The organism is Psychrobacter sp. UBA3480 (genome assembly GCF_002377945.1).
In the GTDB taxonomy this organism is placed as follows: domain Bacteria; phylum Pseudomonadota; class Gammaproteobacteria; order Pseudomonadales; family Moraxellaceae; genus Psychrobacter.
The window spans coordinates 77735-135405 of record NZ_DFQV01000011.1 but is presented as its reverse complement, the minus strand read 5'-3'; the positions used below and the strand labels follow the sequence as shown (position 1 = coordinate 135405).

General features: G+C 41.8%; 48 protein-coding genes (1 of these 48 cut by a window edge). 28 read left to right on the top strand and 20 right to left on the bottom strand.

Features of this window, described 5'->3' with window-relative positions; all coding sequences use genetic code 11:
- Window positions 1–709, top strand: partial view of a gamma-glutamyltransferase gene (ggt, locus tag B2863_RS04435; protein ID WP_296207802.1) — the final stretch only. It extends 1250 nt beyond the left edge of the window; the window shows 709 of its 1959 coding nt (coding positions 1251–1959); the start codon falls outside the window, past its left edge; its stop codon occupies window positions 707–709.
- A 96-nt stretch (window positions 710–805) separates the two neighbouring features.
- Here ggt and B2863_RS04430 read toward each other — a convergent pair whose 3' ends face one another.
- On the bottom strand, window positions 806–1936 hold the full coding sequence (locus B2863_RS04430) for a restriction endonuclease (RefSeq protein WP_201579632.1): 1131 nt from the start codon (window positions 1934–1936) through the stop codon (window positions 806–808).
- Between the two features lie 337 nt (window positions 1937–2273).
- Between B2863_RS04430 and dnaE the strand changes: the two genes are divergently transcribed.
- The 4 genes from dnaE to cysE all read left to right on the top strand — a co-directional run bounded on the left by dnaE (window position 2274) and on the right by cysE (window position 8428).
- Entirely contained in the window at window positions 2274–5993 is a 3720-nt protein-coding gene (dnaE, locus tag B2863_RS04425; protein WP_296207799.1) for a DNA polymerase III subunit alpha, read from the top strand.
- Window positions 5994–6065: 72 nt separating this feature from the next.
- On the top strand, window positions 6066–6446 hold the full coding sequence (locus tag B2863_RS04420; protein ID WP_296207797.1) for an Hpt domain-containing protein: 381 nt from the start codon (window positions 6066–6068) through the stop codon (window positions 6444–6446).
- Complete coding sequence (locus B2863_RS04415) at window positions 6446–7327, top strand: RNA methyltransferase (RefSeq protein WP_296207795.1); 882 nt, start codon at window positions 6446–6448, stop codon at window positions 7325–7327. Before B2863_RS04420 ends, B2863_RS04415 begins: the two co-directional genes overlap by 1 nt.
- A gap of 189 nt (window positions 7328–7516) precedes the next feature.
- Window positions 7517–8428, top strand: coding sequence for a serine O-acetyltransferase (cysE, locus tag B2863_RS04410; protein WP_296207793.1), 912 nt, complete (start codon window positions 7517–7519; stop codon window positions 8426–8428).
- A 506-nt stretch (window positions 8429–8934) separates the two neighbouring features.
- Here cysE and B2863_RS04405 read toward each other — a convergent pair.
- From B2863_RS04405 to pheA, 7 genes are all read right to left on the bottom strand, one after another.
- The gene (locus B2863_RS04405) at window positions 8935–9378 is read right to left on the bottom strand and encodes a hypothetical protein (protein WP_296207792.1); all 444 of its coding nucleotides are present in this window, start codon (window positions 9376–9378) and stop codon (window positions 8935–8937) included.
- A 408-nt stretch (window positions 9379–9786) separates the two neighbouring features.
- Window positions 9787–10290 (bottom strand): 2-amino-4-hydroxy-6-hydroxymethyldihydropteridine diphosphokinase, encoded by a 504-nt coding sequence (locus tag B2863_RS04400; protein ID WP_296207791.1) that lies wholly within the window; start codon window positions 10288–10290, stop codon window positions 9787–9789.
- Between the two features lie 19 nt (window positions 10291–10309).
- Window positions 10310–10735, bottom strand: a complete 426-nt coding sequence (gene folB, locus B2863_RS04395) for a dihydroneopterin aldolase (RefSeq protein ID WP_296207789.1) — start codon at window positions 10733–10735, stop codon at window positions 10310–10312.
- A gap of 42 nt (window positions 10736–10777) precedes the next feature.
- Complete coding sequence (gene rarD, locus B2863_RS04390; RefSeq protein ID WP_296207787.1) at window positions 10778–11740, bottom strand: EamA family transporter RarD; 963 nt, start codon at window positions 11738–11740, stop codon at window positions 10778–10780.
- A 195-nt stretch (window positions 11741–11935) separates the two neighbouring features.
- Entirely contained in the window at window positions 11936–14269 is a 2334-nt protein-coding gene (locus B2863_RS04385) for a bifunctional prephenate dehydrogenase/3-phosphoshikimate 1-carboxyvinyltransferase (RefSeq protein WP_296207786.1), read from the bottom strand.
- A gap of 110 nt (window positions 14270–14379) precedes the next feature.
- The gene (hisC, locus tag B2863_RS04380; RefSeq protein ID WP_114701083.1) at window positions 14380–15522 is read right to left on the bottom strand and encodes a histidinol-phosphate transaminase; all 1143 of its coding nucleotides are present in this window, start codon (window positions 15520–15522) and stop codon (window positions 14380–14382) included.
- Window positions 15523–15655: 133 nt separating this feature from the next.
- Window positions 15656–16828 carry a prephenate dehydratase gene (pheA, locus tag B2863_RS04375; protein ID WP_102092477.1) on the bottom strand — a complete coding sequence of 391 codons (1173 nt, stop codon included), beginning with the start codon at window positions 16826–16828 and terminating at the stop codon, window positions 15656–15658.
- Between the two features lie 475 nt (window positions 16829–17303).
- On the opposite strand from pheA, the gene B2863_RS04370 reads away from it, so the two are divergent.
- Entirely contained in the window at window positions 17304–18248 is a 945-nt protein-coding gene (locus B2863_RS04370) for a transaldolase (protein WP_296207783.1), read from the top strand.
- A 110-nt stretch (window positions 18249–18358) separates the two neighbouring features.
- Complete coding sequence (locus B2863_RS04365) at window positions 18359–18826, top strand: hypothetical protein (protein ID WP_296207782.1); 468 nt, start codon at window positions 18359–18361, stop codon at window positions 18824–18826.
- A 151-nt stretch (window positions 18827–18977) separates the two neighbouring features.
- Here B2863_RS04365 and B2863_RS04360 read toward each other — a convergent pair whose 3' ends face one another.
- Window positions 18978–19544 (bottom strand): adenine phosphoribosyltransferase, encoded by a 567-nt coding sequence (locus B2863_RS04360; RefSeq protein ID WP_290177888.1) that lies wholly within the window; start codon window positions 19542–19544, stop codon window positions 18978–18980.
- Window positions 19545–19909: 365 nt separating this feature from the next.
- On the opposite strand from B2863_RS04360, the gene B2863_RS04355 reads away from it, so the two are divergent.
- Both B2863_RS04355 and B2863_RS04350 read left to right on the top strand, forming a co-directional pair.
- Entirely contained in the window at window positions 19910–20074 is a 165-nt protein-coding gene (locus B2863_RS04355; protein WP_057759803.1) for a rubredoxin, read from the top strand.
- Window positions 20075–20101: 27 nt separating this feature from the next.
- A complete protein-coding gene (locus tag B2863_RS04350) occupies window positions 20102–21151 on the top strand; it encodes an alpha/beta fold hydrolase (protein WP_296207781.1) in 1050 nt (349 codons plus the stop codon).
- Between the two features lie 160 nt (window positions 21152–21311).
- Here B2863_RS04350 and B2863_RS04345 read toward each other — a convergent pair whose 3' ends face one another.
- The gene (locus tag B2863_RS04345) at window positions 21312–22334 is read right to left on the bottom strand and encodes a WG repeat-containing protein (RefSeq protein ID WP_296207779.1); all 1023 of its coding nucleotides are present in this window, start codon (window positions 22332–22334) and stop codon (window positions 21312–21314) included.
- A 481-nt stretch (window positions 22335–22815) separates the two neighbouring features.
- On the opposite strand from B2863_RS04345, the gene B2863_RS04340 reads away from it, so the two are divergent.
- A complete protein-coding gene (locus tag B2863_RS04340; protein WP_057759795.1) occupies window positions 22816–23748 on the top strand; it encodes a DMT family transporter in 933 nt (310 codons plus the stop codon).
- A gap of 151 nt (window positions 23749–23899) precedes the next feature.
- Here the strand turns inward: B2863_RS04340 and B2863_RS04335 are convergent, their stop codons facing one another.
- Window positions 23900–25324: a solute carrier family 23 protein gene (locus B2863_RS04335; RefSeq protein ID WP_102092484.1), complete on the bottom strand. Its 1425-nt coding sequence runs from the start codon at window positions 25322–25324 to the stop codon at window positions 23900–23902.
- A gap of 522 nt (window positions 25325–25846) precedes the next feature.
- Between B2863_RS04335 and B2863_RS04330 the strand changes: the two genes are divergently transcribed.
- Window positions 25847–27280, top strand: a complete 1434-nt coding sequence (locus B2863_RS04330) for an L-serine ammonia-lyase (RefSeq protein ID WP_296207776.1) — start codon at window positions 25847–25849, stop codon at window positions 27278–27280.
- Window positions 27281–27406: 126 nt separating this feature from the next.
- Here the strand turns inward: B2863_RS04330 and B2863_RS04325 are convergent, their stop codons facing one another.
- From B2863_RS04325 to xthA, 3 genes are all read right to left on the bottom strand, one after another.
- Window positions 27407–27808 (bottom strand): DUF4377 domain-containing protein, encoded by a 402-nt coding sequence (locus B2863_RS04325; RefSeq protein ID WP_296207775.1) that lies wholly within the window; start codon window positions 27806–27808, stop codon window positions 27407–27409.
- 356 nt (window positions 27809–28164) lie between these two features.
- Window positions 28165–29388 carry a bifunctional glutamate N-acetyltransferase/amino-acid acetyltransferase ArgJ gene (gene argJ, locus B2863_RS04320; RefSeq protein WP_296207772.1) on the bottom strand — a complete coding sequence of 408 codons (1224 nt, stop codon included), beginning with the start codon at window positions 29386–29388 and terminating at the stop codon, window positions 28165–28167.
- A 190-nt stretch (window positions 29389–29578) separates the two neighbouring features.
- On the bottom strand, window positions 29579–30403 hold the full coding sequence (xthA, locus tag B2863_RS04315) for an exodeoxyribonuclease III (RefSeq protein ID WP_057759777.1): 825 nt from the start codon (window positions 30401–30403) through the stop codon (window positions 29579–29581).
- A 205-nt stretch (window positions 30404–30608) separates the two neighbouring features.
- On the opposite strand from xthA, the gene B2863_RS04310 reads away from it, so the two are divergent.
- The 5 genes from B2863_RS04310 (at window position 30609) to B2863_RS04290 (ending at window position 37466) form a co-directional block, all read left to right on the top strand.
- On the top strand, window positions 30609–31193 hold the full coding sequence (locus tag B2863_RS04310; protein WP_296207770.1) for a hotdog domain-containing protein: 585 nt from the start codon (window positions 30609–30611) through the stop codon (window positions 31191–31193).
- Between the two features lie 9 nt (window positions 31194–31202).
- The gene (locus B2863_RS04305; RefSeq protein WP_296207768.1) at window positions 31203–32039 is read left to right on the top strand and encodes an ABC transporter ATP-binding protein; all 837 of its coding nucleotides are present in this window, start codon (window positions 31203–31205) and stop codon (window positions 32037–32039) included.
- Window positions 32040–32177: 138 nt separating this feature from the next.
- The gene (locus B2863_RS04300; protein ID WP_296207767.1) at window positions 32178–32954 is read left to right on the top strand and encodes an ABC transporter permease; all 777 of its coding nucleotides are present in this window, start codon (window positions 32178–32180) and stop codon (window positions 32952–32954) included.
- A 460-nt stretch (window positions 32955–33414) separates the two neighbouring features.
- On the top strand, window positions 33415–35112 hold the full coding sequence (locus tag B2863_RS04295; protein ID WP_296207766.1) for an AMP-binding protein: 1698 nt from the start codon (window positions 33415–33417) through the stop codon (window positions 35110–35112).
- 653 nt (window positions 35113–35765) lie between these two features.
- Window positions 35766–37466: an AMP-binding protein gene (locus B2863_RS04290; RefSeq protein WP_296207764.1), complete on the top strand. Its 1701-nt coding sequence runs from the start codon at window positions 35766–35768 to the stop codon at window positions 37464–37466.
- Window positions 37467–37546: 80 nt separating this feature from the next.
- On the opposite strand, the gene B2863_RS04285 is transcribed toward B2863_RS04290, so the two are convergent.
- From B2863_RS04285 to sohB, 5 genes are all read right to left on the bottom strand, one after another.
- Window positions 37547–38416: an SDR family oxidoreductase gene (locus B2863_RS04285; protein WP_296207763.1), complete on the bottom strand. Its 870-nt coding sequence runs from the start codon at window positions 38414–38416 to the stop codon at window positions 37547–37549.
- A 118-nt stretch (window positions 38417–38534) separates the two neighbouring features.
- The gene (locus B2863_RS04280; protein ID WP_296207762.1) at window positions 38535–39299 is read right to left on the bottom strand and encodes a histidine phosphatase family protein; all 765 of its coding nucleotides are present in this window, start codon (window positions 39297–39299) and stop codon (window positions 38535–38537) included.
- 48 nt (window positions 39300–39347) lie between these two features.
- A complete protein-coding gene (locus B2863_RS04275; protein WP_296207760.1) occupies window positions 39348–40592 on the bottom strand; it encodes a phosphotransferase family protein in 1245 nt (414 codons plus the stop codon).
- Between the two features lie 240 nt (window positions 40593–40832).
- Window positions 40833–42083 (bottom strand): acyl-CoA dehydrogenase family protein, encoded by a 1251-nt coding sequence (locus tag B2863_RS04270; RefSeq protein WP_296207817.1) that lies wholly within the window; start codon window positions 42081–42083, stop codon window positions 40833–40835.
- A 258-nt stretch (window positions 42084–42341) separates the two neighbouring features.
- Window positions 42342–43322 (bottom strand): protease SohB, encoded by a 981-nt coding sequence (gene sohB, locus B2863_RS04265; RefSeq protein WP_296207758.1) that lies wholly within the window; start codon window positions 43320–43322, stop codon window positions 42342–42344.
- A 374-nt stretch (window positions 43323–43696) separates the two neighbouring features.
- On the opposite strand from sohB, the gene aspS reads away from it, so the two are divergent.
- From aspS to B2863_RS04245, 4 genes are all read left to right on the top strand, one after another.
- A complete protein-coding gene (aspS, locus tag B2863_RS04260) occupies window positions 43697–45523 on the top strand; it encodes an aspartate--tRNA ligase (RefSeq protein WP_191115386.1) in 1827 nt (608 codons plus the stop codon).
- 67 nt (window positions 45524–45590) lie between these two features.
- Window positions 45591–46604 carry a lysophospholipid acyltransferase family protein gene (locus B2863_RS04255; protein ID WP_296207755.1) on the top strand — a complete coding sequence of 338 codons (1014 nt, stop codon included), beginning with the start codon at window positions 45591–45593 and terminating at the stop codon, window positions 46602–46604.
- A 150-nt stretch (window positions 46605–46754) separates the two neighbouring features.
- A complete protein-coding gene (locus B2863_RS04250) occupies window positions 46755–47555 on the top strand; it encodes a glycosyltransferase (protein ID WP_296207753.1) in 801 nt (266 codons plus the stop codon).
- Between the two features lie 96 nt (window positions 47556–47651).
- On the top strand, window positions 47652–48509 hold the full coding sequence (locus tag B2863_RS04245; protein ID WP_296207751.1) for a hypothetical protein: 858 nt from the start codon (window positions 47652–47654) through the stop codon (window positions 48507–48509).
- Between the two features lie 73 nt (window positions 48510–48582).
- Here the strand turns inward: B2863_RS04245 and B2863_RS04240 are convergent, their stop codons facing one another.
- Window positions 48583–49749 (bottom strand): glycosyltransferase, encoded by a 1167-nt coding sequence (locus tag B2863_RS04240; RefSeq protein WP_296207750.1) that lies wholly within the window; start codon window positions 49747–49749, stop codon window positions 48583–48585.
- A gap of 260 nt (window positions 49750–50009) precedes the next feature.
- Between B2863_RS04240 and B2863_RS04235 the strand changes: the two genes are divergently transcribed.
- The 8 genes from B2863_RS04235 to B2863_RS04200 all read left to right on the top strand — a co-directional run bounded on the left by B2863_RS04235 (window position 50010) and on the right by B2863_RS04200 (window position 57609).
- Window positions 50010–51011: a Stealth CR1 domain-containing protein gene (locus B2863_RS04235; protein ID WP_296207748.1), complete on the top strand. Its 1002-nt coding sequence runs from the start codon at window positions 50010–50012 to the stop codon at window positions 51009–51011.
- 90 nt (window positions 51012–51101) lie between these two features.
- A complete protein-coding gene (locus B2863_RS04230; protein ID WP_296207746.1) occupies window positions 51102–52268 on the top strand; it encodes a nucleotide sugar dehydrogenase in 1167 nt (388 codons plus the stop codon).
- Entirely contained in the window at window positions 52268–53272 is a 1005-nt protein-coding gene (locus B2863_RS04225; RefSeq protein WP_296207744.1) for an NAD-dependent epimerase, read from the top strand. Before B2863_RS04230 ends, B2863_RS04225 begins: the two co-directional genes overlap by 1 nt.
- A gap of 62 nt (window positions 53273–53334) precedes the next feature.
- Complete coding sequence (locus B2863_RS04220) at window positions 53335–54099, top strand: glycosyltransferase family 25 protein (RefSeq protein ID WP_296207743.1); 765 nt, start codon at window positions 53335–53337, stop codon at window positions 54097–54099.
- A gap of 17 nt (window positions 54100–54116) precedes the next feature.
- The gene (locus B2863_RS04215) at window positions 54117–54884 is read left to right on the top strand and encodes a glycosyltransferase family 25 protein (protein WP_296207740.1); all 768 of its coding nucleotides are present in this window, start codon (window positions 54117–54119) and stop codon (window positions 54882–54884) included.
- Window positions 54885–54944: 60 nt separating this feature from the next.
- The gene (locus B2863_RS04210; RefSeq protein ID WP_296207739.1) at window positions 54945–55829 is read left to right on the top strand and encodes a glycosyltransferase; all 885 of its coding nucleotides are present in this window, start codon (window positions 54945–54947) and stop codon (window positions 55827–55829) included.
- Window positions 55759–56784 (top strand): capsular polysaccharide synthesis protein, encoded by a 1026-nt coding sequence (locus B2863_RS04205; RefSeq protein ID WP_296207737.1) that lies wholly within the window; start codon window positions 55759–55761, stop codon window positions 56782–56784. The genes B2863_RS04210 and B2863_RS04205 overlap by 71 nt, the downstream gene beginning before the upstream one ends.
- A 192-nt stretch (window positions 56785–56976) precedes the next feature.
- The gene (locus B2863_RS04200) at window positions 56977–57609 is read left to right on the top strand and encodes a YrbL family protein (RefSeq protein ID WP_296207735.1); all 633 of its coding nucleotides are present in this window, start codon (window positions 56977–56979) and stop codon (window positions 57607–57609) included.
- The last annotated feature ends 62 nt before the right edge of the window (window positions 57610–57671 follow it).

Below are 57671 nucleotides of genomic sequence, written 5' to 3'. Positions count from 1 at the left end.
TGACTTTATCGATGTGCCTGCCAGCGGCTTAACCTCACAAGCCTATGCAGATAAACTGCGTACGTTGATTGATCCCAATAAAGCCACGCCAGCAGCTACTATCAAAGCAAACAATCCTCTGCCGTACGAGAGTGATCAGACCACGCATTTCTCTATCGTTGATCAAGATGGCAATGCGATAGCCAATACTTATACATTAAACTTCTCTTATGGTACTGGTCTCGTTGCGGATGGTACAGGCATTTTGCTCAACAATGAAATGGATGATTTCTCTGCCAAACCGGGCGTACCAAATGGCTACGGTCTACTTGGTGGTGACGCTAATGCTGTGGAAGCCAATAAGCGTCCACTGTCTTCTATGAGTCCGACACTCGTATTCAAAGACAGCAAACCTTATATCGTTACTGGTAGCCCAGGTGGTAGCCGTATCATCACGACTGTCACTCAGATTATCTCCAACGTCATCGATCATGATATGAATATCGCTGAGGCAACACATGCGCCGCGTATCCATGATCAATGGCTACCTGATGAGATTCGAGTGGAAAAAGCACTGAATATAGATACCGTGAAAAAGCTCGAATCAATGGGTCATACGGTCAGTCCAAAATCCGCGATGGGATCTACACAATCGATCATGCTCACACCAAACGGTGTTTATGGATCGTCTGATCCACGTATTGTCGATGCAGCGGTGGTTGGTTACTAAGTTATGAATATATGTCTCTAGTCATTATAAAAAGCTCTATGTGTTGCTATAACTCATAGAGCTTTTCTTGTATAAATAAGTAAATACTGACCTGCTTTAATATAGCTTAATTCTTTCAAAAAAGTCATTGTCCAATAATAATTTTGGTCTGGCATTCACCTCTTTTAAACCGACTTTATGTTGCATCATTAACTCGATCAAGTTCATCTGATCAATGAGAATAAGACTGTGCGAATCAGTCGAATTAGCATAGTCTTGAGCAGGCTTAGTAAAGCTAGTGGTAGTAATAAAGATGCCATGATGATTGGTTTTTTGTGGAGGATATGCACCTATGAAATTTCTCAAGTCGCCATTAGATATATTATTGCCATTACTATATAGCTTGGCCTGTATATAATAATTGTGCACCTCACCATCTGGAAAGTCCTGAATAATTAGTCCATCAATACCATTATCGTTAGACCGCCCTGTATGACGAGATGTTAGATTACTTTCAGGACTTTCTATCTCTAAGGATCTCTCAATTAATTTCAAACAAAACCACTCAAACTGCAAAGGTGATAAGCTTTCAAGCTGAGCCATGATCATATCAGGCGTCACTTTGACAAAATCATTACCAACAGCAGCATCTGCATAATTATTCATAAATATAGAGGTTCGACGTTTAGTTTCGTCAATCAAATGACTAATAAGTGCGTCACCATTTTTGCCATAAGCAGCAATATTAACTTTTTGCAAATCAGCAAAAGATTTGCTATCGAAGCGTTTAAAGTTAGCAATATAATCACCATTTGGTATTCCTTCACCAATATATTGATTAAAATTATTACCCGCCAGCCAAAAATAAACTTTACCGAAAGGGTCTAAACGTATGATATTTTTAGGCGTTACTTTCTCATCGAAAGTAATAAAATTGGCAAAGTTCTGATTTAGATTAGGAATCAAACTAAATTTATCTTCCTTAACCAAGCCCATTGCAGATAAGCATACTAAGATCAAATCAATAATTTCGTCGTAGCAAGGCGAACCATCATGACATTCATGGCGTATATCGTAGTTACTCATATAGTTGATGTCTTTATGATCATTTACGATTTGCGCTAATTTCTCAAACTCTCTGTAAAATACAGTGCGCCCAATAGTATTTCGCGTACTTAAATTTTTTATAGTTTGTATTCCAGCATTTAACATGTCGCCAAATGCAGGCAGCTTAGTAATATTACTCATAGTATTATCGTCTTTTTTGATTGCGTGAATAATATAGTGAAATCGGCATAGTATTACAATTATTTAAAAACAAATGTTTATGCTAACAACTATTGAGAGAAAACGCAGCAAAATTTCATGTTAATAAATAAGAAAAACAAATCCTCTCACGCAGATTAAACCCTTTGAACCTGTGGCTGTCTGCGGCAAATAATGCTATTATTGACGACCCCATTTAAAACGTATCAATATGGCTATCGAGGTCTTATCGAAACCTAGATATCAGTATAATTGATTGATAATAATCAATTATTTTATCGGCAGCTTATTTCTTTGATCGTACCAGTAAGAGTCTTCTATGGCATTTGTACACCTTGGCATTCACAGCGAATATTCCATCACCGATTCTATCGTGCGTATCAAACCGCTGGTAAAAGCTGCTGCGGCTGACAATCAGCGTGCGTTGGCATTGACCGATTTATCCAATTTATATGCCACGGTGAAGTTTTATCGTGCCTGCTTAGGTGCGGGTATCAAGCCTATCATTGGCAGTGAAGTCATCATGGATAATGAAGACACACGCCTTACCTTGCTCGCGATGAATAACGAAGGGTATCAAAACATTACCCGTATCGTATCGCTTGGGTTTACCGAAGGTCGTGCTGATCCTATCAATCATGGCACGCCAGTTATTAAGCGCAGTCATATATTAGAACATGCAGCAGGTGTGATTGTACTGCTCACCGAAAAGTCAGACGTGGGTCAAGCATTGGTCGGCTCGATGCCAGAAAAGGCCGATGAACTACTTACTGAATGGCAGTCAAAATTTGATGATCGTTTATACTTTGCGATCAAGCGTACCAATCGTTCAGGCGAAGATGCTTTTATTAAAGCAGCCATCCATTCAGGTGCCAAACACAGCATTCCTATCATTGCGCATAATGACGTGCGTTTCTTAGAGCAAGATGATTTTGATGCTCATGAAGCCCGCGTCTGTATTGCAGGCTCTTATGTCCTTGCTGATCCAAACCGTCCGCAGACTTACTCGGATGAGCAGTATCTAAAAACACAAGCTCAGATGGAGCAATTATTCGCTGATATTCCGCAGGTCATTGATAATACCTTGCGTCTCGCTACACGCTGCAATGTCACCTTGACACTTGGGATTAACGTCCTACCTGATTTTCCTGTTCCTGAAGGCGAGACGATTGAATCGTTTTTCCGTGCCGAGTCACAACGCGGTCTTGAGCAGCGCTTAGACAAGCTGTTTCCTGTCGAGGCACGTACGGACAATTGGAACGATTTCCGTCAGAGATATGATGAACGCCTAGCATATGAGTTAGATATTATTCTATCCATGGGCTTCCCTGGTTACTTCCTAATCGTCATGGACTTTATCCGCTGGGCAAAAGCCAATGGCGTGCCAGTAGGCCCTGGACGTGGTTCTGGTGCAGGTTCATTGGTCGCATACGCATTAAACATTACCGACCTTGACCCGATTCATTACGATTTACTGTTCGAGCGCTTCTTGAACCCTGAGCGGGTATCGATGCCCGATTTCGATATCGACTTTTGTATCGAAGGTCGTGACCGCGTCATTGATTATGTCGCGCAAACCTATGGTCGTGATGCCGTATCGCAGATTATTACCTTTGGTACTATGGCCGCAAAAGCGGTTGTGCGAGATGTGGCTCGTGTGCAAAGCAAATCGTACTTCTTGGCCAATAAAATATCCAAGCTGATTCCAAAAACGCCTGGCATCACACTGAGCCAAGCGCTTGAGCAAGAGCCACAGCTCAAAGACTTGATCTCTAATCCTGATAATATGGATTATGAAGATGCCATTGAGATTTGGGAGATGGCGATTAAGCTTGAAGGTGTATGCCGAAACGTCGGTAAACATGCCGGTGGTGTATTGATTGCTCCGCACAAGATCACTGACTTTAGTGCCATTTACTGTGATGATGAAGGTCACCGTGTCAGCCAGTTTGATAAAGACGATGTAGAAGCTGTCGGTTTGGTGAAGTTTGACTTTTTGGGTCTACGCAACTTAACCGTCATCAACGCTGCGGTTGAGAATATTAATTTACGCCGTGCAAAAGAAAACGTACCTGCCTTAGTTTTAGAAGATTTGCCGCTAGATGACAGCAAAGCCTATAAGCTGCTGCAAGATGCCAAAACCACGGCGGTCTTTCAGCTAGAAAGTATGGGCATGAAAAAGTATCTGGCCAAACTACAACCGACCAATATCGAGGATGTCATCGCCATGTGTGCGCTGTATCGTCCCGGCCCACTCGATGCAGGCATGGTAGAGATGTATATCGACCGTAAGCATGGTCGCGAGGAAGTCATTTATGACCATCCCAATCTTGAGCCGATTTTAGAAAACACCAATGGCGTTATTGTCTATCAAGAACAGGTGATGCAAATCTCGCAGGTGATGGCAGGCTATAGTTTGGGCGGTGCTGATATGCTACGCCGTGCGATGGGTAAAAAGAAACCTGAAGAGATGGCCAAGCAGCGCGATATTTTTGTCACTGGTGCAACCTCACAAGGCATTGATGAAGTCACGTCAGGCGGTGTGTTTGACTTGATGGAAAAGTTCGCAGGCTATGGTTTTAACCGCTCGCATTCTGCGGCTTACGGCGTATTGGCTTATCAAACGGCCTATCTAAAACAATACTACCCTGCCGAATTTATGGCAGCGGTCTTAACTTCAGATATGAACAACACCGACAATGTCGTGTTCTTTATCAATGACTGCCGTGAAAACTTTGGGTTAACCGTAGTCAATCCTTCGGTCAATCGTAGTGAATGGCACTTCGTTGCCGATACTCCGACCAATATCATCTATGGTCTTGGCGCAATCAAAGGCGTGGGTGAAGGCGCGGTAGAGTCTATCGTAGATGCACGCCGCCGCGAAGGTCCTTTTAAAGACTTATATGACTTCTGTCGCCGTGTCGATATCAAAAAAGTCAATAAGCGCACACTTGAAGCGTTGGTCAGTGCTGGCTGTTTTGATGACTTTGCCGCCACGCTACGACCTGACTTGCCAGCCGACGAAGCTTACGAGATTCGCGGTGCCTTGATGAGTCAATTGCCAAGCGCGGTACAAGCCGCTGAGCAAGACCGTCAAAACCGCGAAATCGGTATGATGGATTTGTTTGGTGAAATGGACGGTGTGGTCGCAGCGCCGCCGTTAGTGATGACGCCAGAACTCATCTGGGGTGACAAACACCGTCTAAAAGCGGAAAAAAACACCTTGGGACTGTACTTAACGGGACATCCAATCAATGAGTATTTGGATGAGTTAAAACGCTATACCTCTGGTGCGCGTCTCGATAAGTTAACCGATACAGGCTATAACGGCAGCTGCTATTTCTCGGGGCTTATTATAGATATTGCCAACTTTGGTAATCGTAACGTGATTACTTTAGATGATGGTACATCGAGACTCGAGGTCAGCTGCTACGCTGAGCGTTTTAATCGTGTCAAAGAGCAGTTGAAAATCGATGAAGTCGTCATCATCAAAGGCAGCATCCGTGAGCGTGATGGACGTTTGTTTGCACGTCTTGATAGTGCCATGAGTATGGTAGATGCCCGACTACGTTGGCTCAAAAAAATCAGTATCAAAGTTCACGGTAGTGATATTAATTTGCTCACACGTCTACAGCCACTACTTAAATCAGCCCAAGCTGACATTATTCCCGAGCCGCGTCTGGCTTATAACCAAGAGCAAGACGAGCTAGGTAGTAGCAGTAATAGTACCTACGACCCTGCAATGGGTGGCAGTTTGTATGATGAAAACGGTAATGATTTATTGGCATTAGAGAGCGACATGAACCATGATGCGGCCAATCAAAACGGTATGTCAGCCAGTTATGCCAATAATGCGCTAAGTAATACTGACGCTTCTATCAATGATAATTGTCTACCACTTGGACTAAGCATTTATGAGGTCTATGGCATCGCAAATGTTGGACTGTCTGAGCACTGGCGCGTTTACCCAAATGACGACAACCTGCAGACATTGAAGACTTTGGTCAGTGAAGAGAACTTACATTTCCATTACAGCTAAGACGTACATTACGTTTTAAAAATTCATTATAGTAATCTTATTGCTTTAACTTTTATAAATTGGACAACCACCATGGATGACACTACAAATAATAATATGCTCGGACAAACTGATGAAGAAATTATCAATCATGAACAGTTCGAGGACATGCGTGACCTGCTCGAAGAAGACTTTGTTGATTTGATACAAGTATATTTTGCTGATAGTAAGCAAAGAGTTGCAGCGCTGCGAATTGCTCATCAAAAAGACGATAATGCCAATGGTTTTGAAACTGCTCATGCTTTAAAAGGTGCCAGCGCCAACTTAGGTACGACTCAATTAGTCCGTCTGAGCAGCCAGCTACAAGAATACTGCCGCGAGCGCCGGATTAATGAGCAAGCCGTCCTTATTGAAGAGATTGCCATGGCATTACACCGTGCTGAACAAGAAATCAATCAGAGACTGGGACAATAATGAGTAACGACGCTTCATTAGCCGTATCATCACGCACAGTGAACGACTACCTTGATTGCCTACAAGTGGTCATGGTTAATACAACTTTACCTGCCAATATTGGTTCGGCTGCCCGCGCGATGCATACCATGGGCTTGTCTCGCTTAACGGTGGTCGATCCCAAATTACCGATTGACGAAACCAGTGTGTCTCATGCAGCGGGTGGCAATGAACTATTATCGTCAGCTTTGATTGCACCCACTTTAGAATCTGCTATCTCAGACTGTCAGTTGGTGTTTGCCGCCAGCAGTCGTAGCCGTCATATGCCGCGCCCTGTCGTGACACCTACGCAAGCCGCTAAGATTATGTTTGACTTTATCGATGCACAGGCAGCTTTAAGTGCAGATGATAGTAATGTTGATACCTCATCTGCTGCTACGTCTAACAAACCAAATATCGCTATTCTATTTGGACGTGAAGACCGTGGATTGACCAATGAAGAATTGGCTTATGCTGATTATCATATTCAAATCGACGCCAATCCTGCTTACCCTGTGCTAAATGTCGCATCAGCGGTGCAGGTCATCGCCAGCTTTATTTTTGCTTATGCTCAAACGCACACTCAGACAGCTGATAGTTTAGATTCGGATACGAGCACAGGCGTTCAGTCGACAATTAACGTAAGTTTGCGTCAGCAATGGGATGAGCCTGCTATTAATCAGCAGCAGCTGCAACAGCTCACTCAGCGTACCACTGACCTTATGGTGCAGCGTGGATTAGCAAATAGCGAACATCTGAAGTCATTGCCATCACGCTTGTCTAGACTTGGGTCACGCCTACAGCTTGATCAAAAAGAGTATCAGCTATTAAGCGCTTTGATTGCCAAGCTATCGAAAGACTAAAACAAGCCATAGTTTATGAGCTTGCTTTTATTTGACAGCTTTTTACTATATTTTGCGGTATAAAGCTGTTATAACTTGCAGAAGCTTAGCGAAAATATATATTCCTGATTATCCGAACTTTATGACCATAGATTAGAGACATCGCTGTTTTCGCAACGACACTCTACCGACGAATAGATAGGACGCTTTATGTCATTGCCATCCAAATTATTCAAATCGCTTATTACTATCAAAAACGATTTGAAAGAAGATATTGATGCAGTATTCACCCGAGATCCTGCGGCGCGTAATAGTCTGGAAGTGATCCTAACTTATCCGGGCATACATGCGCTTGTTTTGCATCGCGGTGCACACTGTCTTTGGAACAATGAACAGAAACTAGCCGCTCGCGTGATCTCTTACGGCTCGCGCATCATGACAGGTATCGAGATTCACCCTGCTGCTAAGATTGGTAGACGGTTTTTTATCGATCATGGTGTCGGCGTCGTCATTGGTGAGACGGCTGAGATTGGTAACGATGTGACGCTATACCATGGTGTTACTTTGGGCGGTGTGTCTTGGAATAATGGCAAGCGTCACCCAACGTTAGAAGACGGTGTAACCGTTGGTGCTGGTGCAAAAGTTTTGGGGCCATTTACGGTCGGTAAAAATGCTAAAATCGGCTCGAACGCAGTGGTAGTCAAGCCAGTACCAGCAGGTGCTACGATGGTCGGCAGTGCCGCGCGTATGATCTCAGATCATCACGATGAAAAAGGTAATCCAATCGCGACACAAGTACAAGATGCCAAGCAACAAGAAAAAGTTGCGCATGCTGGTGAGAGCAACGATCAAACTAAAGATACTACCCCTACTGCCAAACGCACCAATACCTTCCGTGCTTATGGTATCGATCCTTATTCACAAGACCCTGTCGCAGAAGCATTTGCCAAAATGCTTGAACACATCCAACAGTCAGAGAATCGCCTCGATCAACTACAGTCAGCGATGTGCGATATTGATCCCAATTTTTGCAAAAAAGAATATGACAAGCTTTGTCTAGAAGATTTAGATGTGATTGGTCGTGCTGATATCAATGACGTAGATAATGAGAAAAATCGCTAAGACAGTCGTTAAATGTAGGCAGTACTATTGCCGTATAGACTGATAACAAATGCTTATATAGGTTTTAGTGAAGAACCAATGAAATCAAAGCGGGATTGGATAAAATCTACCATGTCCGCATACATGGTAGGTTAACCTTCTTGATTTTCTAGCAAATTCTGACTTAGCAAATCGTTGCTTTTCATCTCAGAGTAAGATGCACGAGCTAAGAATTTCTCTGATGAATTGATAACTTAGAAGACCTTTGTCCGTCCTGTATATCCAATATTACTCAATGTATACAACAACGATATAATCAAAATTAGATTGTACTATATCTCTGTGCCTGCGCTATACCAGATATTTAACAATTTTTACTAAATAAATATACCCTGACCTCACCGCTTCTTATAAGCTTTAATTTGTCATATTGTTAAAATTAGAACAAATTATTTAGCAACCTTTCCGCACTGCCTACTTTACTAAAGCTATCAATTATTTCATTTTTAACCGTCTACGACATGTATTTAGTCCTTTTTAGTATTAGTAGTAGGCTTAAAATCGCCCAAATAATCGTAAATAAAAATCTTTCTAGTAATTAATAAATTTATATCGACATACTGAATGGGGTGGCACTTCTCTTTATTGTATTCAAGATATTGATAAAACTCGTCCCTCTGTTGACCATTCCACTTATATCCATAAGGCATATTTCCTGAAAACGTTCTATGACTCTCAACTTTATGACCATCTATGGTCAATCTTAATATCTTCATTTTACTTGTGTCGGTATAACTACTTCGTAGATACAAACACCCTTCCTTTATATTATTTGGTTTTTCTGCTTTTCTTTCAGCGATATAGCGCACACCCCAGACCTCAAAAATAAAGTATCCGAATAATAAAGTTATGATGATAAGTTTTTGATGTCCGAGATAGATGCCGCGGATTTTTTTGCTATAACTTTTCATCCTTCTCTTCTTATAATTTTTAGGTTTCATCAATAACTGGGGTTAGTTTAAAACTAGCTATATTTAAATGTAATAGACCAACGTTCTTTACCACAGGGTATTTATCTTCGGTAAGAGTTTTAAGGTGCTCGGAAGGCGTGTTATCGCAGGCAGATAAAGTAGAGATTATTATTACTAATAAACTCGTGACTATCTTTTTCTTCGAAAAGTTCATTGGTTTTTGCATAGGTAGTAGTGTCTTGAAGATTACATCGTCACTTATACTAACAATTGCCTATATAATCGCATAGTTTTTATTAGATTTTTATCTAGGAAACTGATGCGCTGAGGCAGAGTGAATGCTGAATAGCGATAGTTTTAGGTGAAAAGATATAATAGCAGTTAAGATATGGCTACTCATTAGAAAAATTAGAGCTTGGTTAAAATTAATTCTTCAACCCCTGCTTCCTCATGCGCTTTAAATGGATAACGATCTGCCATTATTATCCAATCAGACATTGGTTTAGATACTAATTTCTTGCTTAGGCTATTATTTTCTTTTGATAATTTGATGAGCAAGATATCAATGTCTATCGTCACACGCCTTATTTGGTTAGGCTCAGTCTGTCGGCATCTATTACAATCGCCTTCAAGCGTTTTAAAAGTTTGCTGTAGTTGTTGCAGACTCATCGGTGTGGTCAATGTTAGATGGACACACTGATTGGTATAATCAGGTTTTGGTAATTGGGTAGTCGCAGTAAAATCAGGATTTTGAAAAGCCGTAGACAATCGCACCTCACCTAGCGCTACCAAGCGCTGCCGAGCAAGCGGGAGATACTTGTCGGCTTGATAGTTACTACCTAGCGCTAACACTAGCTCTACCACAGGCTGTGCTTGCACACTCTCAGGTGCGCATTGTGTGAACGTTGCCAAATTCAAATCCACTGACGCTTTATGCATCATCAGAGGGGCTGTTATTGGGTTCTGCGGCTTGGGTGGCTGACGTATCTACTGACGCATAGCGCGTTATTTGCACCCCTACCGCATCCGCTTGAGCAATAGCAGTAGGCTTAGCAATGCTCAACGTTATTTTTTGACAGTCATATTTTGCAAATATCTTATCAGAGATCTGACCAGCCAAATGCTCAAGCAGCTTTGCTTGAATCTCTTTACACCACTCGCTCACATCATCGCAGACTTCTTTATAGCTCAGGGCATCGCTGACATCATCTGACACAGCAGCACGGCTAATGTCCGTCTCAAGCGCAATATCAATGAGTAATGGCTGAGTGATAGCACGCTCCCAGTCATAAACACCGATGACCGCCTCAACTTTTAGACCTTTTATAAATACAACATCAGACTGAGTATGAAACATCCTTTCATCCTTGTTTGCTAATTTTTTTCATGTTTTTAATATTTACTTAACCGATTGTAGCGCTTCTTCACGTAGGCGCGCCGCTTTTAACACTTTACTTGGACGATGGCGCCACAGGTCGATGCTGAATAATAGCAGACCTAACCAAATCAGACCAAATACCGCTAAACGATGCAAGTCGAATGGCTCTTTATAATAGAACACCGCTAAAAAGAAAATAAAGGTCGGCGTCAGATAGTTCATAAAGCTCAGAATACTGTATGCAACGAGCTTGGTAGATTTATTGAATAATAAAAGCGGTATTAGCGTAATCGGACCTGCGATCATAAGCAGCCAAATGTTTGAGCTAAACCAAAAGCTCAGTTGATGGCTTGCCACATCAGACTGCCAAAACCACCAAAGACATAAAGGTACTAGCATTGCAGTCTCGACAAACATGGCATCGACAGCAGTCAATGGCGTTTGTCGTTGAATCGTCCCGTAAGTACTGAAACTAAATGCCAAAATCAACGATATCCACGGCAGACTGCCAAGCATCACCACTTGAATGACCACAGATAATAATGCAAAGCCAATGGCTACCCATTGTAGCGTGCGCAGGCGCTCTTTGAATAAAATCATGGATAGCGCAACGCCGACCAATGGCCCGATAAAGTAACCCAAACTGGCCTCAAGAATACGGTCTTGATTGACCGCCCATACATAGGTCAGCCAGTTGGTCGCAATAATTAAACCAGACAAAAAGGTGAATACAATCCATCTTGGATTTTGCTTTAAGGTGTCAATCCACTGCCAGCGCTTGGTCACTACCAGCAGCACCAGCAGACATAAAAATGTCCAAATAATGCGATGGCCAATGATCTCCGTCGCATCATAATCAGATAGCTGCTTGAAGTATAACGGAAATCCGCCCCAAATAAAGAACGCGATAAGCGCAGTAATAATGCCGCGTCTGGTTGTGGTGATTGGGGCAACGGGTTTTTTGATGACATTTTGGGTAGTCATAATATAGGACAACTTTTTAGAGCAAAGCGCACTTTCACCTAATTCTAATTATTATTGTCAATTGAATCGTGAAAGCGCAGGGTTACTACAGTGAGATTATAAGGTAAAAAGCAATGTACTCATGCCAATAGTGACATGAGTACATTGCTAACGATGTTAGATTAAATCTTTAAGAGTTAACGGTAGCTTAGCGACTTATTCAGCACCAGTATCCACTTGGATAGACATACCAGTTTGGTTGGCAAGTTCAGCGAATCCTGGGAAACTGGTATTAACCGTTTCAACCCCTTCAATGGTAATTTGCTGGGATGCACGCAGACTGGCTACAGAGAAGCTCATCGCAATACGGTGATCATGATGCGAGACAATATGACTGCCACCAAAGACAGGTTGGCTATTGTTTACTTCACCGTTTTCAGTAGCAGCGCCTTTACCTTCGATAATCAGACCATCATCAGTTACAGTACAATCAATACCAAGTGTATGTAACCCTTCTGCCATCACAGCAATACGGTCTGATTCTTTGACACGCAGCTCTTTAGCACCAGTCAATACCGTACGACCTTGTGCACAGCTAGCCGCGATAAATAGCACAGGGAACTCATCAATGGCCAGTGGTACAAGATGCTCTGGTATCTCAATACCGACCAAATTTGAGCTGCGAATCGTAATATCAGCAACTGGCTCGCCGCCCACATGCGTCTCATGACTTAAGCTAATATCTGCATTCATTAATTTAAGAATATCAATGATGCCAGTACGTGTAGGGTTGATACCTACTTGGGTCAAGGTCAACTCGCTATTTTGACTGATGGCTGCTGCCACCATAAAAAACGCTGCAGATGAGATATCGGCAGGAACCGCGATATCGCCGCCTGTTAGTGTGCCGCCGCCAGTGACACTAATGCGATTGCCTTCTACGGTCACCGGATAACCAAAGGCCGATAGCATACGCTCCGTATGGTCACGGCTGATCTCAGGCTGTGTGACCGTTGTCGTACCCTCTGCCCATAGACCTGCTAGTAGCAAGCAAGATTTTACCTGAGCTGAAGCAACTGGCATATCATACTCAGTGCCTTGTAATGGCTTGCCAACTGTATCACGACCAGTGATACTCAGCGGCGCAGTACCACTATGACCAGTACTCTGAATCACAGCTCCCATAGACCGTAGCGGTGCCGCCACGCGCTCCATTGGGCGTTTATTCAAGCTAGTATCACCTGTCAACACGCTATCAAATGATTGCGCTGCCAAGATACCAGATAGCAGACGCATACTGGTGCCAGAGTTACCCATGTAAAGTGGGGTTTTGCTAGGTTTCAAACCTTTCATACCGACGCCATGAATGGTCAAATTGCCATTGTCAGGGCCTTCGATAGTCACACCCATATCACGGAATGCTTGCAGCGTTGCTAGCGCATCTTCCCCTTCCAAAAACCCAGTCACATTTGTCACGCCTGTGGCAAGACTGCCGAGCATAATGCTGCGATGCGAGATAGATTTGTCACCAGGAATGGCGATGGTGCCAGAAACAGTATTGCTAGGGGTAATATTATAAGAAGCTGACATAGCAGAAGTATCCGTATAAGGGGTGCTGGCTAACATATGGCCGAAATGTCGCCGTGCGGCTTGCGCGCGGCCCAAAAGTCCCATCAGGGCGGTTGAATCTTGATCAATAATAAGCTGGCGCATTGTCTGTAAATAAACACCATACTCATCAAGGGCGCTGACAATCGCGCTTTGGTTGGCAAAAAATATATCATGCCACATTTTAGGGTCACTGGCAGCGATACGCGTAAAATCGCGGAACCCACCAGCAGCATAACGAAACATATCTAAATTATCATCATGGCTTGCCAATTGCTCAACCAAATTAAAGGCAAGTAAATGTGGCAAATGGCTGGTGTGCGCTAATATGCGGTCATGATGCTCAGCATCCATTGACATAACATTTGCGCCCACTGATTCCCATAATAGTCGCAACTTTGCAATAGCAGTTGCACTGGTTGTCGGTAGCTCGCAAATAATAACGCTATGATTAACAAATAAACTGGCGCGGCGCGCATGATACCCTGAATTTTCAGCCCCAGCAATTGGATGCGCTGGCACCAATCCTATCGGCAGCGAGCCGAACACTGCTTTAGCGGCATCAATGATATTGACCTTAGTACTACAGACATCTGTCATGATGCAATCATTGGCAAGCTGTCCGTTATCCATCGCTTGTTTGATATCAATGAACACTGCTTGAACTGCCTGTACTGGCACTGCAATAATGATTAAATCACTGTCAGCGATAACGTCTTGTAAGTTTGCACTACCTGCATCTAGCAGACCATGCTCAATAGCTTCTGTAATACTTGGCGCATGTCTATCGACTGCTACCAGACGCGCGCTTAAGCCATTATCTTTAATAGCTTGCGCAAAACTGGCACCAATCAGCCCAAGTCCAATCACACAAACTTGTTTAAATATAGGTAGCGTAGTATTTAGAGACGATTGAAGTTTATTATTTTTCTGACTACTCACGGCTTTTCTCGTTGGACACACTAAGACATAGATAGGGCCAGTCTTAGTGTTATAAATTTTAATGGCTAACAAAGAACAACTTTTTAATGAAAAAACATTAATAGATGCGCTTAGTCTTCAGTCAAAATAGAACGCAAAGTATCAATCAAACGTAGGTTGTCTTCAGCCACACCTACTGTGATACGTAGCCAGTTAGGTAGTCCATAAGCATCCAACGGACGGACAATAACGCCTTGTTCAAGTAGTGCCTGATGGATAGAAGCAGCGGTTATATCTTCCATCTCAACCTGCACTTCGACCATAATAAAATTGGCATGCGACTTCACAAAACCCAATCCTAGCGCGTCAAACTGCTTTTCTAACCAGCGCATTTGCTCATCGTTTATCAGACGAGTTTTTTCGATAAAGTCTTGATCAGCAAGTGCAGCAGCAGCAGCAGCTAAACCGACACGGCTGACGTTAAATGGCTGACGAATACGGTTTAGTAAATCCGCCACTGCCACCGAGCTTAGAGCATAACCGACGCGTAAACCTGCCAGCCCATAAGCTTTAGAAAAAGTACGCACGATAATGACATTATCGAACTCATCTAATAGTGCGCGGTTGTTACTCTCAGGACTATACTCGATATAAGCTTCATCTAGTACCACCAAGACTGAGCTTGGCACACTGGTAACGAACTGATACAGCTCTTTTTGCTCTAGCTGCGTACCCGTTGGATTGTTCGGATTGGCAATAAAGACGATTTTGGTATTCGGATTGTCTTGAACCGCTTGGCTCATGGCTTTTAGATTATGGCCGAAGCGTTGAGCAGGCACTTCAATGCCCGTGGCACCTTGCATCTTCGCTAGCATAGGATATACCACAAAAGCATACTGACTATAGACGATGGCATCATCAGCACCCACAAAGCTGCGTGCTAAAATATCGAGCAAATCATCAGAGCCATTACCTAAGGTAATTTGATTGGCATTGACATCGTTAAAATCAGCCAGCGCTTGCTTTAGATAGTAACCATTGCCATCAGGATAGCGCGACAACTGCCCTAGCTGCTCAGTCACTGCTAGCGTCACTCGTGGGGAGCATCCCATTGGATTCTCATTGCTAGCCAGCTTGACCACATCTGAGACACCATACTCACGTGTCAGCTCCTCAATTGGCTTACCGGTTTGATAAGGTGCCAATGCCAAAATACTGTCGTAAGCTGGCGTTAACGGCGATAGATCTGACGCGGTCAATTGAGTAGTCTGCATGGTTTATCCTTAGATGGTATCTGTAAATGCTTTTTTTGAATACTATCTGCAAAAGCTAAGACCCATCTATTATGTATGAATACCAGTGAGTAAGCCTGTAATTATCTATAAGTAGTTGTCTATAGGTAGTCGTCTATAAGACAGCTTTTGGATATGAGCCCAATATGCGCAAATCCTTGACCAATGGACGAATATCATTGATGGCAGCGCTAACGTTTGGATCATTAACATGACCATTCATATCGATAAAGAATACGTATGCCCACTTGTTAGGACGCTCAGGACGCGTCTCAATACTGGTCATCGATACGCCATGATATGACAAAGGTTTCAAGATTTCGATCAGTGCGCCTGCTTTGTCGTGAGCGGAGACGACGATAGAGGTTTTGTCTTGACCAGATGGCGCAATTGCTTCATGACCGATAATAAGGAAGCGTGTGGTGTTACTTGGATTGTCTTCGATATTTGAGTAGAGCTTATGCAAGCCATACTCTGCAACAGCGACATCACCTGCAATCGCAGCTGAATGCCATTCATTTTTAAGGCGGCGAGCAGCTTCACCGTTGCTTGATACTGCAACGCGCTCAACATTAGGGAAGTTTACATCTAGCCAATGACGGCACTGAGCAAGCGACTGCTGGTGCGAATAAATACGGCTCAAACCATCAATCTTAGTATGCTCAGCAACCAAGAAGTTTTGATGAATTGGCAATTCAACTTCGCCAATGATCTTCAAGGTAGAAGACAAGAAACCATCTAGAGTATGGTTGACCACGCCTTCTGAAGAGTTTTCGACAGGGACCACGCCATACATCGCTGTACCTGCTTCGACTTCGCGGAACACATCAGTAATGGTCGTCATCGGTACGGTATCAGCGGCTTTACCAAAGTGCTTGAGCGCAGCGGCATGCGTAAAGGTACCGACAGGGCCCAAGAAGGCAATACGCTGCGGCGCTTCTAAATCCAAGCATACTGACATGATTTCACGGAACAAACGCGCCATTTTCTCATCAGCGATTGGACCTGCATTACGCTCCATGACAGCTTTTAGTACCTGTGCTTCACGCTCAGGGCGGTAAAAGATAGGATTGCTATTGTCATCAGCAGCGGTATGATTTTTCTTTACCATGGCTACTTGCTGAGCCAACTTTGCACGGTTATTGATTAACGTTTGGATCTCACAGTCTACTGCGTCAATATTTTGGCGAATATTGTCTAAAAACTCTTTTTCAGTTGCGGTATCGCTAGCGCCTGTAGTGGTTTGATTTAGATTATCCATTGTTTGCTCTGGTGACTGCTCGCTCATTACCGCCCATCCTTTTTAGATTTTATCGCTGTTAGATATTACTATTATTTAAATATTGCTATTACATTTTATTACGTAGGGTAGCTCTATTGCCAAATCTGAATGTTTTCTGTTTTTAGTTAAAGACTAAGACTGATGATAGAAACTATATTCAAAATCAACCTCAAAACAGTCTATCAAAAACACCTTATATTGCTAGTGCCATTTGGCGTTAATACTATATTTACTGCCAAATACAGCAGCTTGATACATAGCCGGCTCTACTATAGCAAAAACTAAGGTCAGTGCCCATGCGTAAATGCGTATAAATATACCAACTGTTATTAATATTAGCACAGCTGAGCCAGATAACAGCGATGCATAGCATAACTATGAAGCAACACCTGCCCAAAACTGTGTTACAGTTCCAGTTCAGCTCCCTACCCCGCTATATATAAGAGGAGCATCATGTGATTAATAAGAAAAAGGATACCTGATGAGCGCATTACAACAGCTACGCACTATGACCACAATTGTTGCTGATACTGGTGACCTTGCCGCTATTGCCCGTTTAAAACCTATCGATGCAACCACCAACCCAAGCCTTATTACCAAGGCTCTGATTCATCCTGACAACCAAGGTATGTTGTCAGAGACCATGAGTCGTCACAATGGTGACGTGGATGCCGTGATCGATGCGCTGACCATTCAGGTTGGCTGCGATATTTTAGAGCTGATCGAAGGCCGAGTCTCTACCGAAGTTGACGCTCGCTTATCTTACGATACTCAAGCGACGATAGATAAGGCACTGGCCTTTATGGATGCTTACCAAAAAGCGGGCGTCGATTCAGAGCGTGTATTGATCAAAATGGCAGCAACTTGGCAAGGTATTGAGGCGGCGCGCTATCTTGAGACTCAAAATATTCACTGCAACCTGACCTTACTATTTGGACAACACCAAGCGATTGCCTGTGCAGATGCTGGCGTGACCCTGATATCACCTTTCGTTGGCCGTATTTTAGATTGGCAAAAACGCCAACAAAGCCGTCAAAACGTACCGGCTTCTGACGACATGGGCGTACAGTCAGTCAAGCTCATTTACCAGTATTACAAACAGCACGGTTACGAGACGCAAGTAATGGGCGCCAGTTTCCGCTCTACCGAGCAAATTTTGGCATTGGCAGGTTGTGACTTGTTGACTATAGCTCCCAATCTCATTGATGAATTGGCAGCCATGGATACCGAGGTAACTCGCCAACTGTCTCCGAGTATGTCGATGGATATGAAGGCGATGATTCAAGTAAGCTTAACGCATGAAGAGTTTAGTGCTGCGTATCAGCAAGACAAGGTTACACAGGACTTGTTGCCTAAGGGTATTGACGGTTTTATCGGCGCGCGTGACGAGCTGGCTAAGACATTAGCAGCCATTCGCGGACAATAATAGTCACACAACAGAGCACGACGGATACTGGGCTGGCACAAAAGATATTTGCCTACTAATAGTAAGTTGGCTATCATTACCTACTTCAAATGACAAGAAGCAAGGCTTATATGAAACGGCTATCAATATTATTGGCAGGCAGTGCTTTAGCGATCAGCGCCCAGGCAGTTAACTGGGTAGAGGTGTCCGAGAGCAGCTCTGGATCAATTTTTAGTATAGATTTGGATTCTATTGAAAGCTCTGACATCAGTATCATAGATGAAAAAGACGTCGAAAATATCACGGTATCTATCCTTAGAACTTATCCTAAAGACAAAGATGCCGATAAAGATGACCAGAAGGAAGAAAAAAACAGTATTGACCATAGTGAGCAACAACTACTTATTTCATGCAAAGATGCCAGTTACTATAGACGAGCCTTTGTTAACTACGATGCTGAAGGCAAAGTAACCAAGTCATGGCAGTCAGAAAAACCAATATTGACTACAAAAGACTTTAAAGTCACTACCCCAAAGACAGTCGGTCGTACGGTGATAGAGCAGTCTTGTAAGGACTACGAACAAGACGAAGAGCAATAAACACAGCCTACTTAACACAATACTAAAAAACATCAGTACAGTATCAAAAAAAGCGCCCTGACATAGTATCAGGGCGCTTTTTTATTTGGAGAATCGTTTAACTATATCGACAATACGAAGTGTCTAGTAGTCAAAAATATAGCAATTTGCTTTAGGCTTTTAGTACCGTATAAACAGGTACTGGGAACTCGCCATGCAAGTCGACCAAGTCCAATAACACTAACGCACCGACCACAGTATGGTCAGCCGATTGACACAGCTCGTAAGCGGTAGTCAACGTACCACCAGTCGCCAAGATATCATCGACCAATAGTACGCGCTCAGGCGGTAGATTGTTTTGCATCTCAAGCGTGTCTTTACCATACTCAAGTGCATAGGCTTTATTGGCTACAGGGGGTGGCAGCTTACCTGGTTTACGTAGCAAGATCATGCCTTTGCCCAGACGGCCTGCTAGCATACTGGCAAATACAAAGCCGCGCGCTTCTACTGCACCCAGACAATCTACCTCGTCCATAAGCCCTTCTGGCAAAGCGGCAAGTAGCGCATCGATAACAGCGTCAATATGACTGCGCAGTAACGGGGTAATGTCATAAAAATCAATGCCAGCTTTTGGAAAGTCTGGTACTGTGCGAATAATCTGCCAAAACGGATGGTCAGTATTGAGCACATGAGACGTCTCATTGTTGGTGGTGGATGTGGCGGCGGCATTGGTACTCATGATGACCCTTAGCTTATGTATTTAGATGGTTTAGTTAGTTTAGATAAGACAACAACTGGATGATATATCAGCGATAAATGCTAAGCATTACTGTGAATTTAGCGGCGATTATTATAGCATAATTGGTTTTCGTATGGCGGGCTGGCGTCCAGTCTTGTTATCAAGCGCTAATAAGGTAACGTATGTGATTGACTTGATAAAAGAAAAGTCATCTCAATATACAAGTGTAAACTTAACTATGAAAATTGCGGTTATATGCTAAACTACGTGCGTTTTTGCAGTCTAATATAATAGCTGTAATATTAAAAATGAGCGTTTATAGCACGCTGTAACTGTAATACTGGTAATGATCGATAGGACTATTTATGAAACGTTATGAATGTATTGTCTGCGGCTGGATATATGATGAGGCGCTTGGCTGCCCAGAAGAAGGTATCGCACCTGGTACTAAGTGGGAAGACATCCCTGATGACTGGACTTGCCCTGAGTGCGGTGTCGGCAAGCTTGATTTTGAGATGCTTGAGCTGTAGTAGATGACCCTCTAATTAGGACACTTCATGACAAAATCAAATGACATCAATAGTGCCAAATTGCCTGAAACGCTGGATAATAATCTAGAAGATCATCTGAATAACTACCCTACTCCTGAGTGGCGCAAATTTGGGGAGCATCAATGGCGCGACTCTGACTTGAGTAAGCACCTTCGTCAAGCAATGATTGACATCGGTGATGGTATTGAGTTGTGTGTCGAAGCTGGCGGTAATCCCAATAATCCGCCGCTGCTGATGATCATGGGGCTAGGCTCACAAATGATATTTTGGCCAGACAATTTTGTGAAGCGCTTTATCGATGCTGGTTTTTTTGTGATTCGTTTTGATAATCGTGATATTGGTTTGTCCTCTAAAGTACAGATAGAGGGCTTACCGCGTATCAGCCAGCTCAAGATGATGGTACGTCTACAGACTGGTCTGTCTAATAAGAGCACGCAGGTTGCTTATAACTTGACGGACATGGCCGAAGACACCGTACGCTTGATTAAGGCACTCAAACTGGGTAAAACCCATCTGCTTGGGGCATCAATGGGCGGTATGATTGCACAAATCGTGGCCGCACGTTATCCAAGTTTGGTGCAGCGAATGGCGCTTATGTTTACCACGACCAATCGTGCGTTTTTGAAGCCACCCAAGCCCAAACAGCTATATACCCTTATCAATCGACCAGAAAGTCATTCTGAGCGTGATATCGTGCGTCACAGCGTGTGGTTTATGAAGACCGTTGGTACACCAGGTCATGTGAATGTGCGTATGGTCCGTGAAATCGCTAAGATTCGCTATCAGCGCAATTTTCACCCGCTTGGTACAGTACAGCAGCTCAATGCTATCTTAGCATCAGGCTCTATCAGCCGGTTTAGTAAGCAAGTCAAAGCACCAACGATTGTATTACATGGTAGCGCTGATGGACTCCTACCTGCTTCACAGGGCCGAGTCGTTGCCAAGACCATTCCTAATGCTACGTTCCATCTCATTGAAGGCATGGCACATGATATTCCAGAGTATTATCAGCCTTATATGGTTGACTTAATCAGTAATCATTTATCGAGCAACTAGCTTTAAACACATCAATGTCAAAAAAAAGAGTGTAAAACCTAGCGAAAAATCACGGATTTTACACTCTTTTTTATTGCCTATTTAATCCTAGGGCGTGTCCTCAATTCAATCGATAGTTATCTAAATGGGTTAAAAATGAGGACACGCCCTAGTAATTGCATCAATCACAAGCAACAGCAGTGCCTGTTTTATCAATACACATTTTATTTCCGTTCTTTAGGTTACCAATCCACGCCTTACCACCTATAAATACGAAGGATGGTTTACCCTGATAGCTATCGTTAGCGTTCACACCACTTTTAGCAAAGCGAAAAGGAATCACCAGCTCACCGCCTAAATTGACAAAGCCCCACTCTTCACCGATACGCACGCCAGCATATTCCTCAGAGAACGGACGCACTTCATCAAATGAGTACGTAATCATCGTGACATTATTGTCATCTACGAAACCCCATTTGCCATCTTGCTGACGTGATTGAAGCGTCGTAAAACGCGCTGGTACAGACTGTGATGCTTTACTAGATTTTTCGTTAGAAGAAGTAGGTTTGTTCACTGCCTGAGTGTCATTCTGAGCATTTGGATCATTCGCTGCATTACCGTTTTTATCAACCCAACTGGTTGCACGGCCTTTGCGTACACGCGCCACCCCATTACGATAATTATCGATATCATCAATCGCTGCAGAAAACGAGACAACGGTACTATTAGCTGTATTAATCACACCATAGTTACCCTCTTTTTTTACCACGATACGCCCATCCGATACAGGCCGCGCCCATCCTTGACTCTCTGTCAATATATCGTACATGGCAGGCACGACTTCGCGGCCCTGCATATTTAGATAACCGACGCGACTATTGCGCAGTACAGGTAACAGACCGCCTGATAGTTTATCGGCATCGACTTTTTGATAACGTGACAAATCAACGACTCGTTTGCCTTTTCTATCGATTAACGCCACTGGCGCACCAAAGTCTTTTATCGCCAAAAAGTAATTACTACTGGCCGTGCAGGAGACGTTTTTGTAATAACTTTTTGGGATTTTACAACTGGCGGCGTGTGCGCTAGGCATCAAAAACAATGCGCTAGATAGCATCGTCACGACGACACTGTATTGCGATATTTTTGGTAGTAAGCCAGACAATGTATGTGGCTGTTTTTTTGATAGCAATCGTTGAAGCATAAATAAACCTAGACAAATAATATAGATTGTTTGGTATAACAAATCAGACGTTAAGTACATTATATCGTCAATCTACTATACATGTGTTGCAGCAATAATGTCGCTTAAAGTGCTACACACATATCCTCCGTGCAGAAATATCACTTGTATACATTATGCTTTTTCATACTCCTACGAATCGTCGCCCTGATACAAATATTTTGATACAAGTACCATTACCCAACTGTCATAAGCCTCTTGTGAAAAACGCAGCTATATCAAACACTTTGATTATTTATTTGCGTCCAACATGCTCAATAATTTTCCGCATAGCGATAGTACCTGTATTCACCGTAATAAATTATGGTTTTGCCATTTCATTTTGCACTGAAAACCACGACAATATGGCTCTATGTCAACATAAGTTCTGACATGATGCAATGATAATAAGAGTGCTGTTATTCACAATGCTGTTATTCAAATACTGTTATAAGGACAAATTATGGCTATTGCTTCAACGCGATCTGCACCTATTGGCTTAGTCATTGGTTGTATCATTTTTGGATTGGGCAGCTTAATTGTCGCTCACGTCGATATTGGTGGTTGGGCCATGTCGTTTTGGCGATTGGCTGTTTCGGGTATTGTATTTGCGGTATTGGCTAAGATAATGGGCCAACGTATGCCCAAATCAAGAAGGGCCATTTTTTATGCGCTACTATCAGGAGCGTTTTTAGGATTAGATTTGGCGCTGTGGCATGAGAGTATTTATGCGGTTGGGCCTGGTATTTCGACGCTGCTTAATAGTCTGCAAATATTTTTCTTGGCCGCGATTGGGTTTTTGTATTTCAATGAGCGTCAGTCTATCGTACAACTCATTAGTTTATTCTTAGCCATGATAGGCGTGGCAATGATAGGTAGCCCTGAATTCGCACACAACACTGCTGCGACTTGGGGCTTTGTCACTGGTATTGTATCGGGTGCCATGCTGGCGGCTTCGATGACATTTATCCGAAAAACGCATGACACTGAACCGACACCTATATTTATGCTAATGCAGCTAATCAGTATTGGCGGCGTCTTAGCCATGATTATACCGATGTTTGTATTTGACACAGGTAATATCCTGCCCAATACATGGTCTGAGATTGGCTGGGTGCTTATCTATGGTACGGTGATGCAGTGCTTGGCATGGGGATTGATTGCCTACTCTATTCCTAAGCTGTCTCTGGCACTGACTGGACTGCTATTATTGACTGAACCTATTGCTGCCCTTGTCATTGACTATAGCTGGCTGGACAAACCGATTAACACTTTGCAGTGGAGTGGCGCACTATTAACGATGTTTGCTATTTACCTAGGCTCATTGAAGCCAAAGCCACGCGCCCTTCGCCGCTATCGGTTTTTTTCAAGATTTTATAAGCGAGATTATAAATAGTTCCGACACCGTTGTTCGCTACTACTATTGCTCAATATTGCCATACAAAAAATCGCCCATGCTATCGATAGCATGGGCGCTTTTTATTACAGGAGATATGCTTTGACCATCTTTATTTGATAAGCTCAAACTTCAATCTCATCAGTATTACTTATTTCGCTTCAGAGCTTTGATTAAACAAAGCATTTAACACGATAGCAGCTAAAGTAGCAGTACCGATACCGCCTAAATCAAAGCCGCCTAAGTGCAAGCTAAAATTACCAGTACCCATAATGACCGTCACTGCCGCGATGATTAGGTTGCTGTTTTTACTAAAATCAATATGGCTATCGATCCAGATTTTTATCCCAGCAACCGTGATAAGACCGAAAACAACAATAGAAGCACCGCCCAATAAAGCCGCTGGGATGGTCTGAATGATCGCACCAAACTTTGGTGACAGTCCCAATATGATAGCAACCAATCCTGCTACGACAAATATCGTCGTGCTATACACTTTGGTAACCGCCATGACACCGATATTTTCAGCATAAGTAGTAACACCTGTACCACCAAATCCTGCCGAAAAAGTCGTGGCTAAACCGTCTGCCAAAAATGCTCGACCCATATAAGGAGTCACACGAGCCTTGGTCATGCCCTCTACCGCCTTAAAATGCCCTAGGTTTTCAGCCACCAAAATAAAAGCCACAGGTGCAATTAGAATAATAGCGCTCATCTCAAAGCGCGGCGTATGAATGCTTGGTAATCCAAACCATGAAGCGGCAGCTACTGTACTAAAATCAATCGCAGTACCAAAGCCTAGAATATTGGTCATGACAAAATAAGCAACGTACGACAGTACCAGACCGACGAGTAGCAATAGACGACGCAACATACCGCGAGTAAATACTGCAACACCACTAATGAGCAGTACGGTCAAGGTGGCCATCCAAGCATCAAACTGATTGGCAGACACGCCTTGAATGGTCACTGGCGCCAAGTTAAGACCGATAATCATGACAATCGCACCCGTCACGATAGGCGGCATCAAACGCTCAATCCAACCTGTACCTGTCTTCATCACTAGCAGACCAATCAATGCATAAATGATACCGCAGGCCATAATACCGCCTAGCGCAACATTTAGATTGTCATTGAATCCTGCGCCTGCATAAGCGGTCACCGCGATGACTGGACCAATAAAAGCAAAGCTTGATCCCAAGTAGCTCGGCATGCGCCCACCGGTAATCATAAAAAACATTACCGTACAGATACCAGACATCAAGATAGCTAAGTTAGGATCAAACCCCATTAATAAAGGCGCAAGCACGGTTGCACCAAACATGGCAAACGTATGCTGTATACCGAGCAATACGCTTTTTGACGGAGGTAGATAATCGTTGATACCGACTGGATCACGATCTAAGTCGCCCTTATAGGGACGCCATGTCGGAAACCAACGGCCATTTTCAAAATCTGGATTGTGCGGATAATTGATAGCGGCTGAATCAATGCCTGCAGACTCCAAGGCATTTTGAGTCGATAGATCTTGAGCGCTATTGTCTGACGCTGATGAAGGGTCTTTTTGAGATGGCATGCGCGCTTGTCCTATGTGAGCTAAGCTAAAGTAATAGGCTAGAATAACTGATAAAATAAGAATATTAATAAATGGACATATTTCTAAGGACTTGTATAAATAGCAGAACGTTAAGTCTTTCTATCTATAATATGTCATCCTAATTCATTCATTTATGTTGTAATATGACAAACCAAAAGTATTATTTGGTATGATAGCCATATCTTGCTAGATGTATGAATACGGATATGTCTGACTGAAAAAATTAGTCTTTTTTAATCCGTCTTATTTTACGATGATAACCAACTTACAGGATGTTACATAGTTGTTGACTGCGAGCATGATAACGGAGTTTCAAAATAAATAAAAGTTATTATTCAATTGCCCTCAGTGCTCATTTACCTTATAACCTTCATAAATAGTGTCTCGCGCCCACCTGCCAACGGTGACTAGGAGCGATGGCTGTCTATTATATTTTTCATAAAAGCGCTCAATGCCATAGATAAAATAGGCTAAAGCGCTTAAAATTTTTGGTGACTTATTATGATCAGTGTTTTTGATTTATTTAAAATCGGCATTGGCCCATCCAGTTCGCATACAGTCGGACCGATGGTCGCCGCAAACTTATTTTTGACCTCGCTAACTGAGCAGATGGAACTGACTGCTGTTAAGACCATTGAGATTGAACTATATGGCTCTTTGGCAGCGACCGGAAAAGGCCATGCAACCGATACGGCTATCTTGTTGGGATTGCTTGGGCACACGCCTAGCACTATAGACACACGTATGACCAGTAGCTACCTATCTCCTATCTTCTCTGACAAGATTCTCAATGTATCAGGCACGCATACGATTGCTTTTGATACAGAGCAAAATATCTACTGGTATGACGATACTGTGCTGCCTTATCATCCTAATGCATTGACGCTACGCGCTATCTCAACTGAAGGTGTTCGCTATCAGCAGACTTATTATTCAGTTGGTGGCGGTTTTGTCATTAATGAAGAAGATGCGACTAACCCAGACGAAGATCATGCCAGCCCGACCATCGATAGAGTTCCCTACCCGTTCAATAACGCAGCAGAGCTACTAGAGCAATGTCGTGAACATGACTTGAGCATCAGCGAATTGGTACTAGCAAACGAATGTCACTTTCATGCCAAAGAAGAAGTATTTGCTTATCTAGATAGTATTTGGGAAGTGATGCAAGACTGCGTCAAACAAGGCTGTGAAAATGGCGGTATCCTACCGGGCGGATTAGATGTAAAACGCCGTGCCCAAGATTTGCATACGCAGCTATGTGCTGAAAAAGACCAACCTATCACCAAGACTGATAAATTAGCCGCTATGGACTGGGTCGATTTGTACGCGCTCGCCGTCAATGAAGAAAATGCCAATGGCGGAAAAGTAGTCACAGCGCCAACCAATGGCGCAGCAGGTATCATTCCTGCCGTACTGCATTATTATCGTGATTTCTTACCTAACTACAGCCAAGATGGCGTTCGTAAGTTTTTGCTAAACGCCACTGCTATCGGTAGCCTTATCAAGCAAAATGCCTCAATCTCTGGTGCTGAAGTCGGTTGCCAAGGTGAGGTTGGTTCTGCGTGTGCAATGGCAGGCTCTGCACTGGCAGAAATTATGAACGGCACGCCAGCTAAATGCTTAAATGCAGCTGAGATTGGCATTGAGCATAATCTAGGCCTTACTTGTGACCCTATTGGCGGCTTGGTACAAGTGCCTTGTATCGAGCGTAACGCGATGGGTGCAGTTAAAGCAATCAATGCAGCACGTCTAGCCTGCAGAGGTAATGGTCAGCACTTCGTCTCTTTAGATAAAGCGATAGAGACCATGAAGCAAACAGGCGCCGATATGTCTGATAAATATAAAGAAACGGCACGAGGCGGTCTGGCAGTTTATGCTGATAATAGAATCCCTACAGCAACGCGTGGCGTCAGTGTAAACTACAGTCAATGCTAATTTGACTTCTCGAGAAATAATTTACTAACAATAAACACATAAAAAGGCCTCTAACAAATTAGAGGCCTTTTTGTCATGTATAACTGCTTTTATAACTGGTTTATCGTTTATATATTGCTATCAATATTATTCAGCAGTTTTTGATACCACTTCATTTAGAATCCAAACTGGCTGCACGACATTTGAGCCTTCTGCTGTTACTGCTTCTTGGCGTACATCTAGGACATAACGGTAGTTCGGCTCATAGGTAAAGCCTTGAATATTACCATTTAGCGTGGTGTAGTTTTTCTGATAGGTCTGACGATACTGCAAGCACTGTGATTCAACCATGCTGCCATCAGTAGCAGTCAAGTCACATACTGCTTTACGCGGTGCAATTTCCACTTCAAAACTTGGAATATTTACTACTTTTACATTCATAGGTTGTCCTTCAACAACCATCGTGCGCTCATTGTCCATACCCATCGTAGAGCAACCAGAAAGGGCAAAAGTTGTCATCAATGCTGCAAGTGCTAATTTCTTCATCATTCAATCCTCAGATAATTTATTATTGATTCTTTATTGATAGCTTAGTTACTAGCTCATTTACTGGCCTAGCTACTGACTTATTGTTACTTAGATGCTTATTATTTTGAACACCTTATCTTGCTTTGCTACAAGCTAATAAGGTTGTTTGCTTCTTACTGAAACCAGTATAGGTCGCTAGTCGTCTTACCCTCTATGACTGCTTTGTAAAGTAACGTCAGCTTTTGCAACTGATGTTAATGAAGCGTATTAAATAGCGGAGTTATTTGCTACTGAGGAGATGAGTGACATTAAAAAGCCAGAACAATATTTGTTCTGGCTCTTATAAAACTATGCAAATTCTGTTTTGTTAAGAATGACTAGCTACGATAATCAGCGTTTATTTTGACATAATCGTATGACAAGTCGCAGGTATATACGGTATCGCTAGCATCACCACGTGCAAGGTCGATATGAATGGTAATCTCAGGTCGGCTCATGACTGTTTTGCCCGCCTCTTCTGTATAGTCAGGTGCAACACCGCCATTTTGGCAAATCATTACCTCGTCTAGATACACATCGACTTGCTCTGTGTCTAGATCTTCGATACCAGCATAACCCACTGCTGCTAATATGCGTCCCCAGTTAGCATCACTAGCAAAGAATGCCGTTTTTACTAAGGGTGAATGTGCGACTGCATAAGCCACATCACAGCATTCTTGCGTGGTTTGACCGCCAGTCACTTTGACCGTCATAAATTTAGTAGCGCCTTCGCCATCACGCACAATCAATTGTGCCAGGCGAACAAACACACCAGCTAATGCATCGAATACAGGCTGATAATGTGGATGCTCTGGACTATCAATCACCTCTGAGCTAGCAGCGCCTGTTGCAATCAACACACAACAGTCATTGGTTGAGGTATCACCATCAACAGTAATGCGGTTGAAGGACTGCTCATTGATAGCGCTTAGCATTTCTTGTAATAAGTCAGCTGCGATGTTGGCATCTGTCGCCACATAGCCCAGCATAGTCGCCATATTTGGCCGTATCATTCCTGAGCCCTTAGACATACCAGTGATATGATAGCTAGTACCTGCTACATCAATTTTTTGACTGGCCAATTTAGGAATGGTATCTGTCGTACGAATGCCATTAGCAGCGGCTAGCCAGCTATCAGGCGCTAGGTTAGCCAATGCATTATCCAGACCTGCGATAACCGCATCACTATTTAAAGGCTCACCAATCACGCCGGTAGAGAATGGCAATATCGTATTGGTATCTACACCGGCCTTTTCAGCCAACGCTGTACAGATATCAAGGGCACGGCGCTTACCATCAGAGCCCGTACCTGCATTTGCGTTACCAGTATTAGTGACTAAATAGCGCGGACTAACCTTAGCAAGGTGCTCACGCAATACTCGCACTGGCGCGGCACAAAAGGTATTTTTAGTGGTTACAACCGCAGTAGTAGCTTTATCCGATATTTCGATAACTACTAGATCATCGCGGTCTTTGTAGCGAATGCCTGCCGCTGTGGCACTGAGTTTGATACCGTCGATAGGATAGATAACGTCAGGTACTGATACATTTCCAACAGCCATAATAAAATCCTTATTCTTCAATTTTTATCGTTATTTATGAAATACGAAGTGATAAATATATAGTCAGTTCAAGACAGTTTAAATACAAGGAGAGCTAGCTACAGTGCTACAATAAGCAGACTGAACAAGCTAATCATCGTATCTAATTGACATGAGATTGACTATATATAGGTATCACGGTATATAAGTATTACGGTTTCTTTAAGTCAAATGCTGACCAAATTGGTGCATGGTCAGATGGTTTTTCCATAGCACGTAGCTCATAACTGATACCAGCATCGATACATTTATCGATTAAGTCTGAAGTACATAGAATATGATCAATACGTAACCCGCGCTTAGGTTCATCATTGAAGCCGCGACTGCGATAATCAAACCAGCTGTATAACTCAGTGCTCTCTGGATAATGCAGACGGTAAGTATCTGTTAACTCACGTGACATCAATGCCGAATACCATTCGCGCTCTTCTGGCAGAAATGAGGTTTTTCTATTTTTCAACCAACGCTTGGCATTAACTTCACCAATACCAATATCGATATCTTCTGGTGCGATATTCATATCACCCATGACGATAATCGAACGACCTTCCGCTTTTAGCGTATCAATATAAGCCATCAGATTGGCATAATAAGCGCGCTTCATTGGAAATTTGGTCGGGTGATCTTGGCTTTCTCCTTGCGGAAAGTAACCATTGAGTACATCTACTTCACGACCTTCAAACTCATAACGTGCATGGATAAAACGCTTTTGGGCTTCTTCATCTTCGCCAGGAAAGCCTTTTTGTACAAATACAGGTGCAGCTTTGGATAATAGTGCAACGCCGTAATGCCCTTTTTGTCCAAAGTACTCGACGTGGTAGCCCAGGCCTTCGATATCGCTAAGCGGAAATTGATCATCATGAACCTTGGTTTCTTGTAGGCCCATGACATCAGGATCGATTACCTCACGCACCGCCTCGAGCTGATGCTGACGTGCACGGATACCATTGATGTTAAAACTGACAAAACGGGTCATAAACTGTCCTATACTGATTGGTTAGAATATAGCGCTCTATAAATGGGTGAAATATAAACGACTATGATAACAAATGTAAGCGGCTCTAGCGGTTGCATGCCCTGATATCTTGAGCTAGAGTAACTCTATTATAAGCACTATCTATTATTGGTCTATCTGAAACACTTTTATTCAACAATACTTATTAAAAATATTGAGCATCACTATGACAACAATTAAGCAAAAAAATACGACATCAGCCATGAATGATGACACCAAACCATTATTTGCTAAAGATTATAACGTCTATATTAACCATACTGATGCTGGCGGTATAGTCTATCACGCCAATCACTTGGTGTTTTTTGAAAACTGCCGACGCGACTGGTTTACTGAGCTGGGCTTAAATGGCTATTTTTTGCAGACTGACAGTGGTGAAGTGCAGCATTTTGTCGTGAGTCAGGCAGACTTGCAATACAAAAGAGCCATTCTATTAGACGAGGTAATTAGCGTACGTATTGATAAAGTGGAACTAAAACCTGCCAGCATCATATTTTACCAAAGCATATATCGCAATCTACCAAGTCATGGCTCTACCGAAACAGGTAATAGCCAGCTACTAAGCAACACCAAAATCGTTATTGCCTGCGTACAAAACCTCGTCAAACCAGAGCCAATGAGTAATGATGAAATAGGCAGCGATAAATCAGATACTTCAGCGACAACTCCACCAATGCGTCCTATTCGTGTACCAAAAAAACTGCGCGTTACGATCGAACAAGCTATCGACGAGCAAGTAAATGGGCAGTAGTAGAACGCTATGAGCATAGATACGGGTAGAGTGTTGTTTGAATTTGATAATCTATGGGTACATAGCCAACGAACGATACGTACTCATAGCATTAAAGATAGCAAAGAAGCCTCCAATAAAATCTCTATGCCGTCTAGCATTTATCAAAAATGGACAAGCAAGCTAACCGTAAACACTTCACTAGATAAAGAGCCATCAATTCATGATCGAACGCTAATAAGCGGTGCGAGCGGTACGCTATTGTCAGGGCAAGTCACTGTTTTAACTGGAGCATCGGGTAGCGGTAAATCAGTACTATTACGAGTATTGGCAGGATTATTACCCATGAGCAGCGGTACTGTTCGTTTGGATGATGGCACGTCAAGTAATGTTTATCACGATATTCATAAGACTGCAACTATACGGTGGCGCCAGCAAGTTGCCCTACTCGCTCAGCATCCACAGTTGTTAGATGGCAGTGTCCTTGAAAACTTACAAATGCCTTATCAATTATATGCTCACCAGTCGCAGACTTTTGATAGAGACTGGCATGTTGCTCAGCTTGAACATTTAGATAGAAGTGCGGATTTTTTGCAACAAGATGCCAAGCACTTATCTGGTGGCGAGCGCCAACTGGTCAATACATTGCGTCTATTGCAACTCAGTCCACAAGTGTTATTGCTAGATGAACCAACTGCCGCTTTGGACATTGACACTTCAGCACAGCTAGTCAACTTGCTAATCAACTGGTTGCACGCAGATGCGCAGCGTACACTCCTATGGGTGACTCACGACACAAAAGATATCATGCCTTTGGCAAATAGACATTGGCACATGCAAGCAGGTGTACTCACCGTAGACCCTTGACATCTTCTTGATTGGCAATATTTAATCAAATGAGTAAGTCGTCGCTTAGTTGCTCAGACAATTTGGCACGTTAATAACCTTAACCCTCACCTTGTATTATTACTTCATAAATAAGCTCATATGAGTGGTACGAATGATATGCAAATTTTTCTCACTTATGGTGATATCGCTCTTGCTAGCAGCCTAATTATCATCGTATTGCTCATCTCTTGGCGCTTACGTTTAAAGCTAAGCAAGACCCTTTTGATAGCGGCATTTCGTACGATCATACAGCTTAGCTTTATTGGGCTGATACTGGCGTGGATTTTTGCACGTGAACAATGGTATGAAGTGCTAATCATATTAACAGTCATGACTTTAATTGCAGGAAGTGCCGCCAAAAATCGCGTTAAACGCAGTTATAAGGGGTTATTAATAGATACGTTATTGGCAGTCGGCATTTCAGCAATATTAGTAACGGCGATTGCCATTATAGCGATTTTGAATGTTGAGCCTTGGTATACACCGCAATTCATTATTCCCATATTAGGTCTGATATTAGGTAACTCTCTGACTGCCATTTCGTTGACTAGCAATCAATTGATTGAATCCTTTCATGAGCAATCTGGGCGTATAGAGATGATGCTCAGTCTATCTGCCAAACCATTCGAAGCCGTCCATGAGCAGATAAAAGCAGCTATCACTAATGGTATGACTCCAACTTTAAACTCTATGCTAGTCGTCGGTATTGTTAGCTTACCAGGCATGATGACGGGTCAAATCCTAGCGGGCGCCGATCCCACTCAAGCCGTACGCTATCAAATAGTCACTATGTTCCTGATATGTGTCAGCAGCACGCTTGGCTGCACCATCAGTGCCTTACTTATTTATCGACGTTTCTTTAATAAAAAAGATCAATTCATTTTACCGCAATAGTCTTAGCATCTACATCCTGTGTTTTTTGTCAGCTCACCAATATTAATTATCTAATCCTTCTTTTGGCAGCTAACAAAGTTACTATATTCTTATAAGTTAATATATGTACTGATCAGTATCGCTTACTGTTATTGTTTTAGACTAAATTCATGCTAATGTATTGCTCAAATGTATCGTTTTTTTGATACTTTATTTGTAAGCAGCAGATAAACAGTTTAAGAACGAGCATTATTTTTATTACTAAACATTTTATTTGTTTGTTCTATTTAATGCTTTATCTAAATATTTATTAAATAGAATGCTGTGATAGCAGCAAAAAGACTAGCTATTAATCAATAGACAAGGATGCTATTGAATATAGTATATATCGCCTAAATAAGTGGTGGTTTGTACTATTGATAAATTAACAACTATCCTCTTAAACCATTTTAGCCTATATCAAATCGCAAGGATGCTAACTATGATATCGAACAAACCTTGGCTTTCTCAATATCCAGCCGGTGTGCCAAAAACCATTAATCCCGATAGATATAGCAGCATCATGGAGCTGTACGAAGAATGCTTCGATCGCTTCCGTGGACATCCGATGAGCATTTGTATGGGAGTGACTCATACTTATGGTGATATTGATAACGCTTCAATGGCAGTCGCTGCTTGGCTACAGAACCAAGGCTTGCCAAAAGGTAGTGTCGTCGCTTTGATGATGCCAAACGTTCCGCAGTATCTACCAACCATGATTGGCATTTTGCGTGCAGGCTACGTTTGTACCCCTGTTAATCCTCTATATACTGGCCGAGAATTACGCCATCAGCTTAACGATTCTGGTGCTCAAGCGATCTTTGTGGTCGATAACTTTGCCCAAGCGCTTGAGCAAGTCATTGAAGAAACGGCTATCAAACGTGTGATCCTATCGAAAATGGGCGATATGATGGGTTTGAAAGGTATTTTGGTCAATACGATTATTCGTCAGGTCAAACGCTTAGTACCCAAGTATAATCTCAATGACCCCAAATACCATGTCACTAAATTCCCTGACGTGCTAAAAAAAGGTAAAAACTTACCTTTTCAACAACCAACCATGTCTCTGGACCAAAAAGCATTTTTGCAATATACAGGTGGTACCACAGGACTTTCGAAAGGCGCTATTTTATCGCAGCGTAATATCGTAGCAGCAGCGATGCAATCAGAAGCATGGACCCGCCCTATCACATCAGAAATTAATGAAGTATATATCAATATGGTAATGGCACTGCCGTTGTATCATATCTTCGCATTCATGTTGAGTTTACTTGGTATGCGTTCAGGTTATACTTTTATATTGATACCCAATCCTCGCGATATTCCAGGATTCGTCAAAACCTTGTCAAAACAACCGTTCCATATTTTCCCTGCAGTTAATACCCTCTTTAAGGGGCTGCTCGATAATCCAAACTTTAAAGATTTGGACTTTAGCTCTTTGCGTATCTCACAAGCTGGTGGTATGGCGGCTACTGAGCAAACTGCGAATCGATGGTTAGAAGTGACTGGCTGCGCGATGATCGAAGGTTGGGGTATGACAGAAGGCGTTGCAGTCGGTACCGCCAACGTTATTACCAATCGTGAGTTTAACGGTACTATCGGTGTACCAGCCCCTGGTGTCGATGTCATCATTATTGATGAAGATGGCAAGCATGTAGGTTTAAACGAAGGGGGTGAGCTATGTATTAAAGGCCCTAACGTAACCTCTGGATATCTGAATAGAGACAGTAGTGCTGATTTTACTAGTGATGGTTATTTCCGTACTGGTGATATCGTCAGCATGGATGACAAGGGTTATATTAAACTGCTCGATCGTAAAAAAGATATGATTTTGGTTTCAGGATTTAATGTATTCCCGAACGAAATTGAGTCTGTGATGCTTGACTGTGATGGTATTCTTGACTGCGCAGTAATTGGTATTCCTGACGATCATCAAGGTGAAGCGGTCAAAATATACGTAGTACCTGAAGACAATAATGTTACCAAAGAAGTGATTACAGACTTTGCCTTAGATAATCTAACGGGTTATAAGTGTCCACGCCACATCGAGTTTGTGAGTGACCTACCAAAAAGTAATGTCGGTAAAGTACTGCGTCAAAAATTGCGTGAAAAGCATAATGCAGATTACCCACAAAGATAAAACAACCTTAAATTTTAACTTTTCAAAAATTTAATTTTACTTTTACTAAAGAGCACCTTACATTTAATGTAGGATGCTCTTTAGCATATTTATTCTTAATTATTTATATTTGAGAATACTCTTCTAAAACTCTCGTTATTATATTCATAAAATTAATTATTCTGGTTTTCTTAATACAGGTAATGATAGTTATTTGATAAGACAGTGATTTATTTTTATGAACCAATTGCTCAATAACTGTATCCTACAACATATATTCTTTTATTTATCAAATTTAATTATAAACTATCAAGTTCTTGTATAAGAATAACAGACCTAGTTGTAGTTATGTTAATGTATCGCCAAAATGTGTCACTATACTTTCTGTTATTTTAATATTATAGTACTTTTAATTAAGGCCAATTGATTAATATTATTTTACAAGTGGTCATTTTCATTATCAAAAATAGTAATCGGCTTTTTAATCTACTTAGATGTTTACGCTTTGTGGTTAAATCAAACTTTATATAGGCCCCATATTTTAGCAGTATGTGAATACATAGGATAGCACTCGACAATTTCTTGCTAATGGAGCAGCAACTTGAATTGTTGACATGGACGTGACTACTTTTTTATAGAGCCTTAACTTATTTCAATATTTAAGGACACTAATCATGACAGTAGATAAACCTTGGCTTGCTCAATATCCAGAAAACGTACCCAAGACGATTAATCCTGATCAATATGAAAGCCTCATAGAGTTATATGAAGAGTGTTTTAACCGCTTTCGTATGCATCCGATGACTATCTGTATGGGTGTTACACATACTTATGGCGACGTTGATACAGCCTCACTTGCAGTAGCAGCATGGTTACAAGCACAAGGCCTACCTAAAGGCAGTGTAGTAGCTCTTATGATGCCAAACGTTCCCCAATATCTACCAACTATGATTGGTATTCTACGTGCAGGTTATGTTTGCACTCCAGTAAACCCACTATATACGGGTCGCGAGTTGCGTCATCAATTGAACGACTCGGGCGCTCAGGTTATTTTTGTTGTTGACAACTTTGCTCAAGCCTTAGAGCAAGTCATTGAAGAAACCAATATCAAACGTATCGTGCTGTCAAAAATGGGCGATATGATGGGTCTAAAAGGTATTTTGGTCAATACTGTCATCCGTCAGGTCAAACGCTTGGTTCCAAAGTACAACCTAAACGATCCTAAGTATGACGTTACTAAGTTCCCTGAAGTTCTAAAGAAAGGTAAGAATCTACCGATTCAAGCGCCAAAAACCACCCTACAACAGAAAGCTATTTTGCAGTATACAGGTGGTACGACTGGGTTATCTAAAGGTGCTGTCCTAACACAACGTAATGTCGTCGCTGCTGCTATGCAGTCAGAAGCATGGTATCGTCCTGTTACTTCAGACATCAATGAAGTCTATATCAATATGGTGATGGCGCTGCCTTTGTATCATATTTTTGCCTTCATGCTGAGTCTGCTCGGTATGCGTTCAGGTTATACCTTTATCCTAGTACCTAATCCGCGCGATATGCCAGGGTTTATTAAAACGTTATCAAAACAACCATTCCACATCTTCCCTGCCGTAAACACTCTATTCAAAGGGTTACTTGACCAGCCAAACTTTAAAAACTTAGATTTTAGTTCATTACGTATCACTCAGGCTGGTGGTATGGCGGCAACTGAGCAAACTGCAGCACGTTGGTTAGAAGTAACTGGCTGCCCTATGGTTGAAGGTTGGGGTATGACGGAAGGTGTTGCGGCAGGTACTGCTAACGTGATTACTGATCGTAAATTCAACGGTACTATTGGCATACCTGTTCCTAGCGTCGATATCATTGTAGTAGATGACAGTGGCAAACGTGTGGGCCTAAATCAAGCAGGCGAAATGTGTATTAAAGGCCCTAATATTACGTCTGGTTACTTTAATAAAGACAATACCAATGATTTCACAAGCGACGGCTACTTCCGTACAGGTGATATCATCAGTATGGATGAAAAAGGCTATATCACCCTACTAGATCGTAAAAAAGATATGATCTTGGTTTCAGGATTCAATGTATTCCCTAATGAAATCGAATCTGTCATGCTCGATTGTGATGGTATCGTAGATTGCGCAGTAATTGGTATTCCTGATGACCACCAAGGTGAAGCGGTTAAAATTTATATCGTACCTGCCGATAACAATGTCACTAAAGAAGTCATCAAAGAATTTGCGCTGGACAATTTGACTGGTTATAAATGTCCACGTCATATTGAGTTTGTCAGTGAATTACCAAAGAGTAATGTTGGTAAAGTACTGCGTCAAAAGCTGCGTGAACAGCATATGTCAAATAATCCTCAAACGTTGTAATACTTGCCCTGCTATTTCAGAGCAAATAGAAGAAGCCCACTACAATAATAGTGGGCTTCTTCTTTTCTGCTTTAAGAAAATCAGCTTAGTTTATTCATTACCTGTAATGGCAAGTGCTTCATCGCATGACTGACCATAGACCAAGGTAGGCTCGGCACACAGGCTTCATCCACACCCGCTTCAATAGCTGCGACAATTGCTTTAGTACCAGTATCTGTATCGACTTCAAATGGTAATGGCTTAGAACCTTCGTTGATTTCGGTGCGAATATAACCTGGGTAAATTGTAGAAACTTTAATAGGTAAATTGGTCAAAAGCATATCAGCACGAATGCCTTCTGCTAAGTGAGCCAAACCAGCTTTACTTGCACCATAGGTTGTCAGATGCCTAGGCAATCCACGCATGGCTGACATGCTAGATATCACGACCAAATGCCCGCTGTTTTGAGCACGGAAGATATTCATGGCGGCTTCACACTGTGCCAGTGCGGCGACAAAATTGACATCAGCAGTGCGACGATTGGTTTCAAAATGTCCTTTACCAATGCGGCGGCTATCACCAATACCCGCATTGACCACTACTCGCTCAATGCTACCGAAATCATCTGCAAAAGCATCAAACACTTGAAAGACCGTATCGTAATCACTCACATCTAGTGCTTGGTATTCGACTCGAATATCAGGATATTTGTTCATCATCTCCGATTTTAACTGTTCTAAACGATCAGTGCGACGCGCGCATATAGCCAAGTTGTAGCCAAGGCTAGCAAACAGTCTTGCCATGCCCTCGCCCAGACCTGAACTGGCACCTGTGATAAGCACCGTTTTACCGTTGCCTACTTGCTGCTGACTCAGGTCTTTTAGATAGCTTGCAGGCCGAACCGCGCCTACTATCTGGTCTTTGCTATGGCGCGCACTTTTAGCAACCAATTTTATTAATTTGTTTTGCATGTACAGTCCTTTGTGTATCGATATTACACAGAATCAAATCGGTATCTAGTATAAACGCTGATAGTGCTTATACCTTAAATAGGTATGACACTACATTATTCGCAAGTCATATATAAATTTATCGCCATGTCACGAATGGTTTACCATCAGAAAATAAATGACTGTATTCATTTAAAGACAACAAGCGAGAACTTTGATTCTTTAAAGTAATAGAGGTCACACCCGTGTTGACCAAGCTTTTATTCAGCTGATAAGCAGTCTGACTGCCTTGTCGCAATAACTGGGCAGTGATTGCAGCGATGACACCACCTGAAGTGAATACGAGCACGGTACTGTCCTGATCTAAGCTCATGTTTGCTACTTTTGTACGCACTTGTTCAAGGGCTTGCTGTGCACGATCATTAAACTGTGGCCAACTTTCAATATAATCTTGGTCATTGTCACCAGCATGCCAGCGTTGCATCGCTTGATCAAATAGCTCAGCCAGTCGCGTGGCTGGCGATTCTGCTTTGGCCACTTCAGCTGAGATGTCAGATCGATTTCCCGATGCTTCTGCTGACTTAACGAACACGTCTTTGTGATTAAATTCATCAAACTGCGGCAGAATATAACTATCAGGCTGATCAAAGTTGATTGCGGGCGCAGTAGCTGTGCCATTGGTATTATTGGCATGTGTAGATGATTGGTAACGCTCCCAAAAATGACGTGCTGAGTCTTGCTGTCGAACCAACCTACCAGTAAATATGGCATCAATGCGGCGCCGCGTAGCTGCATAGTGCTGACCTAGCATTTGTGCCTGAACAGTGCCTAGTTCTGAGAGTTGATCATAGTTTTCTTGTCCAAAAGACGCTTGGCCATGACGTGCTAAAAGTATGGTTGTCATCAATTATTACCTTTTATCATATTTGCTAAAGTACGGTTTGCTGAATGCTTACGCTTCAGGAGAGTCAGGTGCTTTTGCAAAATAACCTTTTGGTAAAATACTTTTGACCACTTTTTGAACAGGGCTTGGTAACTGCTCGATAGCAGCAGCATCTACGCCTATGTCTTCTAAATGCGGCTGCACATGCGCATTGAATAAAGCTTCACCTTCATATTGCGCAATCAATTTGAGACATTTAGCATGCATGACATGTATAACGAGCCAAGCGTTTTTGAATGCTGGATTGGTGGTTTGCTTATGATAATAACGATAGTAGATTTGCTGAATAATGCCTGAGAGGCGGAACAATCCGAACACTTCATAGAAGGTCCAGTTATCTATCTCTAAACCTGACTGTTTTAGATAATATTCAACCACTTCATCGCGCGTCATCATACCTTCTAAATGTGTTGGCTGACGACGGAATTGCTGCATGATGATATTATCATCTTCTTCAATCCAGTAAGCCAACGCACTACCCAAGTCCATCAATGGATCGCCAAGGGTTGCCATCTCCCAGTCGAGCACGCCAATCACTTTGGTCGGCTCATCCGCATCAAGTATGACATTGTCAAAGCGCCAATCATTATGAATGATACAAGTTTTGCTATCAGCTGGTGTGTGCTTAGCAAGCCATTGTCTGACCAATGCAAAGCTCGGTACGTTTGGCGTCTTTGCTTTGACATAACGTTTATCCCAACCACTGATCTGGCGTTCACAGTAGCCTTCACCGCGGCCCAAGTTGACCAAATCAGGATGCTCGGTATAGTCTATCTGGTGTAGCTCTACCAAAGCGTCTAATACATTGGTGCAAAGCAGACGCGTTTGCTCAGGATTTAGATCGATACCTTCTGGCAATTCTGCACGAGGGATAATACCTTCCATCCGCTCCATCACATAAAAGTCAGCGCCGATAACAGCTTCATCCGTACATAGCGCAATCATCTCAGGTACATAAGGATAAGCATCTTTTAACGCTTTTTGAACGGTGTACTCACGCACCATGTCATGGGCAGATTTTGCCTTGGTACCTTTTGGTGGACGACGTAATATGAGATCTTGGTTTTTATCTTCACTTTCATACTGTAGTCGATACGTCCAGTTTGATGCGCCGCCTGAGAACTGAGTGACTGTAGGCTCGCCTACTACGTCGACACCTTGACCGCGAAGCCATTCACTTACTGCTTTGGCATCAAGCTCTTCACCCTCGCGTACGGCACCGCCTTTGTCTAGTACTTTATTATCAGTTGCCATGAGACATTCCTTATCATGTGGTCATTTATTTTTATAACAGATATGCGAGCTAGTTCTCAATTCAATTCAATTTATCTCATGCTTATTACCATTTTTGAGATGAGGACTCGCTCTAGTGATGAAAAATTCACTACTAAGTTGTTAATAGTGAATTCTTAATTAGCATGTTGATTGGTTTATTCTTGATAGTTGCGTGAGCAAATCAAAACTAACTCACACAACCGTTTGTTAAGATTAAGCTTAAGCTTTGTCAGACTTAGGAGAACGACTAAAGCCCTGACGTTTTAGTTCTAGCTTAGCAATCATGGTTTTATGTACTTCATCTGGACCATCTGCTAAACGTAGTACACGTGCCTGCGCATAAAAGTTTGGTAGCAATGTGTCTTGACACACGCCCATACCACCATGAATCTGAATCGCCATATCGACCACTTCTTGTAGCACAGTTGGCGCCACTACTTTGATAGCAGAGATTTCAGTCAATGCGGCTTTGGTGCCTTGAGCATCCATTTTTTGGGCGGCGTACAATGTTAGCAAGCGTGCTTGGTCGATTTTGATACGGGCCTCGCTGATACGCTCAAAGTTACCACCCAATTGTAGTAATGGATTACCAAAGGCAGTACGTGACATACCACGCTTGACCGCTAATTCAAGAGATTTTTCGGCAGCACCGATACAGCGCATGCAATGATGAATACGGCCTGGCCCTAGACGACCCTGTGCAATCTCAAAACCTTTACCAGGTCCACCAATGAAGTGGCTGACTGGCACACGCACATTTTCGAAGCTAATCTCACCATGGCCGTGCGGTGCATCATAGTCACCAAACACTTTAAGCATACGTTTAATGTTCACACCCGGAGTATTGACTGGTACAAGCACCATCGAATGCTGATGATGACGGTCTGCACTTTCATCCGCGGTATATGCCATCACAATCAAGACATCAACCGCTGGATCACCAAGACCAGATGACCACCACTTACTACCATTGATGACAATCTCATCACCATCTACTACCGCTGTTGCTTGCATATTGGTTGCATCACTTGATGCCACATCAGGCTCAGTCATACAAAACACAGAGCGCGTCTTACCTTCTAGGATTGGGGTAAGCCACTTGTCTTGCTGCTCTTGAGTACCGTAGCGCCACAATAGTTCCATATTACCGCTATCAGGGGCATTGCAGTTGAATACATGAGGTGCTAGCAAACTACGACCAGTCAATTCTGCAATAGGCGCATAATCAGTAACTGACAGTCCTGCACCTAAAGTGTCATCTGGCAGGAATAAATTCCACAAACCTTCTTCACGTGCTTGTTTGCGCAAATTTTCGTAGGCTTCTGGCCACTCCCAGTTTTCCCAGTTACCGTCAGGGTTTTTCTTATGACAATCTTCCCAGAATTGGGCTTCGATGGGTTCAATATTCGTTTCAATGAACGCTTTGACTTTGGCATGCATGGCTTGACCATGTTCTGTTGCGGTAAACATTAAATTGTCGTTAGACATAAATGACTTCCTTTTCTTTATTGATTGTCTAAATCAAATGTTGATAAAAAGCTCTACTAGAGCTTTAGTGCACGCACGTATACTGTTTTCCGTGTGCTACATTTATAACACAGCAATTGTCAATAAACAGCAAAAAGGCGCGACCAGCTAGGCCACGCCTTTTACAAAATGTAAACAATGTATCTAAAAACTTCTGAGCACTAAAACACCATTATTTAACTATCATAATGATAACTAACATTATTTCAGAATATTTAGGCGACTATCCAAATCAAAACGTGCAAGTGCATCAGGTAATTTATCTACGGCCATGCTCAGTGTCGCTTCTGCTGCCTGAGCCAATCCTAACTTTTCTGCTAACGTCGGCTTCTGACGTGAATATAGTGCATACACTTCGTTGTCTTCCATACGTTCCAAAATATAGCTGTCTGAAGTCTGTAGACTATCAATCAAGTTAAGTTTTAGCGCATCTTCACCATACCAATGCTCACCCGTAGCTACTTTGGCAACATCGAGTTCTGGACGATACGTGTTAACGAAATGCTTAAATAGCTCATGCGTCTGTTCTAGCTCTTCTTGGTATTTGGCACGGTCTTCGGCATCATTTTCACCAAATACAGTTACCGTACGCTTGTAGTCACCAGCGGTAAACATCTCATAATCGACGTCATGGTTTTTTAGCCATTTATGGAAGTTTGGCAATTGTGACACCACACCGATTGAACCAATGATAGCGAATGGTGCGGCTACTACCTTGTCTGCAACACAAGCCATCATATAGCCACCGCTCGCCGCCACTTTATCGACACAGACCGTCAATTTTAAACCAGCATCCTTTAGGCGAACCAATTGTGCTGCGGCCAAACCATAACCGTGTACCAAACCACCGCCTGATTCGAGACGGACGATAACTTCGTCACCTTTATTTGCGGTACTAATTAAAGTACTAATTTCTTCACGCAAATGTTTGACCGCAGTTGCTTTGATATCACCGTCAAAATCGAGCACAAAAACTTGTGCCTTGTCATCAGTATGTTTTTTCTTATTTTTAGTTTTTGCTTTTAATGCTTGCTTGGCTTTTTTGGCCATGACTTTTTTAAACTGTTTGAGGGCAGCTTTACCTTGGGTGGCTTCCATCAAATCTTCACGGCGCTGCTTTTGAGCATCATTTAAGTGCCGTATTTTAAGCTCGACAGGGTTTTTAGGGGGATGAAATAGCATGGTTACAAATCCTCAAGTCAGTAAATATGTTGATATGGCTGTTTTTATTAGCGTGCGGTTGATATGTGCACACTAAGCGGCGTTTTCAAGCATGATGACAATATTTAACCCAATATAAATATCACTGAATAAATACCTCAGATACTTACAGACTCCCGTTCTTTGATTGAACTCAGCCGGTTGTATAACAAAGGCAGATTAGGCATAATATGCGTTTATATCAAATTTTCTGCAGCCAACGTGATGACCATATGTCTTAATCGCGTTGTTTGTGTGTTTTTTTTGCAAATAGCTTGAAACGCACAGCAATGGCTGCATTATTGTACTTCGAATTGGGCTGATAACTGGATAACCATATTATGACGCAAAGCACTATGACGCATAGCGAATACCGAGACGAGTATTGCGGAGCCGTAACCGAGAGCTTGCTTGAGCAAACCATTAGTATCGTAGGCTGGGTACATCGTCGTCGCGATCACGGTGGCGTGATTTTCTTAGACATGCGTGACCGCGCAGGTATCTTACAGGTCGTGGTCGACCCTGATACCCCAGAAGCTTTCGCAGCAGCTGATGCTGTACGTCCTGAATACGTACTAAAGATAACTGGCCGCGTACGTCGCCGTTATGAAGGTACTGAAAATAATAATATGACCAGTGGCCAGATTGAGCTATTGGGCAAAGAAATTGAAGTACTAGCTAAGTCTGAAACACCGCCATTCCCATTGAATGACGAAAAAACAACTGTATCTGAAGACCTGCGTCTGAAGTATCGTTATCTTGATATGCGTCGTCCGCAAATGCAAGAGCGTATGGTGTTCCGTGCCAAGGCGACTTCAGCGATTCGTCGTTATTTAGACGATCATGGTTTCTTGGATGTTGAGACACCTATCTTGACTCGTGCAACGCCTGAAGGTGCGCGTGATTATCTTGTACCATCACGTACTCGTCCAGGTAACTTCTTTGCCCTGCCGCAGTCACCACAGCTATTTAAGCAATTATTGATGGTGTCAGGTTTTGACCGTTATTATCAAATTGCTAAATGCTTCCGTGATGAAGATTTACGTGCCGATCGTCAGCCTGAATTTACTCAGGTAGATATTGAGACTTCTTTCTTGAACGAAGAAGAAATCATGAACATCAACGAAGGTCTTATCAAGCATTTGTTTAAGACAATGATGGACGTTGAGTTTGAACAGTTCCCACGCATGACTTACGCTGAAGCCATGCGTGACTATGCATCAGACAAGCCTGATTTACGTATTCCTCTAAAGTTGGTTGACGTTGCAGACTTGATGAAAGACGTTGACTTTAAGGTATTTGCCGGTCCTGCAAACGATCCTAAAGGTCGTGTTGCTGCCCTACGTATCCCTGGTGGCGCATCGTTAAGCCGTAAGCAAATCGATGCTTATACCAAGTTTGTTGGTATTTATGGCGCACGCGGTTTGGCTTATATCAAGGTCAATGACGCTAGCAGCATTAACAACGGTGTGGATAAAGAGTCTGGTCTACAGTCTCCTATCATCAAAAACATGACTGATGATGTGCTTGTGAGCTTGATCGAGCGTACTGCTGCAGAAGATGGCGACATTATCTTCTTTGGTGCGGACAAAGCCAGTGTCGTGAATGATGCAATTGGTGCATTACGCCAAAAAATCGGTCTAGATCTTGAAATGACGACTTGTGAATGGGCACCACTTTGGGTGACCGACTTCCCAATGTTTGAAGAGACTGACGATGGTCGTTGGACGTCGATGCATCATCCGTTCACTAAGCCTAAAGGCTCAGTTGAAGAGTTGAAAAACAACCCAGAATCTGCCCTTTCTATCGCTTATGACATGGTATTGAACGGTACTGAGATTGGTGGTGGTAGCTTACGTATCAACACTTATGATATGCAGCAAGCTGTACTTGAAGCGTTGGGTATTGGTGAGCAAGAAGCTGAAGATAAATTTGGTTTCTTACTTGATGCTCTAAAATTTGGTGCGCCACCGCATGGCGGCCTAGCATTTGGTTTGGATCGTTTGATTATGTTGATGGTAGGCGCAAGCTCTATCCGTGACGTTATCGCCTTCCCAAAAACCAAAACGGCTGACTGCCCATTGACCCAAGCACCTGCTGGCGTTGATAGCAAACAACTACGTGAGCTTGGTATCCGTGTGCGCGAAAAAGCACAAGCTGATACCAACAAGCCTGCTGAATAAATCGTTTGATGATGCGCGGTTGCTGTCTACAGTGCTTGTTACGTGATTCATTACCATGTGAGTGGTCATGAATCCGTACCATATTTTCAAAGTCGTGCCATTGTCTGTACTGCAGATGCTGGCACGTTTTGTTGCGTGGGTTATCATTAAGATACCCAGTCTAAGTATCATGCGTACCATTCAGATCAATATGGCGCTGATTACTCATACACTGTCTGAGCAGCAAAAGCGAGCGTTGACCAAAGACATTATTTATCATCAATGTCTGACCAGTATTGAATCTATAAAAAGCTGGGCGATGCCACCTGAGTGGAGTATCGCTCAGATTCATGACGTCCATAATAAAGACATTTTTTTAGAGGGTCTTGCCAATCCAAATGGCATGCTTGCTATCGTCCCGCATCTCGGCACTTGGGAGATGATGAATGCTTGGCTCAACCAGTTTGGTGCGCCAACCATTATGTATAAGCCAGTTGACGGCAAATTCGCTAACGATTTTATCCTTCAAGGACGTGCGCGACTTAACGCGACTTTAGTACCTACTGATGGGAGCGGTGTTAAAGCCGTGTTTAAAACACTCAAGCAAGGTGGTTTTAGTATCGTACTGCCAGACCACGTTCCAGAGCCATCAGGCGGCGTTGTCGTTCCGTTCTTTGGTATCGAAACATTGACCAGTACCCTTGCCTCCAAATTGGCAAGCAAAACCAAATGTGCATTGGTTGGCTTATCTTGTATTCGCCGTACCGATGGACGCGGTTTTGACATTTACTGCTACAAACTCGATGATCCTGCTTTATACGACCGTAACGCCGAAGTGGCAACTCATGCTCTCAATCAGGCTATGGAGCGTATGATTACAGACAACTACAGTCATTATATGTGGGGGTATCGACGTTTTAAGCGTATTCCAAACTTAGGCAACCCTTATAAAAAAGATAAAGAGACTTTAGCAGCCTTTATCCAATCTCACCATTCTAGCGTTTCTAATCTTTCTGCTAGCGATATCAACGATAGCGTTCGAAATAACAATGTTGAAAGCGACAATGTTAAAAGCGATAACACTAAGCTCGACAATCATTAGTCATCACCAACCTAGCGTTGCACTATTTAGACGTACCATCAGTTTAGACGTTCCATCAGTCACAGCTATGCTAATATTGGCTGAACTCTATATTCTTTTACTTTTATTAGTCCTTCATTTATCTGACTATTATCTCAATACGAGTGCATTATGACATCTGACGTAACTAAGACCTCATCTGCAAATCCTAAGCAAACCAGCACAAATGCTGCTGAACAGCGTTATATCATCTGTATGAAATGGGGCGACAAATATGGTCCTGAATACGTCAATCGTCTCTACAACATGGTTAGTCGACATCTAACCTTAGATTTCCAAATGGTTTGCTTGACTGATGACAGCACAGGTATTGACCCTGCGATTGCCTGTTATCCGATACCTGACATGGATTTACCAGCAGGTCCTGAACGTGGTTGGAAAAAACTGACTACCTTTAAGCCTGAGCTGTATGATTTAAAAGGTGTGGCGCTATTTTTAGATATCGATATCGTCATTGTCGATAATATCGATGCATTTTTTACTTACCAAGCAGAGCATGAAGACAGTGTCGTCATCATCCGCGACTGGAAAAAACCTTGGCGCATGATTGGCAATAGCTCTGTTTATCGCTTCAATATTGGTATGAATACCTATCCTGATTTGCTGTCCAATTTTGAGCGAAACTTTGAAACCATTCGTACCCAAGTACGTCACGAGCAGGCTTACCTCTCTAACTATTTGCGTGAGCATCACCACTTAGAGTATTGGGATAAGACATGGTGTGTCAGCTTTAAGTACCAATGCATTGCGCCGATTCCTTTTAACTTTGTGCGCACACCTACTCTGCCGGATGATGCAAAAATCGTTATCTTCCACGGTGAGATTAACCCGCCCGATGCGATTGCTGGTAGTGGTGGTAAATGGTATCGACATGTGAAGCCAAGCCCATGGTTAAAAGACCATTGGCAATAGATGCTTAGTAATTAACCATATTTAGACAATTTATAATTAGCGTAAAGGCAGTGTATTAAGATATAAGATAGGTGAAATAAACGACTGGAAAATAGTATGGCGCTATATTTGAGATTACCTGCTACCGCTAGGTTCAATATTGATAATGAGCTCATCATTATCAATGCTTTTAATGCCAATGAACCTGAACAGAGCTTGCATGGAAAAGACGTCAATATTATCGCTTCAGGGCCATCTATACAGCAGCTACCGTTAGCAGAGCTCCTAGATACGCCTACTATTTTTGTCAATGGCAGTATCAGCCTGATTGGGCAGCATCAGTTTACCGATATTGCTGGTTACGTTATCAGTGATGCGCGCTTTATCAATCATCAGCCTGATATTTTACAGCAGTACTATACAGGGCAACCTCTGTATGCAACGCTAGCTGTCTTTGAAGCGATGGCCACTACGCACCCTGATATTATGCAAACGTACCATCATGCCATGCGAGTGTTGTACCCAGTAGATAGGCCTTGGGGAGTGAAGTCAAACAAGCTATCTTTTAATAAGCTTATCTTTAAGAAAAAATTACTCAATAAAAAAATGCCGCTATCGTATTTTATCAATAATCCAAACTTTATCATTGATAGCGATCATAAAGCGGCTGACATCGGCGTCTCTCTTAACATTACTCATGGATTTGTGGAAGCAGGAACCGTTGCTTATGTAGCGGCGCAGTTGGCGTTTTCGCGTCAAGCAGCGAGTATTCATCTGTACGGTATTGACCTGCTTAACAGTAAGCAACCACGGTTTTATGAAAATAAAAACAATAGTGCACCAAGTATGCTCAGCAAAGTCATGAACGAGCGCATTATCCCTTCGTTTAACTTACTTGGCAGAATCTATCAATCGCATGGTGTCCCTGTCGTAAATCACTCTCCTATTTCTAAATCGCTATTTGACACTTTCTAGTTAATAACTCGCAGTTAATAACTCGCAGTTAATAACCTCTGCTTGATGGCGTTTAATTAAGAACCACTACGATTTATAAACCCTCATTTTTATCTGAATCCAAAACAGAACCAAACGCTAAGTACTGTCTTGCAATATGTTCAGGCAGTAACTGCTGGTTTAGCGGAACGATATAATCTGTAAGGTTATCTATGGCTTGATCGATGAGCATGGCCAAGCCATCAATATCACCTACCGCAATCAAGTTCTGCTCGGGTAATAGCTCTCGTGGACCAAAAGGACAATCCGTACTGATTACTGGTACACCCAGTGCCTGCGCCTCTACAATGACATAGCCAAAGCCTTCAAATTTAGAAGTAAGCACCATCAGTGCAGCTGATCTAATTAATGGATAAGGGTTGGTCTGGAAGCCTAAAAACTTAATACTATCGCTAATATTTAGTTGGACAGCCAACTGTTTAATCTCTGCTTCAAGCCTACCTTTACCTACTAGTACTAATGGCAGCTTCCGTTCTGTTTTGGCATATGCCTGTAGTAAGTCTCGATGACCTTTCATGCTGTCAAATGAAGCAACATGTATGATGTATTCTTTATCTACTAAGCCGAAATGTTCAAGATGGCTAGTTGCTGCTGCTTTGGTATTTATAGCAATAGCATCACAAGGATTATAGATTGTTGTGGTTTTGGTGATATTTCCTATAAGAGCAATCAAGTCTTGGCGGGCACCCTTACTCACACAGCTACAAGGATGAGCGCCATAAACCATTTTCAAATGGTTTATAGTCTGTACTGGCGATTCTAATAATTGATTTTGGAACTGCTTTGATAGCGCTGTATGTAGTACATTTACGATGTTTGGCAACTGGCTATATGTCATAATCCAGTTTATCTTATAGATATTAGCCAGTATTAAATCTGGCTTCCCTATTTGGCTAAGCACGTAAGTATCAATACGTTTAGCAACTGATTCGTAGGCTTGTGTTCGCGTAGATTCTGGGTCGAGATTCTGCTCAGAAAACACCTCATCATATGGCACGATGTGATATTGCACACGAGCGTCTAGTAGCATATCTTGCGTCGCTTCCAAGCATAGGATATGAGTACGATAGCCCATATCTGCATAAGCGCTTGCCAAAGTCGTAACCATACGCTCAGCACCGCGACCTTCAAGCGCTTTTAAAATAAATAGAATAATAGGTGGCATTGGTGTCTCAGCTTGATTTTTTAACGGTATAGGCATGATAGGTTAGCCAAATGAATGCAACTATGGTCATAATTATTGCAGCGTTCTGACTTTATATGCTAGTCTCACCTACCGCTGGTGCTCGGCATTTACTCAGTAAAGTACGAGCAGGATTTAACGGCATCTCTATAAAAAATTATAATTAGTCTAACTATCTAAATCGATTAAACCTTGTTAATAATCGCATCAGCAAATATCATAGCTGATCTAATATAGTTACTAAAATAGATGTGTATCCGCAAAGAACAGGATCAGTTATGAAGCAGCCTAATGAAAATACATTAGACATCGTCATTGCTTGGGTAGATGGTGCAGACCCTATACTCAAACAAAAGCGAGAACAGTATAAGCCAACTAAAGAAGTGGCATCTGACGCAATAACTGACACGCGTTTCGCCAGCGACGATGAGATATATTATAATATTGCTTCTATCATCAAATATGTGCCTTTTTGTCGTCATATATATATTGTCACAGATCAACAAAAGCCAGCGTTCATCGATGAGTTTGCCAAGCAAGGTATTTGCTCAGCAGATAAAATACGCATCGTTGATCATAAGGACATATTTTCGGGTTACGAGCGGTTTTTGCCTACGTTTAATACCCGATCGATTGAGTCGATGATATGGAATATTGAGGGGCTATCTGATTACTTCATCTATATGAACGATGATTTCTTTTTTAACCAACCAGTAAAAATAGATGACTTTTTGGATGGTAAAAATCTGAACATTCACGGCCACTGGCGTAAAAGTGCGGCATTAAATGCTAAGCTTAATTTCCGAAAATCGCGCTTTAAATTGTTTGGAACACCGATTCAACCAAGGCATACTATCGCCCAAATGCTAAGTGCCAAAGTAATCGGTATGGATCAATTTTTTGAAATTCATCACTATCCGCATATCGTCGATAGGAATATATTGAAAGATTATTTGCTAAACCATCCTCAGCTACTGACAGAGCAGATTAAATATAAATTTAGAGATGTGGCTCAGGTGAATCCGATAACCCTGATGAATCATCTGAAAATTCAAAAAGATGAAGCAAATCTAAAACCCGATACCTCTGTCAACTATCTAAAAAATGAAGGTAGTGTCGATGATTTTATTACTGCTTTAGAAGATGAATCTATCAAGTACGGTTGTATCCAAAGCCTAGATCTTCTTGAGACAGATTCGCACAAGAAAATCAGCCAAGCTATGAAGCATAAATTTTTAGCGTATCTTCCCACTTCTGTGACGGGAACGCCAGTTAGCTGAGCTGACATGGTATCGTGATTTTGAATCTTATTTAGCATAAACCAATTTTGGATTAGACCCATCAAAGCATAAACATTAATTGGATATATTATGAAAATAGCAGTAGTAGGTACAGGCTACGTAGGCTTATCAAATGCAATGCTATTGGCACAGCATAACGAAGTCGTCGCTGTCGACATTGTTCCTGAAAAAATCGACTTATTGAATACTCAGCAGTCCCCTATTGAAGATGAAGATATTGAAGACTTTTTATCAAATAAAAATCTCAACTTTTCTGCGACACTTGATGCAGCGGCAGCCTATAAAGGCGCTGATTTTATTATTGTGGCGACACCAACTGATTATGACGCCAAGACCAATTATTTTAATACATCAACGGTAGAAGCAGTGATTGAGCAAGTACTTTTGGTCAATCAACAAGCAATCATTATTATAAAGTCTACCGTACCAGTAGGATATACGGCGAGTATTAGAGAGCGTTATGCAACTGACCGTATTATCTTTTCACCCGAATTTCTGCGAGAAGGTAAAGCGCTGCATGACAACCTTTACCCTTCTCGAATCATTGTAGGTGAGCAGTCAGAGCGAGCTCAATTGTTTGCTAACTTACTTCTTGAAGGTGCAATCAAAAAGAACGTGCCGCTACTATTTGTGAAGCATACTGAAGCTGAGGCGATTAAATTATTTTCTAATACTTATTTAGCAATGCGCGTGGCCTATTTTAATGAGCTTGATACTTATGCTCAAACATTTGGGCTCGAAACCAAACAAATCATAGAGGGAGTCGGCTTAGACCCCCGTATTGGCGATCATTACAACAATCCATCGTTTGGCTATGGTGGTTACTGTTTGCCTAAAGATACCAAGCAGCTATTAGCCAACTATGATGAGGTACCAAGCAACCTTATTAGAGCCATTGTTGACTCCAATAGCACCCGTAAAGATTTTATAGCCGATAAAATTATCGAGAAGAATCCTAAAGTAGTAGGCATCCATCGACTGGTCATGAAAAGTGGTTCAGACAACTTTAGAGCTTCTGCGATACAAGGCATCATGAAGCGTATTAAAGCAAAAGGCATCAAGGTAATCGTATACGAGCCTGTATTAGAAGAAGAAGAGTTTTTTAATTCACGAGTTCTCAAAGACCTATCAGAATTTAAAGCAATGAGTGATGTCATCGTTGCCAATCGCTTGTCTGCAGAGATACAAGATGTATCTCATAAAGTATTTACACGTGATTTATTTGGGAGCGATTAATGAATATCTTAGTCACCGGTGCGGCAGGTTTTATAGGTTTTCATCTGATTAAAGCCTTATTAAATAAAGAAATCTTTATTGTTGGTATTGATAACCTTAATAATTACTATGATGTTCAGCTAAAAAAAGACCGTCTAAAAATTCTTGCTGAAAACTCAACTGAAGACAATTTTAGATTTATTGAGTTAGATTTGGCAGAACGTGATGCAATGGCCAGTTTGTTTACTGAACACGGCTTTGATATCGTTATTAATCTCGGTGCACAAGCCGGTGTACGTTATTCTATTGAAAACCCACATGCTTATATGGATTCAAACATGGTAGGATTTTTAAATGTGCTTGAAGGCTGTCGCCAGACCAAAGTGGCACATTTACTGTATGCCAGCTCAAGCTCGGTCTATGGTATGAATATCAAACAGCCATTTAGTACTCAAGATCGCGTTGATTTTCCTATCAGTTTATATGCTGCTACCAAAAAATCTAATGAGTTAATGGCTCATACCTACAGCCATCTATACAACATTCCTACGACAGGTTTGCGCTTTTTTACAGTTTATGGCCCTTATGGGCGACCTGATATGGCTTACTTTTCTTTCACGAAAAAAATCCTAGCGGGCGAGCAAATTGATGTATACAACAATGGTGAGATGCAGCGTGACTTCACTTATATTGATGATATCGTTGAAGGTATCACACGTCTTATAGATAAAGCCCCTTCTCCTCAGCATTCTGCTACTAGCACAGCTATCGCACCTTACCAAATCTATAATATTGGTAACAATCAACCGATCACGCTACGCCGATTCATAACTGCGATTGAAAGTGCTTGCGGCAAAAAGGCAAAAGAAAACTTGCTACCGATGCAAGCAGGTGATGTGCCTATTACTTATGCAAATATAGATGAGCTAACGACAGACATTGGTTTTAGACCGCAAACTAGCATTGAAGAAGGTATTTCAAAGTTTGTAAATTGGTATAAAGCGTATTATCAGGATAACAAATAGTCTCAAATAAGACATAAAACCTGATAAATTCTAGAGTAGATATTGTAAAGAAGAGTCAAACTATGAAAACATTAACCTACCTAATCAATCTAGATGGTAGCGATGAGCGTCTAGAGAGATCGAGACAGCAACTTAATCATATCAATTGGCCATTTGAACGCGTATCTGCCTATGATGGCCGCGGCAAGGATTTATCGGAGTTTGTAAACTATGATGATAAAAGTGCCAAGAGCAATTTAGGTCGTAGTCTCTTAAATTCAGAAATCGGCTGCTATTTAAGCCATTATCAATGTGCACAAAAGTTCCTGGAAACTGATGCTGATATTTTAGTTGTATTAGAAGATGATATGAAGATGAACAGTAGTTTTAAACCTGTTATTGATAAAACACTGACGTATCTACATACTCATCCAGAGTTGGACTGGTATCTGGTTAATATCGCAGCTAAAAAGAAGAAGCTTGCTAAAGACATTGTTACTTTTGATGCGCATACTTTATGGCATGCTTATTACTTCCCTATCCGCGGCTTAGGGCTTATTTGGTCACGCAAAGGTGCAGAAGAGTTTATTAAACAAGGTAAGACCATTGATATGCCTGTCGACATTTTCTTTCAAAGGTGGCTTAGCCAAAATGGTAAAGGTCTAGGCCTATGGCCTGCACTGATCAGCCCAATGGGATTCGACAGCGATATCTTAGGTACACAAGCGACCCAAAATATACAGCGTAAAGAAAAAGAAGGTAGAGACTCATCTTATAGTTTGAAAAAGCAAAAAAGAATGCTACAAGATAAAGTCGTCGCTATTAAAAACTTAATCATTACTAAATAACGTAGGATCACCTTATTATGAGAAAGTTTGTTATTAGCTTAGCCTCTGCAACCGACCGCAGAAAACATATTGAGTCAGAATTTGGTAAACATAACGTAAACTATGAATTTTTTGATGCTCTAACACCAGATCTTGCGAAACTTTATGCTGAACGTTTATCTTTAGATTTAGCCTCTGCAAATCTAACCCCAGGTGAGTTGGCGTGTATGATGAGTCACGTAGCCATTTGGGAGAAAGTCATTAAAGAGAATTTAGCATACGCCACTATTTTTGAGGACGATATCTATTTAGGTGACGATGCTGAAACATTACTCAATTGTGATAAATGGATTAAACTTGACTGGCATATCGTTAAAATTGAAGCTTTTACCAAAAAAACTTATTTATCAAAAGATACACATGCTGTACGAGATGGTAAGCGCTACGTGACTGAATTAAAGGGTAAAAACCTGGGTACAGCAGGCTATATACTATCTTTACAAGGAGCTAAGGTGTACTTAGAATACATTAAAAAAAACGCCTTGCTACCGCTCGATAGGTTGATGTTTGACGACTTTATTAATCGTAGCTCTGAACCAGTACGGCAGCTTGTTCCTGCTTTATGTATTCAAGAAATGTTATTGCACAAAGACAATCCTTATTTGCCAAGTGCACTCCTAACAGATCGTAAATGTCGTATGAAAATGGAAAAACAAAAAGGATTCGCTAAAGTAAATAAAGAAGCTAGCAGACTAATGACACAAGCTAAAAAAGCCCTTTTCGCGAAAGAAGTGCCTTTTATATAATTTTTTTGATATCGACTATACATCATAGGCAATAATTTCATTACGACAATCGAGTTTGCTATGCCATCAACTATTTCTACAATAGATAATCACCTTCAACCATCTGTTGCCATTCTGTATATTGCAACTGGTCGGTACACTGTGTTCTGGGATTACTTCTATAAATCTGCTGAAAAGTACTTACTACCCGACTGTCACAAACACTACTTTCTATTTACCGATGATGAGTCATTAATAGACTCACTTAATGCACAAGATAATGACGTTACAGCGGTAAAACAAGAGGCTCTAAGCTGGCCCTATGTCACCCTTATGCGCTATAACATGTTCTTGAATTCACGACATCTTATCGAGCCTTTTAATTACACTTTTTTCTTTAACGGAAATACAGAGTTTCTAAAGATAGTAACTCAACAAGACTTACTACCACTAAAACCTAAAGAAAATCTAACTTTTTATTTACAACCACATGTGTTTCACCGCCATAGAAACAAATATCCTTACGACCGAAACTCTGAATCCAATGCTTACATACCCTATAATCAAGGGAAATATTACTTTGCAGGCGGCATAGTCGGTGGTAGAACAAAATCCTTCTTAGATTTCAGTAATACTTTAAATCAAAATACTATCACTGACCTAGAAAAAGATGTTATTGCTCTTTGGCATGATGAAAGCCATCTAAATAGGTTTGCTCTAGGGCGCACAGACATTAAAATATTACCACCATACTTCACACGTGGTGAGCGCGAGTACTGGAAAAAAACCTCTAAGGTAATGTTTTCCGATAAGTCCCATTATCGTTTTGGCGGACACTCGTATCTCAGAGGCGAGACTCATAACAAAATCACTCAAGGTGAATGGGAAAAGAAAAATGGCAGACGTAAAAGAAAACTCAAAACTCGATTCAGACAATATATCGCCTCGCTTTTTTTCAGACAGTAATGCTTATAAACAGCTAAAAGATAAAAAGAAAAAGCCTTACCGTTATTTTTATAACTTAACCACACCGCGCATCAAGCGTAAAGCCTTTGAAAAAGAAGTAGACCTTGAACAGCAAAACCAAGTTGCAAAGTGCTGGGCACAATTTATTGAGCTATATAACCATGGCAAGTTAATGACTTTTTCATTGCAGCCAAAAAAAGAATTTAAGAACGAAAAAATCATTTGGCAATACTGGGGGCAAGGTATTACTGAAAACCATCTTCCTGAATCAGTTAAATTATACTTTAAGTCAGTAGACAAACATGCTGCTGACTATAAAATCATCCGTCTAGATGACAGCAATATCTACGACTATCTAGATTTACCTGATTTTATTTGGGATAAAAAAACGTCTCCAGGTTTCAGACCAGCCTTCTTTGCTGACCTACTACGTCTTGCCTTGCTTGATGTTTATGGTGGCGTTTGGTTAGATGCGACTATTTACCTTACTGCACCTTTGCCTAACATGTTAAGTAACAATGGCTTTTTTATGTATCAACGAGCCTTAGATGCACGAGATAAAGAACAATGGAAAAAATTTAATAAGAGCTATTTTTCTTGGGAAAGTGACCATAAAATCAATGTGTTAAATAGCGTTATCTTTGCTCGAAAAAATGATCCGGTTATTCATACCTGTTTAGACTTAATTTTAAATTTTTGGAAAACACAAGAATATATCCCTCATTATTTTTTCTTCCAGATTTTATTTGATACGCTTATAAAAGGCGAGCTTGCAGGATATCAATGCCCTATCATTGATGATGCTAAACCTCATTTATTGGTTGCGTCACTAGACAAACCTTACAATGAAACTGAATATCAAAATATTATCTCGCAAGCCAGTATACATAAAATGTCTTATGTGAAAGACATAAAGCCTAACTCGTATTATGAGTACCTATTGAAGAATACTTGATATTACTAGCTTAGAACACGACCTAAATAATAACTTTTGTTGATTAGTCATTTATTATTACTATTTTTGAGCTAATAAAGAACTTCTGTAAACGTTACAATTGAATGTTTAATACGTCATTACTAAACATCAGATTTTATTATTTCGTAAATATTCAAATCTCAGATACTGCAGTATAGGAAAAACATAACCATGCTCTTAACCAAAAACCTCAAATTACTAGGACAAGGTACTCAGAAAATTGTATTTGAGCATCCAGTATATTCAGACAAAATAATCAAAATTATGAATCCGAAACATGCTACTGCTGATGGTGCAAGGGCTAGGCAACATTATTTACGTGCACATCGCTCTCAAGGAATTTACAAACAGTTCCGTAGAGAGTTATTACAGTATTTGCAGTTATGTAAAAACAGCTACGCTAAGCTTAATTATACTTTTCCTATCGAAACAGTTTACGGTATGATTGGAACAGACCAAGGGCTAGCACTAGTTGCTGAAAAGATAACCTCTCCTAATGGCTCAGTTGTGTCTGTGTATGATTTAGACGAAGATAATAGCTTTAATAAAAGTCATGCAGATGCCTTAGACAAATTTTTTAATGAATGCTGTAACTTACACGTTGTATTTGGTGAAGTAAATATTGCAGGTATCATGTATACAGAACAAAGACACGGTATTCCTGAGTTTGTACTAGTCGATGGTATTGGTGATAAGCTGTTGATTCCATTCAGATCCATGAGCAAAACAATCAATAGCCGTAATGTTAGAAAAGTCGAAGCAAAAATAAAGTCTAAAATTAAATATTATAATATCGGACAGTGATATAAAAACAACGATTTATGGGCATTCTGATTTCTCTTTCAGAAAAAGAAAGCCAACACTAT

Coding starts and splice junctions, on each gene's coding strand:
- B2863_RS04275 (WP_296207760.1), bottom strand. CDS start 40,592: ATGGCAACTGATAATAAAGTACTAGACAAAGGCGGTGCCGTACGCGAG.
- B2863_RS04225 (WP_296207744.1), top strand. CDS start 52,268: ATGAATATCTTAGTCACCGGTGCGGCAGGTTTTATAGGTTTTCATCTG.
- xthA (WP_057759777.1), bottom strand. CDS start 30,403: ATGACCCGTTTTGTCAGTTTTAACATCAATGGTATCCGTGCACGTCAG.
- B2863_RS04365 (WP_296207782.1), top strand. CDS start 18,359: ATGAAACGGCTATCAATATTATTGGCAGGCAGTGCTTTAGCGATCAGC.
- B2863_RS04350 (WP_296207781.1), top strand. CDS start 20,102: ATGACAAAATCAAATGACATCAATAGTGCCAAATTGCCTGAAACGCTG.
- cysE (WP_296207793.1), top strand. CDS start 7,517: ATGTCATTGCCATCCAAATTATTCAAATCGCTTATTACTATCAAAAAC.
- B2863_RS04205 (WP_296207737.1), top strand. CDS start 55,759: ATGGCAGACGTAAAAGAAAACTCAAAACTCGATTCAGACAATATATCG.
- B2863_RS04345 (WP_296207779.1), bottom strand. CDS start 22,334: ATGCTTCAACGATTGCTATCAAAAAAACAGCCACATACATTGTCTGGC.
- B2863_RS04355 (WP_057759803.1), top strand. CDS start 19,910: ATGAAACGTTATGAATGTATTGTCTGCGGCTGGATATATGATGAGGCG.
- B2863_RS04430 (WP_201579632.1), bottom strand. CDS start 1,936: ATGAGTAATATTACTAAGCTGCCTGCATTTGGCGACATGTTAAATGCT.
- B2863_RS04370 (WP_296207783.1), top strand. CDS start 17,304: ATGAGCGCATTACAACAGCTACGCACTATGACCACAATTGTTGCTGAT.
- B2863_RS04200 (WP_296207735.1), top strand. CDS start 56,977: ATGCTCTTAACCAAAAACCTCAAATTACTAGGACAAGGTACTCAGAAA.
- dnaE (WP_296207799.1), top strand. CDS start 2,274: ATGGCATTTGTACACCTTGGCATTCACAGCGAATATTCCATCACCGAT.
- B2863_RS04420 (WP_296207797.1), top strand. CDS start 6,066: ATGGATGACACTACAAATAATAATATGCTCGGACAAACTGATGAAGAA.
- B2863_RS04220 (WP_296207743.1), top strand. CDS start 53,335: ATGAAAACATTAACCTACCTAATCAATCTAGATGGTAGCGATGAGCGT.
- B2863_RS04270 (WP_296207817.1), bottom strand. CDS start 42,083: ATGTTTACCGCAACAGAACATGGTCAAGCCATGCATGCCAAAGTCAAA.
- B2863_RS04295 (WP_296207766.1), top strand. CDS start 33,415: ATGATATCGAACAAACCTTGGCTTTCTCAATATCCAGCCGGTGTGCCA.
- B2863_RS04330 (WP_296207776.1), top strand. CDS start 25,847: ATGATCAGTGTTTTTGATTTATTTAAAATCGGCATTGGCCCATCCAGT.
- B2863_RS04215 (WP_296207740.1), top strand. CDS start 54,117: ATGAGAAAGTTTGTTATTAGCTTAGCCTCTGCAACCGACCGCAGAAAA.
- B2863_RS04255 (WP_296207755.1), top strand. CDS start 45,591: ATGAATCCGTACCATATTTTCAAAGTCGTGCCATTGTCTGTACTGCAG.
- B2863_RS04310 (WP_296207770.1), top strand. CDS start 30,609: ATGACAACAATTAAGCAAAAAAATACGACATCAGCCATGAATGATGAC.
- hisC (WP_114701083.1), bottom strand. CDS start 15,522: ATGCAGACTACTCAATTGACCGCGTCAGATCTATCGCCGTTAACGCCA.
- B2863_RS04300 (WP_296207767.1), top strand. CDS start 32,178: ATGCAAATTTTTCTCACTTATGGTGATATCGCTCTTGCTAGCAGCCTA.
- B2863_RS04405 (WP_296207792.1), bottom strand. CDS start 9,378: ATGAAAAGTTATAGCAAAAAAATCCGCGGCATCTATCTCGGACATCAA.
- B2863_RS04360 (WP_290177888.1), bottom strand. CDS start 19,544: ATGAGTACCAATGCCGCCGCCACATCCACCACCAACAATGAGACGTCT.
- pheA (WP_102092477.1), bottom strand. CDS start 16,828: ATGAGCGAGCAGTCACCAGAGCAAACAATGGATAATCTAAATCAAACC.
- B2863_RS04210 (WP_296207739.1), top strand. CDS start 54,945: ATGCCATCAACTATTTCTACAATAGATAATCACCTTCAACCATCTGTT.
- B2863_RS04240 (WP_296207750.1), bottom strand. CDS start 49,749: ATGCCTATACCGTTAAAAAATCAAGCTGAGACACCAATGCCACCTATT.
- B2863_RS04415 (WP_296207795.1), top strand. CDS start 6,446: ATGAGTAACGACGCTTCATTAGCCGTATCATCACGCACAGTGAACGAC.
- B2863_RS04245 (WP_296207751.1), top strand. CDS start 47,652: ATGGCGCTATATTTGAGATTACCTGCTACCGCTAGGTTCAATATTGAT.
- B2863_RS04235 (WP_296207748.1), top strand. CDS start 50,010: ATGAAGCAGCCTAATGAAAATACATTAGACATCGTCATTGCTTGGGTA.
- folB (WP_296207789.1), bottom strand. CDS start 10,735: ATGTTTCATACTCAGTCTGATGTTGTATTTATAAAAGGTCTAAAAGTT.
- sohB (WP_296207758.1), bottom strand. CDS start 43,322: ATGCTATTTCATCCCCCTAAAAACCCTGTCGAGCTTAAAATACGGCAC.
- rarD (WP_296207787.1), bottom strand. CDS start 11,740: ATGACTACCCAAAATGTCATCAAAAAACCCGTTGCCCCAATCACCACA.
- aspS (WP_191115386.1), top strand. CDS start 43,697: ATGACGCATAGCGAATACCGAGACGAGTATTGCGGAGCCGTAACCGAG.
- argJ (WP_296207772.1), bottom strand. CDS start 29,388: ATGGCTGTTGGAAATGTATCAGTACCTGACGTTATCTATCCTATCGAC.
- B2863_RS04325 (WP_296207775.1), bottom strand. CDS start 27,808: ATGATGAAGAAATTAGCACTTGCAGCATTGATGACAACTTTTGCCCTT.
- B2863_RS04340 (WP_057759795.1), top strand. CDS start 22,816: ATGGCTATTGCTTCAACGCGATCTGCACCTATTGGCTTAGTCATTGGT.
- B2863_RS04250 (WP_296207753.1), top strand. CDS start 46,755: ATGACATCTGACGTAACTAAGACCTCATCTGCAAATCCTAAGCAAACC.
- B2863_RS04230 (WP_296207746.1), top strand. CDS start 51,102: ATGAAAATAGCAGTAGTAGGTACAGGCTACGTAGGCTTATCAAATGCA.
- B2863_RS04305 (WP_296207768.1), top strand. CDS start 31,203: ATGAGCATAGATACGGGTAGAGTGTTGTTTGAATTTGATAATCTATGG.
- B2863_RS04290 (WP_296207764.1), top strand. CDS start 35,766: ATGACAGTAGATAAACCTTGGCTTGCTCAATATCCAGAAAACGTACCC.
- B2863_RS04335 (WP_102092484.1), bottom strand. CDS start 25,324: ATGCCATCTCAAAAAGACCCTTCATCAGCGTCAGACAATAGCGCTCAA.
- B2863_RS04280 (WP_296207762.1), bottom strand. CDS start 39,299: ATGACAACCATACTTTTAGCACGTCATGGCCAAGCGTCTTTTGGACAA.
- B2863_RS04285 (WP_296207763.1), bottom strand. CDS start 38,416: ATGCAAAACAAATTAATAAAATTGGTTGCTAAAAGTGCGCGCCATAGC.